The 57,158-nt window shown below is 72.9% G+C and carries 47 protein-coding genes and 4 pseudogenes (1 of these 51 only partly in view); 27 read left to right on the forward strand and 24 right to left on the reverse strand.

The window, feature by feature from the left end:
- From E6W39_RS21315 to E6W39_RS21330, 4 genes are all read right to left on the reverse strand, one after another.
- On the reverse strand, positions 1–2,023 hold the 5' portion of the coding sequence (locus E6W39_RS21315) for a protein kinase family protein (protein WP_141634880.1). It extends 359 nt beyond the left edge of the window; only the first 2,023 of its 2,382 coding nucleotides appear in the window; it begins with the start codon at positions 2,021–2,023; the stop codon falls past the left edge of the window.
- Between the two features lie 214 nt (positions 2,024–2,237).
- Positions 2,238–4,715, reverse strand: a complete 2,478-nt coding sequence (gene murJ, locus E6W39_RS21320) for a murein biosynthesis integral membrane protein MurJ (protein WP_141634881.1) — start codon at positions 4,713–4,715, stop codon at positions 2,238–2,240.
- A 110-nt stretch (positions 4,716–4,825) separates the two neighbouring features.
- On the reverse strand, positions 4,826–6,772 hold the full coding sequence (locus tag E6W39_RS21325; RefSeq protein ID WP_141634882.1) for a hypothetical protein: 1,947 nt from the start codon (positions 6,770–6,772) through the stop codon (positions 4,826–4,828).
- 104 nt (positions 6,773–6,876) lie between these two features.
- Positions 6,877–7,149, reverse strand: a complete 273-nt coding sequence (locus E6W39_RS21330) for a hypothetical protein (RefSeq protein ID WP_141634883.1) — start codon at positions 7,147–7,149, stop codon at positions 6,877–6,879.
- Between the two features lie 301 nt (positions 7,150–7,450).
- Here E6W39_RS21330 and E6W39_RS21335 point away from each other — a divergent pair, with 301 nt between their 5' ends.
- Positions 7,451–8,887, forward strand: coding sequence for a CCA tRNA nucleotidyltransferase (locus E6W39_RS21335; protein ID WP_141637872.1), 1,437 nt, complete (start codon positions 7,451–7,453; stop codon positions 8,885–8,887).
- Positions 8,888–8,927: 40 nt separating this feature from the next.
- Here E6W39_RS21335 and E6W39_RS21340 read toward each other — a convergent pair whose 3' ends face one another.
- The 4 genes from E6W39_RS21340 to E6W39_RS21355 form a co-directional block, all read right to left on the reverse strand.
- The gene (locus tag E6W39_RS21340) at positions 8,928–9,929 is read right to left on the reverse strand and encodes an LppU/SCO3897 family protein (protein WP_141634884.1); all 1,002 of its coding nucleotides are present in this window, start codon (positions 9,927–9,929) and stop codon (positions 8,928–8,930) included.
- A gap of 49 nt (positions 9,930–9,978) precedes the next feature.
- Entirely contained in the window at positions 9,979–11,301 is a 1,323-nt protein-coding gene (locus E6W39_RS21345) for an MFS transporter (protein ID WP_228718270.1), read from the reverse strand.
- Positions 11,302–11,396: 95 nt separating this feature from the next.
- Positions 11,397–12,479 carry an inositol-3-phosphate synthase gene (locus E6W39_RS21350; RefSeq protein WP_141634886.1) on the reverse strand — a complete coding sequence of 361 codons (1,083 nt, stop codon included), beginning with the start codon at positions 12,477–12,479 and terminating at the stop codon, positions 11,397–11,399.
- Positions 12,480–12,627: 148 nt separating this feature from the next.
- Positions 12,628–13,311 (reverse strand): PadR family transcriptional regulator, encoded by a 684-nt coding sequence (locus E6W39_RS21355; RefSeq protein ID WP_141634887.1) that lies wholly within the window; start codon positions 13,309–13,311, stop codon positions 12,628–12,630.
- Positions 13,312–13,744: 433 nt separating this feature from the next.
- Here E6W39_RS21355 and E6W39_RS21360 point away from each other — a divergent pair, with 433 nt between their 5' ends.
- Both E6W39_RS21360 and E6W39_RS21365 read left to right on the forward strand, forming a co-directional pair.
- Positions 13,745–16,528 (forward strand): transglycosylase domain-containing protein, encoded by a 2,784-nt coding sequence (locus tag E6W39_RS21360; RefSeq protein ID WP_228718271.1) that lies wholly within the window; start codon positions 13,745–13,747, stop codon positions 16,526–16,528.
- A gap of 114 nt (positions 16,529–16,642) precedes the next feature.
- Positions 16,643–18,211: a glycosyltransferase family 87 protein gene (locus E6W39_RS21365; protein WP_141634888.1), complete on the forward strand. Its 1,569-nt coding sequence runs from the start codon at positions 16,643–16,645 to the stop codon at positions 18,209–18,211.
- Between the two features lie 50 nt (positions 18,212–18,261).
- Here E6W39_RS21365 and E6W39_RS21370 read toward each other — a convergent pair whose 3' ends face one another.
- The 3 genes from E6W39_RS21370 to E6W39_RS21380 form a co-directional block, all read right to left on the reverse strand.
- Positions 18,262–19,314, reverse strand: coding sequence for an alanine racemase (locus tag E6W39_RS21370; protein ID WP_141634889.1), 1,053 nt, complete (start codon positions 19,312–19,314; stop codon positions 18,262–18,264).
- A 50-nt stretch (positions 19,315–19,364) separates the two neighbouring features.
- Positions 19,365–20,483 (reverse strand): lipid II:glycine glycyltransferase FemX, encoded by a 1,119-nt coding sequence (locus E6W39_RS21375; protein WP_141634890.1) that lies wholly within the window; start codon positions 20,481–20,483, stop codon positions 19,365–19,367.
- A gap of 216 nt (positions 20,484–20,699) precedes the next feature.
- Positions 20,700–21,011: a hypothetical protein gene (locus E6W39_RS21380; protein WP_141634891.1), complete on the reverse strand. Its 312-nt coding sequence runs from the start codon at positions 21,009–21,011 to the stop codon at positions 20,700–20,702.
- A 302-nt stretch (positions 21,012–21,313) separates the two neighbouring features.
- Between E6W39_RS21380 and rpsF the strand changes: the two genes are divergently transcribed.
- From rpsF to rplI, 4 genes are all read left to right on the forward strand, one after another.
- Positions 21,314–21,604: a 30S ribosomal protein S6 gene (gene rpsF / locus E6W39_RS21385; RefSeq protein ID WP_141634892.1), complete on the forward strand. Its 291-nt coding sequence runs from the start codon at positions 21,314–21,316 to the stop codon at positions 21,602–21,604.
- Positions 21,605–21,703: 99 nt separating this feature from the next.
- Positions 21,704–22,312 carry a single-stranded DNA-binding protein gene (locus E6W39_RS21390; protein WP_141634893.1) on the forward strand — a complete coding sequence of 203 codons (609 nt, stop codon included), beginning with the start codon at positions 21,704–21,706 and terminating at the stop codon, positions 22,310–22,312.
- 75 nt (positions 22,313–22,387) lie between these two features.
- Complete coding sequence (gene rpsR / locus E6W39_RS21395; RefSeq protein WP_030304537.1) at positions 22,388–22,624, forward strand: 30S ribosomal protein S18; 237 nt, start codon at positions 22,388–22,390, stop codon at positions 22,622–22,624.
- A gap of 17 nt (positions 22,625–22,641) precedes the next feature.
- Positions 22,642–23,082: a 50S ribosomal protein L9 gene (rplI, locus tag E6W39_RS21400; protein WP_101380701.1), complete on the forward strand. Its 441-nt coding sequence runs from the start codon at positions 22,642–22,644 to the stop codon at positions 23,080–23,082.
- Positions 23,083–23,215: 133 nt separating this feature from the next.
- Here the strand turns inward: rplI and E6W39_RS21405 are convergent, their stop codons facing one another.
- The gene (locus E6W39_RS21405) at positions 23,216–24,574 is read right to left on the reverse strand and encodes an MATE family efflux transporter (RefSeq protein WP_141634894.1); all 1,359 of its coding nucleotides are present in this window, start codon (positions 24,572–24,574) and stop codon (positions 23,216–23,218) included.
- 337 nt (positions 24,575–24,911) lie between these two features.
- Between E6W39_RS21405 and dnaB the strand changes: the two genes are divergently transcribed.
- Both dnaB and E6W39_RS21415 read left to right on the forward strand, forming a co-directional pair.
- Positions 24,912–26,423: a replicative DNA helicase gene (dnaB, locus tag E6W39_RS21410; protein ID WP_101385051.1), complete on the forward strand. Its 1,512-nt coding sequence runs from the start codon at positions 24,912–24,914 to the stop codon at positions 26,421–26,423.
- 33 nt (positions 26,424–26,456) lie between these two features.
- Complete coding sequence (locus E6W39_RS21415; protein ID WP_141634895.1) at positions 26,457–27,125, forward strand: M15 family metallopeptidase; 669 nt, start codon at positions 26,457–26,459, stop codon at positions 27,123–27,125.
- On the opposite strand, the gene E6W39_RS21420 is transcribed toward E6W39_RS21415, so the two are convergent.
- Positions 27,115–27,681 carry a TetR/AcrR family transcriptional regulator gene (locus E6W39_RS21420; protein WP_141634896.1) on the reverse strand — a complete coding sequence of 189 codons (567 nt, stop codon included), beginning with the start codon at positions 27,679–27,681 and terminating at the stop codon, positions 27,115–27,117. The genes E6W39_RS21415 and E6W39_RS21420 overlap by 11 nt on opposite strands.
- 111 nt (positions 27,682–27,792) lie before the next feature.
- Between E6W39_RS21420 and E6W39_RS21425 the strand changes: the two genes are divergently transcribed.
- A complete protein-coding gene (locus E6W39_RS21425) occupies positions 27,793–28,158 on the forward strand; it encodes a GatB/YqeY domain-containing protein (protein WP_141634897.1) in 366 nt (121 codons plus the stop codon).
- Between the two features lie 7 nt (positions 28,159–28,165).
- Here E6W39_RS21425 and E6W39_RS21430 read toward each other — a convergent pair whose 3' ends face one another.
- Positions 28,166–28,876 carry an MBL fold metallo-hydrolase gene (locus tag E6W39_RS21430; protein ID WP_141634898.1) on the reverse strand — a complete coding sequence of 237 codons (711 nt, stop codon included), beginning with the start codon at positions 28,874–28,876 and terminating at the stop codon, positions 28,166–28,168.
- A 100-nt stretch (positions 28,877–28,976) separates the two neighbouring features.
- On the reverse strand, positions 28,977–29,300 hold the full coding sequence (locus tag E6W39_RS21435; RefSeq protein WP_141634899.1) for a DUF1330 domain-containing protein: 324 nt from the start codon (positions 29,298–29,300) through the stop codon (positions 28,977–28,979).
- Positions 29,301–29,407: 107 nt separating this feature from the next.
- On the opposite strand from E6W39_RS21435, the pseudogene E6W39_RS39555 reads away from it, so the two are divergent.
- Both E6W39_RS39555 and E6W39_RS21440 read left to right on the forward strand, forming a co-directional pair.
- Positions 29,408–30,043 (forward strand): annotated as a pseudogene (locus E6W39_RS39555) (HAD family hydrolase); the annotation flags it as partial.
- A gap of 144 nt (positions 30,044–30,187) precedes the next feature.
- Positions 30,188–30,685 carry a class I SAM-dependent methyltransferase gene (locus tag E6W39_RS21440; RefSeq protein ID WP_323809159.1) on the forward strand — a complete coding sequence of 166 codons (498 nt, stop codon included), beginning with the start codon at positions 30,188–30,190 and terminating at the stop codon, positions 30,683–30,685.
- A gap of 159 nt (positions 30,686–30,844) precedes the next feature.
- Here E6W39_RS21440 and E6W39_RS21445 read toward each other — a convergent pair whose 3' ends face one another.
- Positions 30,845–31,180, reverse strand: a complete 336-nt coding sequence (locus E6W39_RS21445; RefSeq protein ID WP_141634900.1) for a hypothetical protein — start codon at positions 31,178–31,180, stop codon at positions 30,845–30,847.
- On the opposite strand from E6W39_RS21445, the gene E6W39_RS21450 reads away from it, so the two are divergent.
- The 4 genes and pseudogenes from E6W39_RS21450 (at position 31,179) to E6W39_RS21465 (ending at position 34,416) form a co-directional block, all read left to right on the forward strand.
- Positions 31,179–31,916, forward strand: a complete 738-nt coding sequence (locus tag E6W39_RS21450) for an MBL fold metallo-hydrolase (RefSeq protein WP_141634901.1) — start codon at positions 31,179–31,181, stop codon at positions 31,914–31,916. The two genes, E6W39_RS21445 and E6W39_RS21450, sit on opposite strands and share 2 nt — an antisense overlap.
- Before the next feature lie 229 nt (positions 31,917–32,145).
- Positions 32,146–32,421 carry a DUF6457 domain-containing protein gene (locus E6W39_RS21455; protein ID WP_141634902.1) on the forward strand — a complete coding sequence of 92 codons (276 nt, stop codon included), beginning with the start codon at positions 32,146–32,148 and terminating at the stop codon, positions 32,419–32,421.
- Entirely contained in the window at positions 32,418–33,635 is a 1,218-nt protein-coding gene (locus E6W39_RS21460) for a molybdopterin molybdotransferase MoeA (protein WP_141634903.1), read from the forward strand. Before E6W39_RS21455 ends, E6W39_RS21460 begins: the two co-directional genes overlap by 4 nt.
- Positions 33,636–33,791: 156 nt before the next feature.
- Positions 33,792–34,416, forward strand: a pseudogene (locus E6W39_RS21465) (potassium channel family protein).
- Positions 34,417–34,457: 41 nt separating this feature from the next.
- Here E6W39_RS21465 and E6W39_RS21470 read toward each other — a convergent pair.
- Positions 34,458–35,078 (reverse strand): cyclodeaminase/cyclohydrolase family protein, encoded by a 621-nt coding sequence (locus tag E6W39_RS21470; RefSeq protein WP_141634904.1) that lies wholly within the window; start codon positions 35,076–35,078, stop codon positions 34,458–34,460.
- 274 nt (positions 35,079–35,352) lie between these two features.
- Here E6W39_RS21470 and E6W39_RS21475 point away from each other — a divergent pair.
- Positions 35,353–36,329, forward strand: a pseudogene (locus tag E6W39_RS21475) (NAD(P)H-quinone oxidoreductase).
- 417 nt (positions 36,330–36,746) lie between these two features.
- Here the strand turns inward: E6W39_RS21475 and E6W39_RS21480 are convergent.
- Positions 36,747–37,144: pseudogene (locus E6W39_RS21480) on the reverse strand (PPOX class F420-dependent oxidoreductase).
- Between the two features lie 315 nt (positions 37,145–37,459).
- Between E6W39_RS21480 and E6W39_RS21485 the strand changes: the two are divergent.
- Together E6W39_RS21485 and E6W39_RS21490 are read left to right on the forward strand one after the other, a co-directional pair.
- The gene (locus E6W39_RS21485) at positions 37,460–40,252 is read left to right on the forward strand and encodes an SdrD B-like domain-containing protein (protein WP_141634905.1); all 2,793 of its coding nucleotides are present in this window, start codon (positions 37,460–37,462) and stop codon (positions 40,250–40,252) included.
- 139 nt (positions 40,253–40,391) lie between these two features.
- The gene (locus E6W39_RS21490) at positions 40,392–41,204 is read left to right on the forward strand and encodes a hypothetical protein (protein WP_141634906.1); all 813 of its coding nucleotides are present in this window, start codon (positions 40,392–40,394) and stop codon (positions 41,202–41,204) included.
- Positions 41,205–41,238: 34 nt separating this feature from the next.
- Here E6W39_RS21490 and E6W39_RS21495 read toward each other — a convergent pair whose 3' ends face one another.
- Positions 41,239–42,594, reverse strand: coding sequence for a right-handed parallel beta-helix repeat-containing protein (locus E6W39_RS21495; protein ID WP_228718272.1), 1,356 nt, complete (start codon positions 42,592–42,594; stop codon positions 41,239–41,241).
- Between the two features lie 57 nt (positions 42,595–42,651).
- Between E6W39_RS21495 and E6W39_RS21500 the strand changes: the two genes are divergently transcribed.
- Positions 42,652–43,863, forward strand: coding sequence for a Dyp-type peroxidase (locus tag E6W39_RS21500; protein ID WP_141634907.1), 1,212 nt, complete (start codon positions 42,652–42,654; stop codon positions 43,861–43,863).
- 51 nt (positions 43,864–43,914) lie between these two features.
- On the opposite strand, the gene E6W39_RS21505 is transcribed toward E6W39_RS21500, so the two are convergent.
- The 3 genes from E6W39_RS21505 to E6W39_RS21515 form a co-directional block, all read right to left on the reverse strand.
- Entirely contained in the window at positions 43,915–44,745 is an 831-nt protein-coding gene (locus E6W39_RS21505) for an isocitrate lyase/PEP mutase family protein (protein WP_141634908.1), read from the reverse strand.
- A gap of 64 nt (positions 44,746–44,809) precedes the next feature.
- A complete protein-coding gene (locus E6W39_RS21510) occupies positions 44,810–45,679 on the reverse strand; it encodes an NmrA/HSCARG family protein (RefSeq protein WP_141634909.1) in 870 nt (289 codons plus the stop codon).
- A gap of 12 nt (positions 45,680–45,691) precedes the next feature.
- Entirely contained in the window at positions 45,692–46,555 is an 864-nt protein-coding gene (locus tag E6W39_RS21515; protein WP_220140373.1) for an EamA family transporter, read from the reverse strand.
- Between the two features lie 145 nt (positions 46,556–46,700).
- Between E6W39_RS21515 and E6W39_RS21520 the strand changes: the two genes are divergently transcribed.
- Complete coding sequence (locus E6W39_RS21520) at positions 46,701–47,621, forward strand: LysR family transcriptional regulator (protein ID WP_141634911.1); 921 nt, start codon at positions 46,701–46,703, stop codon at positions 47,619–47,621.
- Here the strand turns inward: E6W39_RS21520 and E6W39_RS21525 are convergent.
- Positions 47,588–48,811, reverse strand: a complete 1,224-nt coding sequence (locus E6W39_RS21525) for an FAD-dependent monooxygenase (RefSeq protein WP_141634912.1) — start codon at positions 48,809–48,811, stop codon at positions 47,588–47,590. The genes E6W39_RS21520 and E6W39_RS21525 overlap by 34 nt on opposite strands.
- A gap of 180 nt (positions 48,812–48,991) precedes the next feature.
- On the opposite strand from E6W39_RS21525, the gene E6W39_RS21530 reads away from it, so the two are divergent.
- The 6 genes from E6W39_RS21530 (at position 48,992) to E6W39_RS21555 (ending at position 55,935) form a co-directional block, all read left to right on the forward strand.
- Positions 48,992–49,936 (forward strand): TetR/AcrR family transcriptional regulator, encoded by a 945-nt coding sequence (locus E6W39_RS21530; RefSeq protein ID WP_141634913.1) that lies wholly within the window; start codon positions 48,992–48,994, stop codon positions 49,934–49,936.
- 76 nt (positions 49,937–50,012) lie between these two features.
- Positions 50,013–50,678 (forward strand): nucleotidyltransferase domain-containing protein, encoded by a 666-nt coding sequence (locus E6W39_RS21535; protein ID WP_141634914.1) that lies wholly within the window; start codon positions 50,013–50,015, stop codon positions 50,676–50,678.
- Between the two features lie 169 nt (positions 50,679–50,847).
- Positions 50,848–51,777 carry a hypothetical protein gene (locus E6W39_RS21540; protein WP_141634915.1) on the forward strand — a complete coding sequence of 310 codons (930 nt, stop codon included), beginning with the start codon at positions 50,848–50,850 and terminating at the stop codon, positions 51,775–51,777.
- Between the two features lie 68 nt (positions 51,778–51,845).
- Positions 51,846–52,466: a bacterial proteasome activator family protein gene (locus E6W39_RS21545; RefSeq protein ID WP_101380728.1), complete on the forward strand. Its 621-nt coding sequence runs from the start codon at positions 51,846–51,848 to the stop codon at positions 52,464–52,466.
- 157 nt (positions 52,467–52,623) lie between these two features.
- Complete coding sequence (locus E6W39_RS21550) at positions 52,624–54,027, forward strand: protein kinase domain-containing protein (RefSeq protein WP_141634916.1); 1,404 nt, start codon at positions 52,624–52,626, stop codon at positions 54,025–54,027.
- A 327-nt stretch (positions 54,028–54,354) separates the two neighbouring features.
- The gene (locus E6W39_RS21555; RefSeq protein WP_141637875.1) at positions 54,355–55,935 is read left to right on the forward strand and encodes a protein kinase domain-containing protein; all 1,581 of its coding nucleotides are present in this window, start codon (positions 54,355–54,357) and stop codon (positions 55,933–55,935) included.
- Positions 55,936–56,012: 77 nt separating this feature from the next.
- Here E6W39_RS21555 and E6W39_RS21560 read toward each other — a convergent pair whose 3' ends face one another.
- Positions 56,013–57,113, reverse strand: coding sequence for a phosphotransferase (locus E6W39_RS21560; RefSeq protein ID WP_407658427.1), 1,101 nt, complete (start codon positions 57,111–57,113; stop codon positions 56,013–56,015).
- Positions 57,114–57,158: the final 45 nt, after the last annotated feature.

Raw genomic sequence — 57,158 nt, forward strand, 5'->3', positions numbered from 1 at the left:
CGTCGTGGGTCGCCGGCAGCTGGCTGGGGTGGATCTGGGTGGTCGGGTCGGTGCCGTCGGGGTTGAACGAGGTGACGTCACTGATCGTCAGCGGGGCGACCGGCGGGGCGCTGGTGGGTCCGTTGCTGGGCGGCTGGCCGGTCACGGTGCTGCCGAGCGTGGTGGGGCCGCTGCCGGTCGCGCCGAGGGTGCCGGCCAGCTGCCAGGAGCCGTAGCCGATCGCCCCCAGCGCCACCAGGGAGACGGCCCACTTGAGCACCCTCTTGCCGCGCCGGGCGGCCGGGCGGGGTGCCGGGCGGCTGGGGGCGGCGGTCGGGCCGGGTCGGGCCGGGGCACCGGGGGTGGGGCGCAGCTGCTGGGTGCGGGCCGCGCCGGCGGGCGCTGCCGGGGTCCGGCCGACGGTCTGGCCGGGCGGGTAGCGGTGCGCGGAGCGGTCGCCGGCGTTGGAGCCGCTCTCCGGCTGGTGGATCTTGGGTAGCGCGGTGATCGCCTTGGCCAGGGCGGCCGGGGTGGTGATCGGTGCCTGGGGGCCCGTGCCAGGGGTGCAGAGGATCCGGGCGGCCAGGGCGCAGAGGGTGGGCGGCGCGTCGGGGCGCAGCACCTCGGGGGCGGGCACGCCCTCGGTCAGGCCGCGCAGTTGGTAGCGGTCCTCGGGGTGCGGCCAGCGGTGGGTGAGGGCCGCGTAGAGCAGGGTGCCGATGGCCTTGGTGTCGGCCAGCTCGGCGGCGGCCTGGTCCTCGGGCGCGGGCAGGCCGCGCAGTGCGGCGTCCACCGCGACGCCGTTGATCCGGTACTGGCCGGTGTCGGTGCGCAGCACGGCGCGCGGGGTGAGCCGCAGGTGCGAGCGGCCGCCGCGGTGGGCGGCGGCGATCGCGTCGGTGACCTGGCGGGTCATCTGGTAGGCCTCGTGCGGCGCCAGCGGACCGGCGGCCAGCAGGGTGGCGAGGTCGGTGGCGCCCGGGAGCCACTCCCGGATCACGTAGACCAGTTCGCCTTCCTGGACCGCGTCGAGCACCTGGACGAAGCGCGGGTCGCCGAGCAGGGCGGCCGAGCGGGCGGCGGCCAGCACGGCGTCGGCCCGGCGGCTGCCGGCGGCGAGCAGGTGCACCCCGACGGCGCGGCGCAGCATCTCGTCGACGGCACGCCAACTGCTGAAGGACGCCGACTGGGTGATGCACTCTTCCAGCCGGTACCGCCCGGCGATCCGGTCGCCGCTCTGCCGGACCGGTGCCGGCAGTTGCTCGGGCAGGGCATCGTCCGCAGCCGAAGGGGTGTCCGAAACGACCGGCGACTCGCCGGACGCTGACGGCTCGTCGGTGCCCTTGCGCGGCCCGGCCGCAGGCTCGGCGGGGCCGGGGGCGGCGGCGGGCTTGGTGGCCTGGGAAGCGGGCTTGGTGGCCTTGGGTGCGGTCTTGGCGGCGGGCTTGGCGGCCGTCCGCTCGGCGACCGCGGGGTGGGCGAGCTCGGCGGCGATCTCGGTGGCCGAGAGCGGCGCGGTGATCTCACCGGTGGCCTCGACGGCCCGCTCGACCGACCGCTCAGCGGCCCGCTCCGCGGCGGACGTGGCAGCGGTGCGGTTCTGCGGCCGCGTCGCAGCCTTGGACGAGGCCCCGGCCGACCCGGTCGCCCTGGGCTTGCCCGCCGCCGGGCCGCCGGCCGCCGCCGTCTTCGCGGGTGCCTTGCCCGTGCCCCGGGCCGCCGCGGGGTGACCCGGCGTCCTGGCGGAGCCCCTGGCACCGGCCCTGGCCCGCGCCTTGGCGGTGCCGACGCCGGGCAGCGGCATGGTGAGCTCCGCCAGTTCGGCCGTGGCCTCCGCGGTCGGCAGCGGCATGGTGAGCTCCGCTGTGGCCTCTGCGGTCGGCAGCGGCATGGTGCGGTCGGTGGCGGAACCCGCGGTGGGCAGCGGCATGGTCAGTTCGGCCGTGCCTTCGGCGGTCGGCAGCGGTGCCGTGATCTCACCGGTGGCCTCGGCAGCTGACGTGTCGACGGCCGCCTCGGTGCGATCCGTGGTGCGATCAGCCACCGTCGTCCTGCCTCCCCTTGTAGCGCCCGGTACGGCGCCCTCGCCCTGCGGCCTCGGGAGGAGGACAGGCGAGGACCCGGGCCCGCGGCGACCGCGGTCCCAGTCGTTCGAAGACAATTGTGCCCACTCTTCCCACCGGAGTACGACCGCTGGTGCGGCCATCCGGTTCCGTCCGCTCCCACATTGGTCGGTCGGTGGGCGAACTGAAGGACGGTCAGCGGCCCAGTCGGTTACGGACCATGCCGATCATCGCGTTCAGCTCCTCGATCCGCATCCGGCGGGCCAGTACGACGAAGAGCGCCAGCTGCGCGGCGCCGGCCAGCAGCACCGCGACCACGTTGCCCAGCCATCCGGAGAGCACGCTACCGAGGGCCAGCGCGAGCAGGAAACCGGCCGCACCGGCCGGCAGGCAGGCGATCGCCAACCGGACGTAGGTCTTGGTGATCCGCGCGGTGTCCAGCCCGCCGATCCGCCGCTTCAGCTTGGGCACCGCCACCGCCACGCCGACCACATAGGCGGTGCCGTAGCCGAGCGCCATCCCGGTGACCGCCCACTGGGCCGGCAGCACCAGGTAGCAGAGCAGCGCGGCGCCGGCCTGGGTGACGGCCACCCAGACGGTGTTGGAGAACGGCGTGCGGGTGTCCTCGTAGGCGTAGAAGCCGCGCAGCAGCACGTACTGCACCGAGAACGGGATCAGACCGAGCGCGAACGCGGAGAGCATGTAGCCGACCGCCGTGGTGCCGTGCGCGGCGCTGCCGCCGTTGCCCAGGCCGTAGATGGCGCCGCCGATCTGCGGGCCGAGCGCCAGGAAGAGGAAGGCGGCCGGCACGATCGCCACCGCCGAGGTGCGCAGTCCGTGGGAGAGGTCGTCGCGGACCGCGCCGTCGTCGCCGTCGGCGGCCGCGCGGGAGAGCCGGGGCAGCACGGCGCTCATCACCGAGACGGTGATCACCGCCATCGGCAGCTGCCAGATCAGCAGCGCGTTGGAGTAGGCGGCCAGGCCGACGCCGAGGTAGCCGTGGTCGGCCGCGCGGCTGCCGGCGGCGGTGGCCAGCTGAGTGACCACCAGGTAGCCGGCCTGGTTGGCGAGCACGAAGAAGAAGGTCCACTTGGCGAGCCTGGCGGCCTTGCCGAGGCCGTGCCCGCGCCAGTCGAACCGCGGCCGGAACCGGAAGCCGGCCGAGCGCAGGTACGGCACCATGGCCAGCGCCTGGACGGCCAGCCCGAGCAGGGTGCCGATGCCGAGCAGCCGCAGCCCCTCGGGGCTGACCGAATCGGGGGCGACCCGGCTGTTCTGGAAGGTGCCGAAGACCCACAGGTACATCGCGAAGGTGAAGATCACCACGACGTTGTTGAGCACCGGGGTCCACATCATGGCGCCGAACCGGCCGCGGGCGTTGAGGATCTGACCCATCACCACGTGGACGCCCATGAAGAAGATGGTCGGCAGGCAGTAGCGGGCCAGGGCGACCGTGCTGTCGGCGCCGGCCGTGCTGGACATCAGCGAGTGCGAGATCAGCTGCACCAGCAGCGGAGCGGCCAGCACGGCCACGAAGACCACCCCGGCCAGACCCGCCATCACCAGGGTGAGCAGGCGGTTGGCGTAGGCGGTGCCGCCGTCCTCGTCCTGCTTCATGCTGCGCACCAGCTGCGGCACGAAGACCGCGTTGAGGGCGCCGCCGCCGATCAGGATGTAGAGCAGGGTGGGCAGGGTGTTGGCGGCCGAGTAGGAGTCGCCCATGGTGCCGACGCCGATCGCGGCCGCGATCACCATGGTGCGCAGGAAGCCGGTGGCGCGGGAGGCCAGGGTGCCGGCCGCCATGATCGCGCTGGAGGCCCGCAAGGTGGCGACCCGGCCGGGGGACGCCGGGTGATCGGCTGCGGCGGGCTCCTCGGGGAGCTCGTCGGACAGCTCACCGGGCAACTCGTCGGGCAACTCGTCGGGCAACTCGTCGGGCGCCGCCGGCATCGCCGGTGGCAGCGGCGGCTTCGGGGGCACGGCGGGTGCGGCGGGTGCCGGGGTCTGGGGCGGCCGGTGGGCGGCGGACGCGGTCTCCGCCGGGCTGAGCGGCGGGTCGAACTCGATCACCGGGACGAACGGCTCACCGGACTCGGTGGCCACCGCCGCGGCGACCGGGGCGAGCAGGGCGTCCACGCCGAGGAGTTCGTCCGTCTCGTTCGGCTCTGCCGGCTCTGCCGCTTCCGGGGAGGCTTCCGGTTCTTCCTCAAGATCGTCCGACAGGTCGTCCGACAGGTCGTCCGACAGGTCGTCCGACAGGTCGTCCGAGGCGGCCTCGGCCGCCGCCACCCGGGCCCGGGCGGCAGCGGCCAGCCGTGCCCAGCGGGAGACGGGCGCCGCAGGCTCGGGGTCGTCAGCCGGTCGCTCGGGTCCGGTGGCCGGTTCCCGTACCGGCGCGGTCCGCTCGACTGCCTCGGCGCCTTGCCCCGCCGGCACCAGCGCGGGTTCGCGCACCGGCGCCACGGCTGCCACCGGGTCGCCCTCGGCGGATTCCCCGGTGGCTTCGCCGGCGGCCGCGGCCGGTTCGGCAGTCGGCTCGGCCGGCTGCCGGTACGGGCCCGGCCCGGTGGCGGTCGCATACGGGTCGGCGGCGAACGGGTCCTTCGCGTAGGTCTCGCTGAGGTACCAGTCCGGCTCCTCGGTCAGCCGATCGTTGCCGCCGCGCTCGCTCATGCCACCCTCATCGCTGTCCGGGATCCGGCCCTGAGCACCTACTGTCTCATCACCGCTGGTCCCAACCCGGATTTCGACGCAGTCGGCCGGGGGAACTCCCGTCGGCGGCGCTAGGGATGTGCGACCGCGGGGTCGGCTGCCCGGTCCTGGCCGCCGTCAGCCGGGGCCTCAGGGGCCTGCTGGTCGGCCGCCGCGCCTTCCGGGCCGTCGGGGTCGGCCAGCGGGGCGTCCGGGTCCTCCGGGGGCTCCTCGCCGCGCTTGCGGCGCTTCAGGAAGATCCGCAGCCCGGCGGCCAGCACCAGCACCGTGCCGGCGCCGACCACCCACCAGACGCCGCTGGTCACCTGGGTGACGTTGACGGTGAAGATCACCGGCGCTCCGTACGGCTGGCTATCCGGGCCGGTCGTGTACAACTGGGCGGTCATCTGCACCGCGCCGTTGCCCAGGGCCTGCGCCTGGAACCGGGCCGAGGTGCTCTGCGCCGGGTCCAGCGTGATCGGGTGCAGGGTGGTCACCTTGAGCCGGTTGGACTGGGCCGAGACGAGGTGCAGCTCCAGGTTGGTCACGCCCTGCTGCAGCTCGTTGCGGACACTCACCTGGAGCACCCCGGAGCCGCCCGCGAGCGTGATGGTCTTGCTCTTGACCGGGATCGACACCGCGTTGCGCAGACGCTCCAGGTAGTTCTGGGCGTTCTTCAGGTAGTCCGACGCTGCCGACGGGTTGCCGCGCCACTGGGTGGAGGTCACGTTCTCCAGCGCCGCGGCGAACGGCGCGCTCACCCGCTCCCGATTGGTCAGGATCAGCAGCAGCTGCTGCTCCTGCTGCTGGGTCTGCCCGATCCGGTTGAACGTGTCGGCGGGCAGCTCGCCGCCCCGCAGATCGGCCGGGTAGGCGTCCGGGCCGGCCACGCTGGTGCCGGCGTCGGGGTCCGGCGCGGCGGTGGCCACCGTGGTGTACGGGACCTGGCTGATCCAGTGGCCGTCGGAGGCGGCCTTCAGCGAGGTCTTCAGCACGTCGGCCGCGCTGGCGGACAGGTCACGCGGGGGCATCACCAGCAGGGTCCGCTGGGAAAGCCGCTGCTGCTGGATCGCCAGGGTCTCGGCCAGGAACCGCTGCTGGGCCTGGGCCTTGGCGTCCGGGGTCTTCAGGTCGTACCGGAACAGGGAGGCGATGGTGTCGTCGGCGACCACCGCGGTCTGGTTCCGGCCGATCGGCCGGGCCGCGTTCGGGCTGTAGTTGAGGTGGTCCGGCACGCTGGCGCTGTTCGCCAGCACCTGGGTGGCGCCGAGCTGCTGGGTGGTCTGGACGATCTGCGGGTCGAGGTAGCCCTGGTCGGGCCAGGCCACGGTGTCCAGCGAGTCCACCGGCAGCGGGCCGTCGATCTTCAGCTTGCCGGCGGTGCGGGCGGTGCTCAGGAAGGTGCCCGAGTCGGGCAGCGAGCCGCCGTTGTGCGCGATCGAGGCCAGGTCCGGGTCGCCGTAGGGCAGCGCGATCACCTGGTCGTTCGGCTTGACGACCGCGGCGCGCAGCTTGTTCAGCCAGTCGGTGGCCACGGCGGTGCCGGTGCCCGGCAGGGTGTTGCTCTCGGTCGCCGACTCCCCGGAGTGCCCGGGCTGCTGCACCCGGTACGGCTTGGTCATCGCCTGCACCGCGTCCAGCAGGTCCGGGTCGATCACCCAGGTGAGGCCGGGGATGTCCTGCCCGTCGGCGAGCAGCTTGCCGAGCCGGCCGTTCGGGCCCAGGTCGGCGGCCAGACTGTCGTCGCGCAGCACCGGCTGGTCGGTGGCCTGGACGGTCTGCGGGACCAGCTCGGGCGCGTGGGTGAGCGGCCACAGGGTGGCCACCTGCAGGGGCTTCTCGTCGCCCGGGTTCGGGTAGTACGCCAGCGTGGTGCGGCCGATGCCCACCTGGTGCGGGCTGCCGTCGTCGGCGGTGCCGGCCTCGACGTCGACCGCCAGCTCGTAGTAGCCGTTCCCGGCGAGCTTCAGATCGCCCAGCGTGGTGGGCAGGTGGAACGGCACGCTGCCGCCGGGGGCCAGGTCGGTCAGCTGCTGCACCGGGGCGGGCAGCGGGGTGCCGTCCTGGTAGACCGGGTCGGTCCGGGAGAGCAGCGCGGCGATCTCGCTGCGGGTGCCCAGCTGCTCCTGGCCGCGCCCCAGGGTCAGGCCGACCTTGGGGCCTTCAGCGGGGTCGGACCGGGGTTGCCGACCGTGCCGTAGACGTCCAGCTTGCCGTCGGGGGTCTGCTGCACGTCGGTGATCGTCACGGCGGCCGGGAAGTCGGGGGAGACGGCGACGGCCGGCGGGGTGGCGGTGACGCCGACCAGCGTCAGCGCCCCGCCCAGCAGGGCGGCCGTCCGGCCGGTCCGCAGCAGACGTCGGCGGCCCTGGCGCGCGCCGCGGGAACCCTCGGTGTGCCGTGCTGGCTCGCCCACGCGCTTCGTCCTCGCCGTCCTGGATCGCCGTCGTCTTCGCTGCTGATCGCCGTGCCGTCGTGCTGCTCGGTGTCCGTACCCCCCCAGCGACGCGTCGCGCCACTTCACGGGTTCCCCGGCATGGTAACGACGCTGCCCGGGTCCCAGTGTTGCGGGCCGGGCGAAGCGGGCGCCGCCGGGAGCTCACGGGCGCCCGGAAAAGCCGCGAGCGACCGGTGGGCGCGGCCACGTACCCTTGTGTGCCGTGTCCAACGCTGATGAGCCCACCGAGATCCGAACCGCCCCGCCTGCCGTCACGGCCCTGCCAGGACTGAGCGAGGCCCAGACGCTGGGCCTGCAGGAACTGCTGCGGGTCTCCCCGGTGGCGGACGAGATCGCCCAGCGGTTCCAGGATGCCGGATACCGACTGGCCCTGGTCGGCGGCTCGGTGCGGGACGCGCTGCTCGGCCGGCTCGGCAACGACCTGGACTTCACCACCGACGCCCGCCCCAAGCAGGTGCTCAAGCTGGTGCGCGGCTGGGCGGACGCGGTCTGGGACGTCGGCATCGCCTTCGGCACCGTCGGCGCCCGCAAGGACACTGCCGACGGCAGCTTCCAGATCGAGATCACCACCTACCGCTCCGAGGCCTACGACCGCACCTCCCGCAAGCCCGAGGTGACCTACGGCGACACCATCGAGCAGGACCTGGTCCGCCGCGACTTCACGGTCAACGCGATGGCCGTGGACCTGCCCGGGCGCGGCTTCGTCGACCCGCACCACGGCCTGGACGACCTGGAGGCCCGGGTGCTGCGCACGCCGGCCACCCCCGAGGAGTCCTTCTCCGACGACCCGCTGCGGATGATGCGGGCCGCCCGGTTCGCCGCCCAGCTGGACTTCGACCCGGCGCCCGAGGTGGTGGCCGCGATGACCGCGATGGCCGAGCGGATCACCATCGTGTCGGCCGAGCGGATCCAGGCCGAGCTGAACAAGCTGCTGCTCGCCAAGTACCCGGTCAAGGGCCTGCGGCTGCTGGTGGACACCGGGCTGGCCGACTTCGTGGTGCCCGAGCTGCCGGCGCTGCGCCTGGAGAAGGACGAGCACCACCGGCACAAGGACGTCTACGAGCACTCGCTGACCGTGCTGGAGCAGGCGATCGCGCTGGAGTCGGACGGGCCGGACCTGACGCTGCGGCTGGCCGCGCTGCTGCACGACATCGGCAAGCCGCGCACCCGCCGGTTCGAGTCGGACGGCCGGGTGTCGTTCCACCACCACGAGATCGTCGGCGCCAAGATGACCCGCAAGCGGATGCGGGAGCTGAAGTACTCCAAGGAGCTGATCGACGACGTCTCGCGGCTGGTCGAGCTGCACCTGCGGTTCCACGGCTACGGCGGCGGCGAGTGGACCGACTCCGCGGTGCGCCGCTACGTCACCGACGCGGGACCGCTGCTGGAGCGGCTGCACCGGCTGACCCGGTCGGACTGCACCACCCGCAACAAGAAGAAGGCCGCCACGCTGTCGCGCACCTATGACGGCCTGGAGGAGCGGATCGCCCAGCTGCGGGCCCAGGAGGAGCTGGACGCGATCCGGCCGGCCCTGAACGGCAACGAGATCATGGAGCTGCTCGGCCTGAAGCCCGGGCCGGTGGTCGGCCGGGCCTACAAGCACCTGCTGGAGATGCGCCTGGAGCACGGCCCGATGACGGAGGACGAGGCCGTGGCCGAGCTCAAGGCGTGGTGGGCGGCCCAGCCGCAGGACTGACGCACCGACCGGTCGGCGGTGCGCCAGTCCTGGCGCACCGTCAGGTGGCTTCGGACCCGGAGCCGCTGCCGCCGTTGCTGCCCCCGGTGCTGCCGCTGCCCGAGGACTGCGGCGAGGCCAGGCAGAGCACGAAGCTCTGCGGGGGGTCACGGTGGACGAACCAGTGGGTGGCGCTGGAGTACGGCTGGCAGACCGAGGAGGGGTCGTCGCCCAGGCTGGCGACCCGGGCCACCACCTTGTAGTCGGCCAGCGAGCTGGAGCAGGAGACCACGGTGACCGAGGCGTCGCTGTCGTCCGAACCGCCGCTGGTGTTGGCGTCGTGGATGCAGTCGCCGGCCCGCACGGTCGCCACATTGGCGGTGGCGTCGGTGGACCCGCCGGTCGCGGAGGCCGCCAGCGCGATCGGCAGCACCACGGCCAGCAGCACCGCGACGACCGGCAGCAGCAGCATCCAGATCGCGGCCCGCTTGGTGAGCGGGCGGCCCGGGTCGAGCTGCGGCCCGTGGCTGCCGGGCTGCGGCGCCGGCAGCCGGCGCAGCTGCTGGTAGGCGGACCGGTTGCGGAGTAGCGCGATCAGCGTGAAGAGGCTGGACAGGTAGCTCCACCAGCCGCGCCACAGGGTCCGCTCGGACATGTCGCGGACCAGCGCGGTGCCGCAGACCTGGCAGAACGGGCCGCGGTTGCTCAGGAACCGCATCAGCACGATCAGCCCCTGGTGGCCGCGCACCGTGACGTCGGCCGCCGGTATGCCGCCGCAGATCCGGCAGGCGAGCACCTGCGGGTAGCCGTAGCCCGGGGCCGCCGGCGGGTAGGCGCCGTAGCCGTAGCCGTAGTCGGGTTGCGGGGCCCCGAACTGCGGGGTGGCGGTGGGCTGGCCGGGGTACGCCTGCGGGACGGCGTCCTGCGGCGGTGCCGGATGGGGCGTGGCGGGTGCCGGCGCCGCCCAGGGGTTCGGCTGGGCGGGCACCGATGCGGGTACGGCCGGCGGCACCGTCGGTGGTGGCGGAATGTACGGGTTCGGCGGCTGTTGAGGCTGGGTCACCACGGGTCTCCGGTGGTCGGCTGACGGGGCGTCGGTGCGCCCAGGTACCTTAGCGCCGCCGGGTGCCGGCCCGGGAGTAAAGGGCGGCGCTGGCTGCGTATGCCAACGACACCGCGGCCAGGACCGGCACGGATCGTCCGCTGAGCGGCAGCACCAGGGCGGAGACGGCCGCCGCCGCGACGAAGGCGACGTTGAAGAGCACGTCGTAGATGGCGAAGACCCGGCCCCGGTAGTCGTCCGCCACCGAGTTCTGCACGATGGTGTCCGCGCAGATCTTGGTGCCCTGGGTGATGACCCCCAGCAGCAGCGCGGCCACCATCACCGGCCCGACGGCGAAGAACAGCCCGAGCGCGGGCACGAAGACCGCTGCGGAGGCCAGGCAGGCCGTCATCCAGCCGTCCAGCCCGAGCCGCCGGGAGAACCAGGGGCTGACCACGGCGGCCAGGAAGAAGCCGACCGCGGAGAAGGCCAGCGCGGTGCCCAGGGTGGCCAGCCCGCCACGGGAGTCGCCGGGGGTGTTGAAGGTGTAGCGGGAGAGCATCAGCACGGTGACGATCAGTACCCCGTAGCAGAACCGGGCCGCGGTCACCGCGGCCAGCGCGCGCACCGCGGGCCGGCTCTCCCGCCCCAGGTGGCGCAGGCCCTCGACCAGCGCCCGCCCGGCCTGGCCGAGGGCCTCGCGCAGATCGGGCCGGTCGGGGTGGTGTTCGGGGCCGAGCAGCTCCACGTCCATCCGGCGGGCCGCCAGCCCGGCCGCCAGATAGAGCAGGGCGCCCACCGTGACCAGGGCGGCGTCGGCGTGCGGGCCGGGCGGCAGCACCTGGTGCACCACGAAGCCGGTGCCGCCGCCGACCACCGCGGCGACCGTGCCGGCGGTCGGGCAGAGCGCGTTGGCGGTGACCAGCCGGTCGGCTTCGACCACCCGGGGCAGGGCGGCGGACAGGCCGGCCAGGATGAACCGGTTGACCGCGGTGACCATCAGGGCGGCCGCGAAGAAGAGCCACTCCGGGGCGCGGACCAGGAGCAGGGCGGCGGTGCCCAGGCCCAGGCCGAACCGGACCAGGTTGCCCAGGTAGAGCACCTGGCGGCGGCGCCAGCGGTCGAGCAGTACACCGGCGAACGGGCCGACCACCGAGAACGGCAGCAGGAGCACCGCCATCATCGAGGCGATGTCCGCCGGGGTGGACTGGCGCTCCGGGGAGAAGATCACGTAGGAGGCGAGGGACGCCTGGAAGACGCCGTCGGAGAGCTGGGAGAGCAGCCGTACGCCCAGCAGCCGGCGGAAGTCCCGGGCCAGCAGCAGGGCGCGCAGGCTCGCGCGGCCGGTGTCCGAGGCGCGCGGGGCCTGCGCCGGTCGTCGAGTGATCGCCACCCGCCCAGAGTGACACGACGAGGGCCGATGTTTCACGTGAAACATCGGCCCTCGTGGGTGCTGACGAGCTGTCAGCGGTACTCAGTGACGAGTACTCAGCGCTCGACCTCGCCGCGGATGAACTTCTCGACGTTCTCCTTGGCCTCGTCGTCGAAGTACTGAACCGGCGGCGACTTCATGAAGTAGGAGGACGCGGAGAGGATCGGGCCACCGATGCCGCGGTCCTTGGCGATCTTCGCGGCGCGCACGGCGTCGATGATCACACCGGCCGAGTTCGGGGAGTCCCAGACCTCGAGCTTGTACTCCAGGTTCAGCGGGACGTCGCCGAACGCGCGGCCCTCGAGGCGGACGTACGCCCACTTGCGGTCGTCCAGCCAGGCCACGTAGTCCGACGGACCGATGTGGACGTTCTTGGCGCCCAGGTCACGGTCGCGGATCTGCGAGGTGACGGCCTGGGTCTTGGAGATCTTCTTGGACTCCAGGCGCTCGCGCTCGAGCATGTTCTTGAAGTCCATGTTGCCGCCGACGTTCAGCTGCATGGTGCGCTCGAGGATGACACCGCGGTCCTCGAACAGCTTGGCCATCACGCGGTGCGTGATGGTGGCGCCGACCTGCGACTTGATGTCGTCACCGACGATCGGCACGCCGGCCTCGGTGAACTTGTCGGCCCACTCCTTGGTGCCGGCGATGAACACCGGGAGGGCGTTCACGAAGGCGACCTTGGCGTCGATGGCGCACTGGGCGTAGAACTTGGCGGCGGCCTCGGAGCCCACCGGCAGGTAGCAGACCAGGACGTCGACCTGGGCGTCCTTGAGGATCTGGACGACGTCGACCGGAGCCTCGTCCGACTCCTCGATGGTCTCCAGGTAGTACTTGCCGAGACCATCGAGGGTGTGACCGCGCTGCACGGTGACACCGGTCGGCGGCACGTCGCAGATCTTGATGGTGTTGTTCTCGCTGGCGGTGATGGCGTGCGCCAGGTCCTGGCCGACCTTCTTGGCGTCGACGTCGAACGCGGCGACGAACTCCACGTCACTGACGTGGTAGTCGCCGAACTGCACGTGCATCAGGCCCGGGACCTTGCCGGCCGGGTCGGCGTCCTTGTAGTACTCGACACCCTGCACCAGCGACGCGGCGCAGTTGCCCACGCCCACGATGGCTACGCGAACCGAACCCATTCCGGTTGCTCCCTGTGTACTCGAGAGGCTTCGCCGCGGAACGACGATCCTCGTGCTGCATCTCATCTGACTATCTGACGGGCGCGCACGGCGCCCAGGTCCACCGCGCGACGCGCGTAGCGAGCACGCGGGCGCGGTGGTGGCCCTCCTATACGGAGCGCCCCGGGCGGTCGTACGGTGACCGGAGCGGATCGGGGGATCCGTCCACGCGGTCACGGCCGTCCGAAGTCTGTGGTGTGGCGGAACCACCCGGCGGTGCGGCGGCCCGGCCGGTCCGATTGGCCCGCTCGGTCTCGATCAGCTCGTTGAGCCAGCGGACCTCGCGCTCCACCGACTCCAGACCGTGCCGCTGCAGTTCGAGGGTGTAGTCGTCGAACCGCTCGCGGGTGCGGGCGATCGAGGAGCGCATGCGCTCCAGGCGCTCCTCCAGCCGGCTGCGCCGGCCCTCCAGCACGCGCATCCGCACCGCTCGGTCGGTCTGACCGAAGAACGCGAAGTGCACACCGAAGTGCTCGTCCTCCCAGGCGTCCGGGCCGGAGTCGGCGAGCAGTTCCTCGAAGCGCTGCTTGCCCTCGGCGGAGAGCCGGTAGACGATCTTCGATCGCTTGCCGTTCAGCGCCGTGGCCGGGACGTACTGGGTGTCCGGGTTGTCCTCCACCAGGAATCCCTGGGCGACCAGGCTCTTCAGGCACGGGTAGAGCGTGCCGTAGGAGAAGGCACGGAACGAACCGAGCAGCACATTGAGGCGCTTGCGCAGCTCGTAGCCGTGCATCGGGGCGTCGTGCAACAGGCCGAGAACGGCGAACTCCAGCACTCCTGAGCGCCTGCTCACGCGGTCCGGCCTCCTTCCGACAGGTCCCGATTCGCCGCATCGCCGCGGTTATGCCGCCGCGATGTATCGACTCGATATATCGAGAACGATAGGCCGGGGTCACGATTGGGGCAAGGGGGGCACGGGTGAATGTGATCACAGGGGTTCACAGCGTCACCTCCGGGGTGCGTTTCCGCTGCTGAAGTGGGTCCCGGGCGCCCGGGGCAAGGGCGACTCGGGGTGACTGGGCAACGGGCTCGTAATGATCTGACGGTGATTCATGGCCCTTGTGGTGATATGCCCGGTTTGCCTCTCATTCGGCATGCGTACGCTGTCGCGTGTGCACGAGGACCACCTCCGGGGAAGCGGGCCGGTACCAGGGCCTAGGGCGGTTGCGGGCATCGGAAGCAATCCTGCTGACGGGCGCTGGCGCCTGGCCTAGGAGTTACTGGACATGAGCGAACACCGGCGACGGACGCCCGGTCAGGGCGGCGGCGAGCAGCCGCCGAACCGACCGGGCGGCGCGCGACCGCATGGCTACGGCACCCCGCCGGACGGGGCGCCGTCCTACGACACGCCCGGCCGGGCGACCCCGAGGAACCGGGCGGCCGGCCCGCAGGGCATGCGGGAGACGGCCCAGCAGCCCCGGATGACCAGGGCCGAGATGCGCAAGGCCGCCCAGAAGGGCGGTCGCAGGGGCCCGGACGGCCCCGGCGGCCGCGGTCCGGGCGGTGGCGGCCGGCGCGGCGGTGGCGGCGACAAGCCGCCGGGCAAGAAGAGATTCATCGACTACCCGCGCTGGGGCAAGCGCGGCGTCCGGCGCTGGTTGCCGTCCTGGAAGCTGGTGCTCTCGCTCTTCCTGATCTTCTTCGGCGGCGGGGTGGCGGCCGTCGGCACCGCCTACTCGATGACCACCGTGCCGCAGCTGAAGGACATCAACCCGCCCCAGAACAACATCTACTACTGGGCCGACGGCACCGAGATGACCCGGACCGGTCAGACCAACCGTCAGCTGGTGGACATCAGCGACATCAACAAGTCGATGCAGGACGCGGTGATCGCGGCCGAGAACGAGTCCTTCCGCACCGACAGCGGCATCGACCCCCAGGGCATCGCCCGAGCCATATACAACATGGCTTCCGGCCAGTCCACCCAGGGCGGCTCGACGATCACCCAGCAGTACGTGAAGAACGCCTACCTGAGCCAGGAGCAGACGGTCACCCGAAAGCTCAAGGAGATCTTCATCACCCTGAAGCTCAGTCAGACCAAGTCCAAGGACGACATCCTGGACGGCTACCTCAACACCAGCTGGTTCGGCCGCAACTCCACCGGCATCCAGGCCGCCGCGCACTCCTACTACGGGGTCGAGGCCAAGGACCTGAACCCCTGCCAGAGCGCCATGCTGGCCGGCCTGCTGAAGGGCGCCGGCTACTACGACCCGTCGCTCAGCACGGCCAACCACGAGCGGATGTTCGGCACCACGGCTCACCCGGAGCAGGGCCGCTGGGAGTGGATCCTCGGCAAGATGGTGCAGACCAAGGCCATCACCCAGGCCCAGATGGACCAGTGCACCAAGGCCGGGCTGCCGGAGCCGATCAAGCAGGCGCCGTCCGCCAGCCTGAACGGCCAGATCGGCTACATCGTCGACACCGTCAACAACTACATCGAGGCCAAGGACTCGTCGATCACCGACGCCAAGCTCGGCCACGGCGGCTACAGCATCTACACCACCCTGCAGAAGGACAAGGTGGACCTGCTCTCCAAGGCCGTCGACGACATGGCGAAGGCGAACCTGGACCCGGCCAAGCGCCCCTCGACCGACACCTTCGTGCAGGTCGGTGCCGCCTCGGTGGTCCCGGGTGACGGCGCTCTGGTCGCCATCTACGGCGGCCCCGGCCAGGAGAAGGGCCAGTACGCCAACAACGCCGAAACCGCCGGCGTGCCGGTCGGTTCGACGTTCAAGCCGTTCGTCCTGGCCACCGCGATGCAGGACGGCGTGCAGACCCAGACCGGTCCGGACGGCAAGCCGATGCGGATCAACGAGGACAGCCGCTACAACGCCGACAACCTGAGCACCATCCGCAAGCCGGACGGCTCGCTGGTGACCAATCCGGACGGCTCGGTCTTCCACCAGCGCAACGACGAGGACGGCAAGCAGGGCTATGTGACGCTGCGCGATGCCATGATCAACTCGTTCAACGTCCCCTACGTCCAGCTCGGTGAGGACGTCGGCGGCCCCAACGTGGCCAAGCTGGCCACCGCGATGGGCCTCGACAAGAACTCGATGCCGGTGGTCAACCAGAACACCGCCGCCTTCGCGATCGGTACCTCCACGCCGAGCGCGGTGCAGATGGCCTCCGCCTACTCGGTCTTCGCGGCCAGCGGCCAGCAGACCGACATGTACGCGGTGACCAAGGTCCAGTTCCAGGGCAGCACGCTGCCGAACTTCGCCAAGCCGGCCCGCAAGGCGGTGCTCGACACGGCGGTGGCCGACAACATCACCAGCGTGCTGCAGGACGTGGTGCAGAAGGGCACCGGTACCAAGGCGCAGGCCGTCGGCCGCCCGGTGGCCGGCAAGACCGGTACCACCGACAAGGGCACCTCGGCCTGGTTCGACGGCTACACCCCGCAGCTGGCCACCGCGGTCACCATGTTCCGCGAGGACCCGAACCACGCCGGGCTGCAGTCCCTGGACGGCACCGGCGGCAAGAGCTCCTTCTACGGTGGTGACCTGCCGACCGAGATCTGGGCCGACTACATGAAGTCCGCGCTGGCCAACAGCCAGGTGATGGACTTCCCGACGCCGGGCCCGGTCAACACCGAGGTCGACTCCTCGGGCGCGCCGAGCACCGCCTCGCCGTCGCCGACGGCCTCGTCCTCCCCGTCGGCCACGGCCAGCGCGTCGTCCTCCCCCACCCTGTCGCCCAGCGCGTCGGCGAGCTCCAAGGCCCCGACGCCGACCGGCTCGCCGGAGACCTGCCTGCCCGGCGTGGACTGCCCCGGCAGCTCGCCGACCAGCAAGAACCCGGGTGGCGGCAACGGCGGCGGCAATGGCGGCGGCTGCGTGTGGGGCCCGCTCTGCCCGACCACCAATCCGACGGACACCACCTCGCCGGCCACGCCGCCCCACCACGGCGGCGGCTCCGGTGGCGGCACCGGTGGCCCGGGTGGCGGCTCCGGCGGTACCGGCGCCACCAGCGGCCCGCCCACCGCGGGCGGCCAGCCGGCCGGCGGCTGATCGATCGCACCACCCACTGCGGCCCCGCTCCTCGGAGCGGGGCCGCAGGCCTTTTCGGGCACCGGCACGGACCGGTCCTCGTCGGATCGGCACGCGTGCGGCAGTATGTCGGCCATGACGTCCAGCACGCGCGACCAGACCGCCGCCGAGGCCGTCCCGGTCCAGCCGCAAGGCCCGCTGCCCAACACCGTGGTCGTCCCCGCGGACGAGGACCCGGTCTCGGCGGCCGGCAGCGAGCTGATCGGCGGCCCGCCCGGGCGCCGGGCGCTGCTCGGGGTCTCGTGGTGGATCCCGGCCCGCTTCCTGGCACTGGCCACCGTGCTCACCTACTGCCTCGGCCTGGTCCAGAAGCTGCCCTGCTACACCAGCGGCTGGTTCTACGGCGCCACCAGTCAGTACACCCACGCCTGCTACAGCGACATCCCGCACCTCTACTCGGCCCGCGGCCTGGCGGCCGGCCTGCACCCGTACCTCGACCAGATCCCACTGCCCACTCCGGACATGAAGTTCCTGGAGTACCCGGTGCTGACCGGTCTGTTCATGCAGATCGCCGGCTGGCTGACCCCCACCACCGGGGCGATCCAGGGCCGTGAGCAGTGGTTCTGGATGGTCAACGCCGCCATGCTGCTGATCTGCGCGGTGGTCACGGTGGTCGCGCTCTCCCGCACCCACCGCCGCCGCCCCTGGGACGCGCTGCTCTTCGCGCTGGCCCCGGCGCTGGCGCTGAACGCCACCATCAACTGGGACCTGCTCGCGGTCGCGCTGACCGCCGTCGCGATGGCCTACTGGTCGCGCAGCCGCCCCGTCTGGGCCGGCGTCTTCATCGGTCTGGCCACCGCCGCCAAGTTCTACCCGCTGCTGCTGCTCGGGCCGCTGCTGGTGCTCTGCCTGCGGGCCGGCCGCTGGCGGGCCTTCGGCCAGGCCGTCGGCGGCGCGGTCGGTGCCTGGCTGGTGGTCAACCTGCCGATCATGATCGCCAGCTGGGACGGCTGGAAGACCTTCTACACCTTCAGCCAGAGCCGCAAGGAGGACTTCGGCTCCTTCTGGATGATCCTGATGCAGGACCGCAACCAGGCGCTGGGCTCCCTCAACGCCTGGATCGCGGGGCTGCTGATCGGGCTCTGCCTGATGATCGGCTGGCTGGCGCTGACCGCCCCGCGGCGGCCCCGCTACGCCCAGCTGGTCTTCCTGGTGGTGGCCGCCTTCGTGCTCACCAACAAGGTCTACTCGCCGCAGTACGTGCTCTGGCTGCTGCCGCTGGCGGTGCTGGCCCGGCCGCGCTGGCGCGACTTCCTGATCTGGCAGGCCTGCGAGGTGCTCTACTACCTCGGCATCTGGTCCTACCTGGCCTACACCGGGGACGCCAAGCAGCACGGCATCGGCCAGGACTGGTACCACTTCGCGATCATCCTGCACCTGGCCGGCACGCTCTACCTCTGCTGCATGGTGGTCCGCGACATCCTGCGCCCGGAGCGCGACCCGGTGCGCTGGGACGGCAGCGACGACCCGTCGGGCGGGGTGCTGGACTTCGCGCCGGACGCCTTCGTGCTGGGCGCCGCCCGCCGGCTGCGCGACGAGGCGCCCTTGGCCGAGTACCTGCCGCCGGCCCCGGTCGGCGAGGTGGACTGGGCGGCGCCCCGGGACACCCCCGAGGACGCCCCCCGGGACGTGCTGGAGGCGTAGCCGGTGGCGGCCCCCGAGGACGCGGGGCGGGCCGAGCCGGACGGCGCCGCTCAGACCTGACGGTCCAGCACCCGGTCGAAGTGGGTGGTGGTGTGCCGCACCGTCACGGCCAGCTCGTCCCCCACCGCCGGGGGCTTGGCGCCGCCGGGCAGGAAGAGGATGCTCACCTGCATGTGCGGCGGCTCGGCGAACCAGAGCTGGCGGCCGTCCCACTGGTACGGCGACAGGGTCCGGTTGACGGTGGCCAGCCCGGCCCGGGCGATCCCCTTCACCCGGGGCAGCAGCCCGTGCAGGTACTTGGGGGCCTCCATGCCGATGCCGTGCGCGGTGCCGCCGGAGACCACCAGCAGATGGCCCTCGGACGGCGCCTTGTGCTGCCGGTAGCCGTACCGCTCGCCGCGGCGCACCGCCGTCACGTCCAGCACGGTGGCCCGCGCCTCCAGCGCCGCCACGTCGCCCAGCCAGAGCCGGGTGCCGATCCGGGAGCGGAACACCGTCTCCGGGTGGTGGCTGGCCAGCTCGGCCGCGCCGGCGGCGCTCAGATGGCTGAGGTAGACGGTCCTGGCCGGCAGTCCGGCCGCGGTGATCGCGGCCACCCACCCGGCCACCTCGGCGATCGGGCTGCTGCGGTCCGGCCGGTCCAGCGGCAGGTGCAGCGCGAAGCCCTCGACCCGGCCTGCCCCGGCCTGCGTGCAGTGCGCCAGGTCGGCCCGGGCGATCCCGTGCCGGCGCATGCTGGTCATGCACTCCACCACCACACGGGCCCCGGCCAGCGCCCGCAGCGCCTCCAGGCCGGCCACGGTGCGCAGCACCCTGGCGGGGGCGTCGGGCCCGGGCAGCGCCACGGCCGGCTCGCCGACCCGGTACGGGGTGAGCACCAGCACCTCGCCCGGGTAGCCGGCGGCGAGCACCTCGGCCGCCTCCGTCGCGGTGCCGACCGCCAGCAGGCCGGTGCCCAGCAGCTCCGCCTCCCGCGCCAGCCGCAGGTTGCCCAGCCCGTAGCCGTTGCCCTTCGCCACCGGCACCAGCCCGGGGAACTCGGCCAGCAGGGCGCGCTGGTGGTCCCGCCAGCGGTCGGTGTCCACGTACAGCGAAAGGGTCATTGGTGCGCTCCGTGCTGGAGGGGGCGGTGCGGCGGTGCGGTCGGACGTGGTCAGCGGCGCGACATGTAGAGGTCCAGCGCCTTGTGGAGCAGCTTGTTGACCGGGAAGTCCCATTCGCCCAGGTACTCGGCGGCCTGACCACCCGTGCCCAGTTTGAACTGGATCAGGCCGTAGAGCGGGTCGTCCTCGTCCAGCGTGTCGCTGATCCCGCGCATGTCGTAGACGCCCGCGCCGAGCGCGTAGGCGTCCCGGATCATCCGCCACTGGACCGCGTTGGACGGCTTGACCTCGCGCTTGTGGTTGGCCGAGGCGCCGTAGGAGTACCAGACGTGCTGACCGACCGTCAGCATGGTGGTCGCGGCCAGCGGTTCGCCCTGGTGGTAGGCCAGGTAGAGCCGCATCCGGTTGGGGTCCTCGGCGGTCAGCACCTGCCACTGGCGCTGGAAGTAGGCCAGCGGGCGCGGGGTGAACTTGTCCCGCTCGGCGGTCAGTGCGTAGAGCTGGTGGAAGACCGGCAGGTCGTCGTAGCCGCCCTGGACCACCTCCACGCCGCTCTTCTCGGCCTTCTTGATGTTGCGCCGCCACAGCTGGTTGAAGTTGCGCTGGATGTCGTCCAGCGAGCGGTTGGCCAGCGGCACCTGGAAGACGTAGCGCGGCTGGACGTCACCGAAGCCGGCGCCGCCGTCCTCGCCCTGCCGCCAGCCGGCCTTGCGCAGCCGTTCGGCCACCGCGAAGGCCCGCGGCTCGTACCAGTCCGGATCCACGTCGCGCAGCCGCTTGGCCTGCCCGCCGGCCACCGCCTCCTTGACGGTCGCGGCGCCCCAGCGGCGGATCACCACCGGCGGCCCGATCTTCACCGAGAAGGCGCCCTGCTCCTTCAGGTGGCCCAGCATCGGGCGCAGCCAGCGGTCCAGGTCCTGGTCGAACCAGTCGATCACCGGGCCCTCGGGCAGGTAGGCCAGGTAGCGCTTGAGCTTGGGCAGCTGCCGGTAGAGCACCAGGCCGGCACCGACCAGGGTGTTGGAGGCGTCGAACCAGCCGATCGACTCATGGCGCCACTCGGACTTGACCTCACCCCAGGAGGGCACCTGCATATGGCTGACGGAGGGCCGACTGCGCACGAAGGCGAGGTGCTCCTCACGGGTGATCGTCCTCAGACGCAGGCTCATGCTCCTGGTGCTCCCTTGGAAGATTTTGTTGACTCTTGACCCTAACGCCCGAAAGGTCCGTTTTGTGCTGGTCCGGTACGGCGCGTTCGATCGAACCCTAGAGCGGGCGGCGGCGCCGGAGCCCGAGGCAGCGAGACGGCGCCCCCGCAGCGGGAGCGCCGTCTCATGCGCCGTGCTCGCGCCGGGGCTCGCACGGCCGTCGCAACCGGGCGGCGACTAGCCGGCGGTACCGCCGAACAGCCCGCCGTGGGCCAGGGCGATGCCGAGGCCGAAGGCGCACATCGCGATGCCGATCACCAGGACGAACCGCTCGGCGGTGGTGGCCGAGATGAACTGCCCCCACAGGCCGGTGATCACGCCGACCAGGCCACTCCAGGAACTCAACAGGTGCAGGTCGTGGAAGAACGACGAGGTGAAGGCCAGCACACCGAGCATGGCGGTCAGCGCGACCAGGGTGTTCTCCCTGGGGTGCGGGTGGCCGTCGGTGTTGAGGGTGAACGCGGGGACTCGGCGGATGGTCTGTGCCATGGAAACCCACCTCCAGCGGGGGCCGGGCGATGCTGATGAACCCGTTCTGCCCAGATTGCGCCGCTTGAGACCGGGCGGCAATCGATGGGCGTTTTGTTCGGCCGGATGGGTGCGGGTAGGCTGTGCGATCTGCACTGGTGTATCTGTGCCCCCGCATGCCTTCAAGCAGGTCGCCGGGGGTCGGTTGTCAGACCCGGCCGCTACGGTGGCAGTGGGTCGGTGCACCACCAGTGCCGACGCCGTACAACCCTCCTGCCACGGAGAGACCGTGGCCGTTGAGTCCAAAGGAGGTGGGTTTACCCATGCGTCACTACGAGGTGATGGTCATCCTCGACCCCTCGGTCGAGGAGCGCGCTGTCTCCCCCCTGATCGAGAGCTTCCTCAACGTCGTCCGCACTGGTGGCGGCACCGTTGAGAAGGTCGACACCTGGGGCCGTCGTCGCCTGGCGTACGAGATCAAGAAGCAGCCCGAGGGCATCTACTCGGTCATCGACCTCAAGGCCACGCCTGAGGTCGTCAAGGAGCTTGACCGCCAGCTGTCGCTGAGCGAGCAGGTTCTGCGGACCAAGGTCCTGCGCCCGGACACCCACTGAGCCACCTCCGGGACCGTTGACGGTCCCGAGGGCTCGCGTCCGATGTTTCACGTGAAACATCGCTGAACGGAACTCCTCCTCCCGAGAGGTCAGCACACCATGGCAGGCGAGACCGTCATCACCCTCGTCGGCAATCTCGTCGACGACCCCGAGCTGCGTTTCACCCCCTCGGGTGCGGCGGTCGCGAAGTTCCGCATCGCGTCCACTCCCCGCACCTTCGACCGCCAGACCAACGAGTGGAAGGACGGCGAAAGCCTCTTCCTCACGTGCAACGTCTGGCGTCAGCCGGCGGAGAACGTGGCCGAGTCGCTGCAGCGCGGCATGCGCGTGATCGTGCAGGGCCGACTGCGCCAGCGGTCTTACGAGACCAAGGAAGGCGAGAAGCGGACGGTCTTCGAGGTCGAGGTCGACGAGGTCGGCCCGAGCCTGCGTTCGGCGACCGCCAAGGTGACCCGGGCCAACCGCGGCCCCGGTGGCGGTGGCGGTGGTGGCTTTGGCGGCGGCCCGCAGCAGGGCGGCGGCCAGGGCGGCTGGGGTGGCCAGGGCGGCAACCAGGGTGGCGGCAGCTGGGGTGGCAACTCCGGCGGCGGCCAGTCCGGCCCGTCCGACGACCCGTGGGCGTCCAGTGCGCCGTCCGGCGGCAACGCCGGTGGCGGTGGCTGGGGTGCGCCTTCGGGTGGCGGCTACTCGGAAGAGCCTCCGTTCTAGAGCTGACAGATTTCGTGCGACCCGGGGCCCGTCGCTGCGACGGACCCGGATCGTGATCCTCATTTGGAGCACACCATGGCGAAGCCGCCTGCTCGCAAGCCGAAGAAGAAGGTTTGCGTCTTCTGCAAGGACAAGGTCAACTACGTTGACTACAAGGACACGAACCTGCTGCGGAAGTTCATCTCCGACCGCGGCAAGATCCGTGCCCGCCGGGTCACCGGCAACTGCACCCAGCACCAGCGTGACGTCGCCACGGCCGTGAAGAACAGCCGTGAGATGGCGCTGCTGCCCTACACCAGCACCGCGCGCTAAGAGAGGGTGACCGAAGAATGAAGATCATCCTCACCCACGAGGTCGCCGGCCTCGGCAGCGCCGGCGAGGTCGTCGAGGTCAAGGACGGCTACGCCCGCAACTTCCTGGTCCCGCGTGGCTTCGCCATCCGCTGGACCAAGGGCGGCCAGAAGGACGTCGACGCGATCCGTCGCGCTCGCAAGATCCACGAGATCCAGACCATCGAGGCGGCCAACGAGGTCAAGGCCACCCTCGAGGGCCTGCAGCTGAAGCTGAAGGTGCGCTCCGGTGACGCCGGCCGCCTGTTCGGCTCGGTCACCCAGGCCGACGTCGTCGAGGCCGTCAAGGCCGCCGGCGGCCCGGCGGTGGACAAGCGCGCCGTCACGATCGCCTCGCCGATCAAGACCGTGGGCACCCACAAGGTCGCCGTCAAGCTCCACGCTGACGTTCAGGCCAACCTCGACCTGGTCGTCGCCTGAGTCCAGGCGCACCACTGGTCGTGACCCCGAGGGCCGGGGCCTCCCGCATGGGAGGCCCCGGCCCTCGGGCGTTTCCGGACTGATCGAAGGCCCGCGCAGTTCAGGCCCGCACAGTGCGGGCCGGCCCTGCTGCTCAGGCCCGGACCGCGCCGGTGACCAGCCAGCGGCCGGTGCGCATCCGGCCGACCAGGAAGGCCGCGCGGACCAGCATCATCAGGTTCATCGCCCACCAGAGGCCGGCCAGTCCGCCGCCCAGCGCCGGCAGGGCCAGTGCCACCGGCGCGAAGACCGCCAGGGTGGCGAGCATCGCCCAGGCCAGGTACCGGCCGTCGCCGGCGCCCATCAGCACCCCGTCCAGCACGAAGGCCAGCCCGCAGGCCGGCTCGGTCAGCGCGAGCAGCACCAGCACCCCGGTCAGCTGGTGCCGCACCCCGGGGTCGGCGGTGAACAGCGGCGTGTAGAGCGGTCCCGCGACCACCGTCAGCAGCCCGAGCACCACTCCGGAGCCGATCCCCCACTGGGTCATCCGCCGGGTCGCCGCCCGCGCGCCGACCGGGTCGCCGGCCCCCAGGCAGCGCCCGATGATCGCCTGCCCGGCGATCGCGATGGCGTCCAGCGCGAACGCCAGGAAGCTCCACAGCGTCATCGCGATCTGATGGGCCGCGACCTGCTGGTCTCCCAGCCGGGCGGCCACCGCGGTGGCGAGCACCAGGATCGCCCGCAGCGACAGGGTGCGGACCAGCAGCGGCCCGCCCGCCCGGGCACAGGCCCGGATCCCGGCCGGGTGCGGCCGCAGCCCGGCCCGCTCCCGCCGGGCGCCGCGCACCACCACGGCCAGGTAGACCGCCGCCATCCCGGTCTGCGCCAGCACCGTGCCCCAGGCCGAGCCGGCCACCCCGAGCCCCGCGCCGTAGACCAGCCCCACGTTGAGCAGCAGATTGGCGGAGAACGACCCGATGGCCACCAGCAGCGGGGTCCGGGTGTCCTGCAGGCCGCGCAGCACCCCGGTGGCCGCCAGCACCAGCAGCATCGCCGGGATCCCGAGCGCGCTGATCCGCAGGTAGGTCACCGCGTACGGCGCGGCGGTGCTCGACGCGCCCAGTGCGCCGGCCACTCCGGGCGCCAGCAGGTAGCACAGCAGGGCCAGCGGCAACCCCAGCAGTACGGCCAGCCAGAGGCCGTCCAGACCCTGCTGGACGGCCGCCCGGCGGTCCCCGGCACCGATCCGCCGGGCCACCGCCGCGGTGGTGGCGTAGGCGAGGAAGACGAACACCCCGGTCAGCGTGGTGAGCGCGGTGCCCGCCACCCCGAGGCCGGCCAGCTGGGCGGTGCCCAGGTGCCCGACGATCGCCGAGTCGCCGATCAGGAACAGCGGTTCCGCGACCAGGGCGCCGAAGGCCGGGATCGCCAGGGCGAGGATCTCCCGGTCGTACCGGCGGTGGGGGCCCCTCCCGGCAGAGCGCGGGGGGAGGTCGAATGTGCGAGCGGGCATGGTGGCACGGTAGCCATCCACAGGGGGGCGCAGGGTGGTGCGGGTGTGTGAAGTTTTTCTCATGCACAGCCAGTGGACAGAGTTCCCGCAGGTCAGCGAGTTGACACCGAAGAGATCGTCTGGTTATCCACAGGGCTGTCCCCATGCTTGTGCACAGGTTTCGGGCTGTTGTCCACAGACTTGGGAGAGTCATCCACACCCCCTGTGGATAACTCGGGTGATCCGGCTTGGCCCTGGCCAGGCCGTCCCCGTAGCGTGGTCGTTCACCCTTCGCACCACTCGCACGCTCGCTGAACGGGGATCACGCGTGACCGGCACCCAGTACGACGACAACGACGTGCCGCCGCCCCCGGAGGACGACTGGCTCGGTCCCGAGGACTTCCCCACCGACACCCCCAGCGACCGCCTCCCGGCCGCCCGCCGCCAGGGCAACGGCGAGTTCCGCAAGGGCGGCGAGTTCCGCAAGGGTGACTTCCGCAAGCGGGACGGTGACGGCGACCGGGAGCGCCAGGGCGGCGCCGAGGGCTTCGAGCGGGTCCCGCCGCAGGACATCCCCGCTGAGCAGTCCGTGCTCGGCGGCATGATGCTCTCCAAGGACGCCATCGCCGACGTGGTCGAGGTCCTCAAGCCGATCGACTACTACCGCCCGGCCCACGAGCTGATCCACAGCGCGATCCTCGACCTCTACGCCCGCGGCGAGCCGGCCGACCCGATCACCGTCGCCAGCGAGCTCACCAAGCGCGGCGAGCTCAGTCGGGTCGGCGGCCCCACCTACCTGCACACCCTGGTCAACTCCGTCCCGACCGCCGCCAACGCCGAGTACTACGCGGAGATCGTCCACGAGCGCGCCGTGCTGCGCCGCCTGGTCGAGGCCGGCACCCGGATCGCCGGGATGGGCTACGCCGCCGAGGGCGACGTGGACGAGATCGTCAACGCCGCCCAGGCCGAGATCTACGCCGTCACCGAGCAGCGCACCAACGAGGACTACGCCCCGCTGGCCGACATCATGGAGGGCGCCCTCGACGAGATCGAGGCCATCGGCTCCCGCCAGGGCCAGATGTCCGGCGTTCCCACCGGTTTCGCCGACCTGGACGCCCTGACCAACGGCCTGCACCCGGGCCAGATGATCGTCATCGCGGCCCGACCCGCGATGGGTAAGTCGACCCTCGCCCTGGACTTCGCGCGGGCCTGCTCGATCCACAACGCGCTCCCCAGCGTCATCTTCTCCCTCGAAATGGGGCGCAACGAGATCGCGATGCGTCTGCTGTCGGCCGAGGCGCGGGTCGCACTGCACCACATGCGGTCCGGCAACATGACGGACGACGACTGGACCAGAGTGGCGCGGCGGATGCCGGACGTGACGGCGGCGCCGCTGTACATCGACGACTCGCCGAACCTGTCGATGATGGAGATCCGGGCGAAGTGCCGCCGCCTCAAGCAGCGCAACGACCTCAAGCTGGTGGTCATCGACTACCTGCAGCTGATGCAGTCCGGTGGTTCGCGCCGGGCCGAGAGCCGTCAGCAGGAGGTCTCGGACATGTCCCGTAACCTCAAGCTGCTGGCCAAGGAGCTGGAGGTCCCGGTGATCGCGCTCTCCCAGCTGAACCGTGGCCCGGAGCAGCGAACCGACAAGAAGCCGATGGTCTCGGACCTGCGTGAGTCGGGCTCCATCGAGCAGGACGCCGACATGGTCATCCTGCTGCACCGCGAGGACGCCTACGAGAAGGAGTCGCCGCGCGCCGGTGAGGCCGACCTGATCGTCGCCAAGCACCGTAACGGTCCGACGGCCACCATCACGGTGGCGTTCCAGGGCCACTACTCGCGCTTTGTGGACATGACCCGGGACTGACGGCCGCTCAGCTCGGCGCGGGATGATCGCCGCATGACCGAGATCATTTTGATGGCCGACCCGAGGGTCGCGGCGATACCCGTTCGGGAGTGCGGCGAACGGCTGGTGGACGTGCGGCGGGACGGCCGGCTGCTGGTGGACCAGCGCAAGTGGCATGACTCCGCGGGGGCGTTCGGCTGGCTGCGGGACGGGGTGCTGGCCCGGCTGGGCGAGGCCCAGGCCCAACTGCCGGACGGGATGCGGCTGCTGTTCGTCGAGGGGTACCGCCCGCCGGCCTTGCAGCGGCGCTACTTCGACGAGTACGCGGCACGGTTGCGGGCCGAGCAGCCCCAGTGGTCCGCCGAGCGGGTGCGGGAGGCGGCCAGCCGGTACGTGTCGCCGCCCGAGATCGCACCGCACAGCGCCGGTGCGGCCGTCGACCTGACGCTGGCGGATGCCGATGGCCGTGAACTCGACCTGGGCACCCGGATGAACGCCACTCCCGAGGAGAGCGCCGGCGCCTGCTACACGGCGGCGGAGAACATCGGCGAACAGGCTCGCGCCCTTCGGGGGATCCTGGGGAGTGCGCTCACCGCCGCCGGTCTGGTCAACTACCCTACGGAGTGGTGGCACTGGTCGTACGGGGACCGCTACTGGGCCCTGCAGACCGGCGCGGCGGCCGCCCTCTACGGGCCCAAGGAGCTTGATACGGCTAGCAGTTGAGCAGCAGCAGGAGCCCGGCCACCAGGTCGGCGGCGGCGCCGGGCGCAAAGTCTCCGTCCTGCTGGAAGTAGCGCAGGAAGCCCTGCTGGAAGCAGGCGCCCATCAGCAGGGCCGCGGCGGCCTCGGCATCGGCGCCGGCGCGGACCCGGCCGAGCCGCTGTTCGGCCCGCAGGTAGTCGGCGAGTTGGGCGATCGGGAGCTGCGGGCCCGCGCCGTACTTGGCCAGCGATTCGCGGGCGGCGGTCATCAGGGTGGGCTGCGCCAGCAGCGAGGCGAACATCGGGAAGGCGTCCCGGTAGAAGCGCAGTGCCTGGTGGGCGGTGGCGGTCAGGTTCTCCGCCACCGTGCCCTCGCCCGGGGCGGCGGTGGTCGGGAAGGCCGGCATCCGCTCCCGCAGCACATGCAGGAGGATCTCCTCCTTGTCGTGGAAGTGCTTGTAGAGCAGCGCCTCGGAGCAGCCGGCGGCGCGCGCGATCTGCTTGGTCGTCGTCTGGGCGACGCCCTGTGCGCGCAGGACCTCGGCGGCGGCGTCCAGGATCCGCTCTCGGGTGCTCAAGCGCCCTCCTCCTGACGGGTGGGTGAATGCTTGCCACTATAGGGAGGCGGCTGTGGGGAGGCGGCGGAAAGCGCTCGCTGCCACGGCGGCCCGCTCCGTATCGTCGCCGGCATGGTGAACGGAACGAGGAGTGCGCTGCGGGAGCGGCTGCGGGCCGGGCTGACCGAGGCGATGCGCGGGCGGGACCGGGCGACGGTCGGCGTGCTGCGGGTGGCCCTGGGCGTGCTGGAGAACGCCGAGGCGGTGGAGCGTGACGCGGACGCCGACCGCAACCTGGCGATCGGCCAGATCCCGATCGGCGCCGGCGCGGCGGAGGCGGAGCGCCGCGAGCTGACCGAAGCCCAGGAGGTCGAGCTGCTGGCCGCCGAGGTGGCCGAGCGGGAGGCCGCCGCCGAGCAGTACGAACGGGCCGGGCAGCCCACCCGGGCCGAGCAACTGCGCGCCGAGGCCCTGGTGTTGGCGGCCTACCTGGCCTGAGGGCAGGTCAGGCCCAGTCCAGCTCCGGGGTGGCCGTGCGCAGCAGGTCGGCGGCCCCGCTGGTGAACGGGGTGCCGTGCGGCGGGCAGAGGACCTTCGGGGTGAGCGCGGCCAGCCGGTGGAACGAGGCGATGGCCTGCGCCCGGTCGACGTTGAACGGTCCGAGGTGGGCCGCATCCGGGCCGGTGCCGATCAGGTCACCGGGGAACAGCACCCCGCTCTCGGGCAGGTGCAGGGCGATGGCGCCGAAGGTGTGCCCCGGTACGTGCAGCACCTGGACCGGCTCGCCCCAGCCGGCCAGCTGTTCGCCGTCCGTCAGCGTGCGGTCCACCGGCAGACGGCGCAGCGCGGCCGAGGGGTTGCCCGCGGTGACCTTCTGGTAGAGCTCGGCCTCGGCGGGGGTGAGCTGCGCCATCGGCTCGGGTTCGGCACCGCTGATCACGGGGGCGTCGACGGCACCGGCCAGCACCTCGGCGCCGGTGGCCGCCACCAGGTCGGCGGCGGAGCCCATGTGGTCGAAGTGCGAGTGGGTGAGGACGATCTGGCGCAGGTCCGCGGGCCGGGCGCCGAGTTCGTGCAGGGCGGCCAGGATGGCGGGGGCGGTGCCGGGAACGCCGGTGTCGACGACCGCGAAGCCGGCCTCCCGGCGCACCAGGTGGACGTGGCCGATCGGGAGCGGGAGCTGCCAGACGGTGGGCGTGAGCTCGATGAGGTCCATGGGATGGACGGTAGAGGTGAGCTGACGTGCAGTCAGTACCTTCGGGTCGACAGCTGACCGTCGTTCCCGCTGGGCGAACGGGGAGTCGGGCGGCGCGCGGTCAGTGCTTCAGCGAGTCGGCGCCCCGGTAGCCGTCCGGCATGCCACCGACCAGCAGGGTGTCGCTGACCGAGTTCTCGGTGCGCAGCGGCAGGATCTCCTGGTACTGCGGGGAGTCGTACCAGGCCCGGGCCCGCTCCAGGTCGGGGAACTCGATGATGATCAGGTTGCCGTCCCAGCTGCCTTCGATCAGCTCGATCGGGTTGCCGTGGACGATGAACCGGCCGCCGAAGTCGTCCAGGGTGGCGTCGATCCTCTCCAGGTACTCGATGATCTGCGGGCCGAAGTCGACCGAGTGCATGTGGGCGAGGGCGTAGGCGGCCATGGTGTCCTCCGAGTGGTGGTGGGGAGCGGTTCGCTGTGGTTATGACGGTAGGCAGTCGGGGCCGGACCCGAATCAGTCGTGCATAGGTAGCTGGCTAGCCTGACCCGATGACGGAAATCGAACTGGTGGTCTTCGACTGCGACGGTGTGCTGGTGGACAGCGAGCCGATCGCGGTGCGCGCGCATGTGGTGGCGGGGGCGGAGCTGGGCTGGCCGCTGACCGAGGACGAGGTGGTGGAGCGGTTCGTCGGCCGGTCGAGTGCCTCGATCGGCGAGCAGATCGCCGAACAGCTCGGCGAGCGGGTGGTGGCTCCGTGGCAGCAGCGCTTCGAGGAGCTGCACCGGGAGGCGGTGGACCGGGAGTTGAGCCCGGTGCCGGGGATCCGGGAGGCACTGGCCGAGCTGCGGCTGCCGAGCTGCTTGGCGTCCAGCGGCAGTCACGAGAAGATGCGGCACACACTGGGCCGGACCGGCCTGTACGACTGGTTCGACGGTCGGATATTCAGCGCGAGTGAGGTGCGGCACGGCAAGCCGGCCCCCGACCTGTTCCTGCACGCGGCCCGGCGCATGGGTGTGCGGCCCGAAGCGTGCGTGGTGGTGGAGGACAGCAAGTACGGGGTGCGGGCGGCGCGGGCGGCCGGGATGCGGGCGCTCGGCTTCGCGGGCGGGCTGACCCCGGCCGACTGGCTGGCCGCGGAGGGCGCGCAGGTCTTCACCGACATGCGGGAGCTGCCGGCGCTGCTGGAGAAGCTGGGCGGTACCGGCCAGGGGGCGACCGCCGGCACCGCGGGGTACGCGGCGGCGGCCGGGCAGCTGCTGGAGCAGTACGAGAGCGTCAGCTTCGAGCAGGTGCACCAGCGGGTGCTGCCGCTGCTGCCGGCGCCCCCGATGGGGGCACCCCCGGCCGAAGGCTGGGGGAGGGTGCTCGACCTGGGTGCCGGGACCGGGCGGGACGCCGCCGCGCTGGCCGGGCGCGGCTACCGGGTGACCGCCGCGGAGCCGGTGGCCGAGCTGCGTGAGCTGGGACGGCGGCGGCACGCGGGCGTCGACATCGAGTGGGTGGCCGGGGCACTGCCGCAGCTGCCGGGGGTCACCGGCCCGTTCGACCTGGTCATGGGGACCGCGGTGTGGATGCACCTGTCCCCGGCGGAGCGGGCCCGGGCGTTCGAGCGGGTGCTGGAGCTGCTGGCGCCCGGCGGCACGCTGGTGCTGACGGTGCGGCACGGTCCGGTGCCGGCCGGGCGGCGGATGTTCGAGGTGCCGGACGCCGAGCTGCTCGGCCAGGCCGGGGCCGCCGGGCTGCGCCTGGTGCACCGGGACGAGCGTGGTGACCTGCACGGGCGGGCGGATGTGCGGTGGAGCGAGCTCGGGTTCGTCCGGGACTGACGGGCAGGACTGACGGGGGATCAAGTGGCTGGCGCGTGGTCGGCCCAGGGGGCTGATGGTGGGGGATCTCACACCGCGTCGGCTCACCCGGCCGGGCGCGCCTGCCGGGCGTGGGCGGGGCGGGCCTTCCATGCTGGGGGGCGACCTGCCCGCCGCCGATCAGGGAGCGCCCGTGCCGCCGACGCCATCGCCCGAGCCGTCGTCCGAGCCGTCGTCCGGGCCCGCCTCGGCGTCGCAGCCGTCGGCCGAACCGGAGCCCGAGCCATCCTCCGGGGCGGGGCCTGCCGCCGCTGAGGCGGCCGGGGCGTCGTTCGAGCTCGCGCGCAGGCCGGCGTCCGAGCCGGCGTCCGCGCGGAACCTGGGGCCGGTCCCGGCGCACGGCCGAGCGGGCGGACCGAACGGCTCGACCGCCGCCCAGCCGCCGGCACCGCCGCTGGAGATCGCCGTCTTCAGCGGCCCCGAGTCGGCCTTCTTCACCACCTCCACCCTGATCATGGGCGCCCGCGACGCCGTCCTGGTGGACGCGCAGCCCACCCGGAGCGCCGGCCGCGAGCTCGCCGAATGGATCGCCGGCAAGGGCCGCAACCTGGTGGCCGTGCTGATCACCCACCCGCACCCCGACCACTACTTCGGCGTCGAGGAGGTGCTGCGGCTCTTCCCGCAGGCCCATGTGCTCGCCGCCCCGCCCGTGGTCGGGGAGATCGCCACCAACGGCGAACGCCACCGCGCCGAGCTGCGGCCGATCTTCGGCGACGACGTTCCGGAGCACCCGCTGGTGCCGCGTCCGCTGCGCCCACTGCCGCTGATGATCGACCACCAGCTGATCCGGGTGCTGCTGCTGGGGCAGGCCGACTGCGCGCACTCCACCGTGGTGCACGTGCCGGGCTCGCGCACCGTGATCGCCGGCGACTTCGCCTTCAACGGCACCCACCTGCGGACCGCCGAGACCACCACCGAGCAGCGGGCCGCCTGGCAGGCCAACCTGGACCGGATCGCCGGCCTCGGCGCCGAGCGGGTGGTGGCCGGCCACCGGGCCCCGGAGCAGGACGACGACGCGGACCGGGTGCTCGACTTCACCCGCGGCTACCTGCGGGACTTCGACCGGCTGCTGGCCCACCACCCCGACGACCCGGAGGCGCTGATCACCGCGATGGGCGAGCGCTACGGGCGGCTCACCCTGCCGCTGTTCCTGACGGCGGGGGCGCAGGCCAACGCCGTGCCGCCTGGCTGAGCGCCACCGGGCCGCCCGCCGTGGGGCGGGGTGACCTGCGGCTCTCACCGTGCGGGGACGTGTCGTGGGGGCGGGACGATGCACGGGTTTCACCGTGCGGGGACGTGTCGTGGGGGCGGGACGATGCACGGGTTTCACCGTGCGGGGACCAGCCGCGTGAGCGAAACGACCCATGCCGCTCACACCCGGAGCATCGCGCCGTCGTCCGGATCGGGCAGCATGGTGCCCCATGGGACGCACGCTGGACGACTGGATGGCCGAGGCCGCCGCTGAGCTGGGCATCGAGCTGACGGCCGACATCAGGGAACTGCTCGACATGACCCGGGTGGTCGCGCACGGGGTGGAGCGCCCGGCCGCCCCGCTGACCGCCTTCCTGGTCGGCTACGCCGCGGCCGCCCGCGGGGGCGGCGTCGAAGCCGTCAGCGCGGCGGCGCAGCGGATGACCGCACTCGCCGAGCGGTGGGCGCAGGACGCCGCCTCCGACGGGTCCGCGGAGCAGCCGTGACCGCGACGGCGGCCCGCGGGATAGCCGTCGTCCCCTGGCCGCAGGCCCGCGACACCGCCCGGCAGGCCGGTGCCCGCGGGCTGCTGCCCGGTGCCGAGACCGAGCCGGCCGATGCCCTCGGCCAGGTGCTGGCCGAGCCGCTGACCGCGCTCACCGACCTGCCGGCCTTCGACACCTCCGCGATGGACGGCTGGGCGGTGGCCGGGCCGGGGCCGTGGCGGCTGGCCGGGCAGGTGCTGGCCGGCCGGACCCCGCCGCCGCTGGCCGACGGCTGGGCGACCGGGATCGCCACCGGCGCCCAGCTGCCGCCGGGCGCCACCGCGGTGCTGCGGCGTGAGGACGGCCGGGTGTCGGGCGGCCCCGCCCCGGCGGCCCGAACGCTGCGGGCCACCTCCGAGCCCGGTCCCGGCAAGGACGTCCGGCCGCGCGGCCAGGAGTGCCGCTTGGACGAGCAGCTGCTGCCGGCGGGCACCCTGGTGACCGCGGCGGTCCTGGGCCTGGCGGCTGCCTGCGGCCACGACCGGCTGACGGTCCGCCGGCGCCCCACGGTCGAGCTGCTGGTGCTCGGCGACGAGCTGCTGACGGCGGGGCTGCCCGGGCCCGGCCTGGTCCGCGACGCACTGGGCCCGATGCTCCAGCCATGGCTGGCCGCGGCCGGTGCCGAGCTGCTCGGCCGCCGCGCGGTGCGGGACGACTTCGGCCTGCTGCGGGACGCGCTGCGCCACTCGGCCGCCGAGGTGGTGATCACCACCGGCGGGACCGCCGCCGGGCCGGTGGACTTCCTGCACGCCGCGCTGGCCGAGAGCGGCGCCCGGCTGCTGGTGGACGGGGTCGCCGTCCGCCCCGGCCATCCGATGCTGCTCGCCGAGCTGCCGCCGGTCCGGCCCGGCGGCCCGGTCCGCCACCTTGTCGGGCTGCCCGGCAATCCGCTGGCCGCGGTGGCCGGCACGGTCACCCTGGCGCTGCCGCTGCTGCACGCGCTGGTCGGCCGCTCGGCCGCTGGCCGGTTCACCCGGACGTCCCAGGGGCTGCGCGGGCTGCCGGCCGATACCCGGCTGCTCCCGGTGCGGCTGACCGAGGACGGCCCGGTGCCGCTCGCCTTCGACGGCCCCGCGATGCTGCGCGGCCTGGCGCTGGCGGACGCGCTGGCCGTGCTGCCGCCCGGCGGGGTGGCGGCCGGGGGCAGGGTGGAGCTGCTGCCGGTGCCGAACTGACGGGCGCCGCAGGGTGGAGCTGCTGCCGATGTCGAACTGACGGGCGCTTCGACCCTGACTGCCGGTCAGCCAGGACGGCCGCGCGGTTCCCCCACCGGGCCCGCCCACTGCTCGAATGAACGCGCGATCCGCCCACCGGACCCGCATGCTGGAGGCATGACCAAGGCGGAGCCGGACCCGGGGGCCGTGCTGCCGGCTCGCGGGAGTCGGCAGCCGCTGCGCCAGGTCGGCCTGCGGGTGGCGGTGGCGCTGTCGGTGCCGGTGGTCACCACGGTGCTGGTCCGGGTGGACCGGGACGGCTACCACGACAGCGCGGACGGCACCCCGGACTTCCTGGACGCCGCCTACTACGCGACCGTCACCCTCTCCACCACCCACCGGATACGGCGACATCACCCCGGTCAGCCACGGGGCGCGGCTGATCAACATCCTGATCATCACCCCGCTGCGGGTGGTCTTCCTGATCATCTTGGTCGGCACCACCCTGGAGGTGCTGGCCGAGCGGACCCGCAAGCAGATGGGGGCACCTCCCGGCCTGTCGATGCTCAGTCCGAACGCCGGTTCGGTGATGGAGGCGCTGCTCACCTACGGCCGGGGCCTGAACGTGGTGGAACGCCCGGTGACCCGGGCCGAGTCCGGCGGCAGCCCGCGCAAATGCGACGACCTGGTGGTCGCGGTGGTGCGGGGACGGCGGATCCTGGACTTCGCCGACCCCGAGGCCGCGGTGCTGCAAGCCACCGACCGGGTGATCAGCATTCAGCGCGTTGCGCCGACCGAGTGACGGCCGGTCGGTTCCCGGGCTCGCTCACCCCACTGGCTCGCTCACTTCGCCAGCTCGGCGCGGACCGCGGCCGTGATCTGCTCGGCCCGGGCGGCGATCTCGTCCACCCGGGCCGTGTCCGCGAGCAGCGCGCCGCGGGTCCGCTCGTCCCGGATCCCGGTGAGATTGACTTCGACGTTCACCCGCGCGGTGGTTGCGGCGGCGCGGGCCGCCTCCGCGGCGGCGGCCACATCGGTGATCACATTGGGGTTGCCGATCGGCAGCAGCGCCTCGGCCAGCTCCACCGCGTCCAGCGCCACCGTGATCACCTCGGCCGGCGGCCGGGCGGCCCCGACCAGTGCCCGGGCGATCGCCGCCGACCGGGCCGCCCTGGCCTGCTCGGAGTCCTTGGGCAGCCGGTAGGCGTCGGCCACCGCGGTGAACGCGGCGGCATCCTGCTCGGCCAGCGTCAGCGCCCGCCCGCGCAGCGCGTCGGCCTCCCGGATGATCCGGTCCACCATGACCTGGTGGGCGGCGTACTTCTCCCCGGTGCTGTAGCGGGCCACCATGGCGAGCAGCGCCCCGGCCTGGGCTGCGTGCAGGGCGGCCGACGCGCCGCCACCGGGGGCGGGAACCCGGTCGGCCAGTCGGTCCAGGAAGTCACTGATCGTCTCGTCGCGCACGGCGGCTCTTCCGGTCGAAAGGATCGGTAGTCGCATCCTGCCACAGCTGACGCACCGTCAGTTCACTGACCGGGAGCGAGCGTCCGGCGTCCCTCTGGTGTCTGTCCGGCGTTCGTCCGGCGTCGCTTCGGAGTCCGACCGGCGTCGCTTCGGCGTCCGTCCGGCATCGGTTCGGCGATCGCGGGACCGGTGTCGCGACCGATGTGCGGTCGTGTGTGGTCGGCCACAGGGTGGCGCAGGCCCGATCGGCTGCACCGGCGAGTAGCTTCGAGCCATGTACGCAATCACGATTCCTGAGCCCGGTGGTCCCGACGCCCTCGTCTGGGCCGAGGTCGAGGACCCGGTCCCCGGTGAGGGCGAGGTCCTGGTCGAGGTCGCCGCCACCGCCGTCAACCGCGCCGACCTGATGCAGCGCCAGGGCTTCTACCCCCGCCGCCCGGTGCCGCCGAGTACCCCGGCCTGGAGTGCTCGGGTCGGATCGCGGCGCTGGGCCCCGGTGTCTCGGGCTGGGCGGTCGGCGACGAGGTCTGCGCACTGCTGGCCGGCGGCGGTTACGCGCAGCAGGTCGTCGTCCCGGTCGGGCAGCTGCTGCCGATCCCGCGCGGCCTGGGCCTGGTCGCCGCCGCCGCCCTGCCGGAGGTCGCCGCCACCGTGTGGTCGAACCTGTTCATGGTGGCGCACCTGCGTCCGAATGAGACGGTGCTGCTGCACGGTGGTGCGAGTGGGATCGGGACGATGGCGACGCAGTTGGCGAAGGCCGTCGGCGCCAAGGTGATCGTGACGGCCGGGAGCGCGAAGAAGCTGGCGCGCTGCAAGGAGTTGGGCGCGGACGTGCTGGTGAACTACCGGGAGCAGGACTTCGTGGCGGCGGTGGGGGAGGCCACCGACGGGCACGGGGTGGACGTGATCCTGGACATCATGGGGGCCAAGTACCTGCAGCGGAACGTGGATGCGCTGGCGATGGCGGGCCGGTTGGTGATCATCGGTCTGCAGGGCGGGCGGACCGGGGAGTTGGACCTGGGCAAGCTGCTGGCGAAGCGGGCGGCGGTGGTGGCGACATCGCTGCGGCCGCGTCCGCTGGTGGAGAAGGCGGCGATCGTGGCGGCGGTGCGGGAGCACGTGTGGCCGCTGGTGGAGTCGGGTGTGGTGAAGCCGATCATCGACCGGGTGCTGCCGCTGCAGGAGGCTGCCGAGGCGCACCGGGCGCTGGAGGCGGGCGAGCAGGTGGGGAAGATCGTGCTCCAGGCCTGAGCAAGAAAGGTCAGTGCGGCTGTCAGCCGGCCACCGGAAGCTCCTCGGTGGCCGGCGGGCTTGCTGGACCCGTTCGGTGAACATCCTGGCGAGGCGCTCAAGGAGCGGTACGTCGTATGAGCCGCCGATGTACCCCGGGCCTTCCTCGACGCTCAGCACGGTGGTGCCGACCAGGACGTCCGCGTCCACCTCGGTGTCGTCCTGCACCACCGCCATGGACCTTTCCCCGAGCGCTGTCATCGCCAGCACCGTCGGGGCAGCGGTCTGCCCAGGCGCATCGACCGACTGCTCGGCGACTCCGTATGACTGGCGTGCGAGATCAACCGAGGAGAAACCCAGGACGGTCGGCTGGTCATTCCCGAGGGTGTGCGTGGGTGTCGGTGGCTCACCCAACTGCCCGGCGGTGCCGGGCGGTGCTCAGAGTCTGCCGACGACCTTGCGGGGAGTGATGCGGACGACCAGCCGCTGGGCGTCGTCGGCGGCGGCCGGGTTGAACTCGGCGTAGTCCTTGCCGGTGTACTTGCGGGAGAGCTCGTCGATCAGCCCTGGACCGCCCTCGGTGGTCATGGCGGCCTCGCCACGGATCTCGGCGTAGGTGTAGGGCGCGTTCGGGGGTTGATCATGACGGTCACGCGCGGATCGCGCCTCAGGTTCTGCTCCTTGCGCCGCCCGACGACCGTGGAGAACAGCAGGTCGTCGCCATCGCGCTTGATCCATACGACCGACAGCTGGGGGCTGCCGTCGGGTTGGATGGTGGCCAGGGTCGCGAAGACCGGGTTGTCGTCGAGGTAGTGCTTGAGGTCGTCTGACAGCACGGTGTGCCCCTTCCATCGGCCCCAACTGTCGGATCCGGCCTGCTCACCCTAGGTGCTGCCGCTGGAGACGCGGTGCAGGCGCACTGGGCGCTGCGGGCGGGGGAGCAGCAGACGGGGAAGATCGTGCCCCGGGTCTTGGGTGTCTGTGCGAATTGAGAACACTTGTGCGGTGGAGTGATGGATGCCGAATTCGCCATTCCGCCACGATCTTGCTTAATTCCCCTTTAAGCTCGCCGTACGGCGGTTCTCCGCCATTTCTGTGAACTCCCCCCATGAGGTTGGGCGGTTGGCCCTCCCGAGCGATGAGAGCAGGGGATGACATCTACACATGACCAATCGGATGGCGGCGCGCGCGAGCCGCGTCGCCGGGCCGGGGCAGTCGGGCGCCGCACGGTGGGCGGCGTCGCGGCGATCCTGGTAGGGATCGGCAGTTGCTCGTTGGTGGGGGCGCCGACGGCGTACTCGCAGGCGGGGGACGGATCGGTGACGGTCCGGGTGATCCGGGCCGTGGACACCAGCGGGGTGTGGACGCCCGCGCTGGAGCCGGGCATCGCGGGCGTCACGGTGACCCTCACCGATGACGCCGGAACCAGCATCAACGCGGTCACGGCTGCCGACGGCACGGTGACGCTGGCGCCGGCCACGAGCAAGGCCACCGGCGGCAAGTACCGGGTGCAGGTGGTGAATCCGCAGCCCGGTGTGCTGTTCCCGGCCTTCGCCTCGCGTCAGGGACTGGACGGCGCGCCCACCCAGCTGAGCAGCAACGAGGAGTTCGTCGACCTCTCCGGCGGGAAGAAGGTGGCGTACACCACCGGCCTGTGGAGCCCGGGTGACTACTGCCAGAAGAACGCAACCCTGGTGACCACCTGTCAGCCCACCACGAACGAGGGTGGATCCCAGCGCACGCTGGTCTCCTTCCCGTACAGCGCGCGCGGCCAGGACGGCGTCGACGTCAACGTCACCGACATCGCCACCAAGGCCCAGACCGGGACCCTGTTCGGCATCGCGTGGAACAAGGCGGACAAGCGGATCTTCTCCTCGGCGATGGCCAAGCGCGGCACCGACTACGGTCCTGGCGGCGCCGGCGGGATCTACGTGACCGACCCCGTGCGGAACACGACCACGCTGTTCACCACCGTTCCGGATGCGGGGACGACGGTGCACGGACCGGGGACGGACGACGCCTTCCTCGATGTGGCGGGCAAGGAGAGCCTGGGCGGCATCAAGATCACCGACGACGGCACGAGCCTGTTCGTCGTCAACCTCAACAACCGCAAGCTCTACCGCTACGACGCCACCGCGGCGAACGCGACCGCGCCGAAGGCCGCCTACCCGATCCCGGATCCGGGCTGCCCGGCCGGCGGGGACTGGCGACCGTTCGGCCTGGGCATGCAGGACGACGTCGGCTACGTCGGCGGCGTGTGCTCCGGCCAGTCCACCGGCAAGGTCTCCGACCTGCGCGCGGTGGTCATGCCCTTCGACCTCGCCACCGGGGCGTTCGGCAAACCGGTGCTGGACCAGCCGCTGGACTACCCGCGGCAGTCGACCGTCGGTTCGGGCCCGTGCGACGGCGCGGGCTGGTTCCCGTGGACGAGCACCTACCCGACCACGCAGAACGGGAAGGCCTGCGGCAACTACACCATCGCCAACCCCGAACCGGAGTTGGGCGAGGTCGGCTTCGAGACCGACGGCTCGATGCTGCTGACCTTCCGCGACCGCTTCGCCGACCGCGGGCCGGGCGCCCCCGCGCCGGGCTCGGTCTCCAACGTCATGTCCGGCGGCGACCTGGACAAGGCCTGCCTGTCGAACGGCACGTACGTGATGGACACCGACAACGGCTGCGGGCTGTCACCCCGGGGCACCCGCTTCTTCGACACCGCCTGGGCCGAGGTGGGCCACCACAACACGGCGTTCGCCGGGATGGCGCTCTCCAAGGTCGAGAACACCATCGCGGTCTCCGGCTTCGACCCCGACCACACGCCGGTCGGCTACGGCACGTCGTTCCTCCAGCGGGCGGACGGCCGGCACGACCCGAAGTTCGGTCTGCGGCTGACTCCGAAGGGGACCAGCGCCCCCTTCGGCAAGGGCGCCTCGATGGGCGACCTGGAGGTGCTCTGCGACCAGGCCCCGCTGCAGATCGGCAACCGGGTCTGGTACGACCCCGAGCGCAAGGGCATCCAGAACCCGGGCCAGAAGCCGGTGGTGGGCGCGACCGTCCACCTGTACGACGGGTCGGGCAAGCTGGTCGGAACGACCACGACGACGGCGCGCGGTGAGTACTACTTCGACAACTCCGACGTCACCGGCGGGCTGAAGCCGAAGACCGACTACACCATCCGCCTCGACAACCCGGCCGACTACGCCAAGGGCGGTCCGCTCTACGAGTGGGTGCCGACCGACGCGGACGTCGGGACCAACCACTTCATCGACTCCAAGGGCATCGTTCCGCCCGGTGCGACGTACCCGGAACGGGCGCTGACCACCGGCGGGCCCGGCGAGGACAACCACACCTACGACTTCGGCTTCCGGCAGCAGGAGGGCGTGCTGCGGCTGGTCAAGCACGACCAGGACGGCAAGCCGCTGGCCGGGGCCGAGTTCCAGCTGTGGAAGGAGACGAACGGCACCGACGGCCTGCAGACCACCGGGTCCAAGCCCGACACCAAGGTCGGTGGCCCCTGCACGACCGGGGCCGACGGCGTCTGCCAGGGCAGCGGGACGGTGGGGACGTACTACTGGCAGGAGGTCAGCCCGCCTGCCGGGTACGCCGCACCGGCCGTGACGGTGTTCGGGCCGCTGGTGCTGAACGCCGACAACCTCGGTACCGGTGTCACGGTGACGGCGGTCAACCAGAAGCTCGTCACCCCGTCTCCCAGCCCGACCCCGACTCCGACGCCGACACGAAGCCCGTCCCCGTCCCCGACCCCGACGCCGGCCGCGCCGGGCCCGACGCCGCCCGCGCCCGGCCCCGGCTCCCCGCCCGGCTCGCACCTCGCGTTCACCGGCATGGGCGAGGTGGTTCCGCTGGCCCTGGTCGGCGGCGCCGTGTTCACCGCCGGCGGCGCGGCGCTGCTGGTGCTGATGCGCAGGCGCAGGGCACAGCACAGCTAGACCCCGAAAGGGGTGGCCGGCACCGGTGACCGGGGCCGGATCGGGCGGGTTCGCCGACCTGTGGTCGGTGAACCCGCCCGACTGCGTGACCGATCGACGGCGAGAGCGACAAGGCAGACCGAGGAGAGAAGGCGCCCGCATGGCTCGGAAGACCAAGACCGACGGCCGCACGCCTCGCCGGACCCGCTGGCTCAGAGCCCTGGTCGCGCTCGCGGTGTGCGGCGCCGCGGTGGGCGGCGTGGCCGCCTACCGGAGCCTGAGCGGCAGCAAGGGCGAGCGGCCGGTGACGATGGACGAGGCGTCGCGGCTGGCGCTGACCAGGCTGAACCTGTACCAGGCCAGCCCCGTGGCGGTGACCCTGACGGCCACCGAGGGCGGCGGCGTGGTGCTGCGGGTCAGCGGAGTGGTGGACTACCGGACCCACCGGGCCGTGGGGAGCTACCAGACCACCGGGACCGCCGGATCGTCCACTGCATCCGCCGCGCAGCTGGACCACGGCCTGATCGTCTGGGACGGCGACGGCCTCGGCCTGGCCCCCGCGCTGGACACCAGCCCGCCCTGGCAGCAGGCCGAGCACATCCCGCGCTCGGGCTGGTCCCCGCGCGCCTACACGACCGATCCCCTGGACGCCGGGCTCCAGTTGCTGATGGAGCTCGGCGCGGACCGGCCCGACAACCCGCTGCTGCTCGCCCAGTCCGGCGCCCGCTGGCTGGGCCGCGACCGGATCGACGGCCGCGACTACGACCGGATGGCCGGGCCGCGCGCCGAGGGCACCACGCCCGGTACCGGAGCCGATGGCGGGCGGTCGCCGCTGACCTACTGGGTCGACGGCAGCGGCGGACTGCGGCGGGTGACGATGCGGATGGCGGGCCTGGGAACACCGACCTCCCTGGAGTTCGCCGGGCACGACGGCAGCGCCGTGCTCCCCGAGGCGCCGTGGGCCACCGGCTGACCGCTGCGCGCCGATCGTCCAGTGCGGCCGTTGCTCAGTGCGGCTGCGGCTGCGGCTGCGGCACGGTGTCGGCGTCCGTCGGGAGCGGGTAGGCGTTCGGGTCGACGGCCCCCGGCAGACCGGTCGCCGGGCTGGCCTGGGCCGTCGGGTCCGGCATGGACGGCTGGGCTGGCGGTGCCGGCACCTGGCTGAACGGAACGCCGGGCGGAGCCTGCACCGGCGCGGTCTGGCCCATCGGCAGCGGGCTGCGGGCGCCGGTCCCGCAGCCCGCGAGGCCCTCCAAGCCGTCCGGCCGCTGGGTGGTGGGCTGGTTGCCGCCGAAGCAGTTGCTGGGGTCGGCCGCGGCCAGCACCAGGTCGACGCCGTTGCCGGTGACCCGGTTGCCCTCGACGCGGTTGTCGCTCGCCGGGTGCCCCGGCGGGTCGGTGACGACCACCCCGGCCGCCTGGTTGCCCCGGACCAGGTTGCGCTGGACGCGGTTCCCGGTGCCGCCGCCGATCCCGATGCCGATCCCGAAGCCCCCGTCCGCCTGCTCGGGCGTGTCGGCGGCGTTGTTGTCGGCGACCACGTTGCCCGCGATCACCGCGCCGTGCTGCGGGGCGAGGGCCTCCTGGTCGTTGGAGTTGACCGTGACGCCGACCCGGTTGCCCGCGACGCGGTTGCCCAGCACGGACAACCCGTCCGAGGCGTTGGTCAGTTCGATGCCGACCGCGTTGTGCTCCATGGTGTTGCCGCGCACGACGGTGTCGCAGGGCTTGCACTGGCCGACGTAGATGCCCGAGTCGGCCTGCCCGGAGGCGTAGGAGTCCTCGATCACGCCGCCGCGCGCGTCGAAGGCGTAGATGCCGTACAGGCCGTTGTCGTACGCCGTCACCCGGGTCGCCCGGAAGCCCTGGACGGCGGGGAAGCGGGCGGTGTCCAGCGGGTTGTAGGCGGAGCCGCCGGCGCCGCGCTGCTGCAGCCGCTCGTCGGTGACGCCGGTGAACAGCACGCCGTTGGCGAGGTAGCCGTGCACGGTGAGGTTCTCGACCACCGAGCCGGCGCCGGTCACGGTGATGCCGTTGACCAGGCGCACCCCGCCGTCGAAGACCACCGCGTTGCGGTCGGTGCCGCGGAGCACCACGCGGGGCTTGGTGAGCTGCACGCTCTCCCGGTAGGTGCCGGGGCCGATCAGCACCGTGTCGCCCTCGCGAGCGGTGGCCACCGCCTGCTGCACCGTGCGGAAGTCCTGCGGCACGCGCAGCACGGTCCCGGCCGGATGCCGCGCGTCGGCGGACGTCGAGCCCGACGAGGAGCAGCCGCAGGCTGCCATCGCCACCGAGGCGGCCAGCACCGCCAGGCGCGCCGCCGTTCCCCGGAACGCCGTCGGTCGAACTGCTGATCGGCTCAAATGGCGTTCAGGAGACAGCATTTGCATGACAGGAGTTCTATCGTCTCCAATGGCAGCATGCCCACCGAACCGGGAAATCCGCAGGATCCGGCCCGACCCGCCGCAACCGGTCTCGGTCGGCGAGGAGCCCTGTTCGCCGCCGGAGCGGTGCTCGCCGCAGGGGTCGGCGCGGCGGCCGACGAGCTGGCGAGGGGCGGCCGGACCCCCGGCCGCGCCGCCACCGGCGCCCCGCCGCCCGAGGCCGCGATCCCCTTCCACGGCTCCCGGCAGGCAGGTGTGACGGTGCCTCAGCAGCCGGCCACGCACCTGCTCGCCTTCGACCTCCCGCAGACCTCCGCCGCGGCCGACCGGCAGACCCTGCGCGGCGTCCTCGGCGCCCTGACCCGCACCCTCGCCACCGCGGCCTCCGACGCTCCGCCGGATCCGCGACTGCAGGGCGGCGGCACGACCCGGCTCAGCTCGCTGGTCGGCGTCGGCCCCGCCCTCGCCACCCGGCTCGGCCTCGACGTCCCCGCCGAACTGGCCGAGTTGCCGCCCTTCCCCGGCGACCGCCTCGACCCGGCGCGCGGTGGCGGCGACCTCCTGGTCCAGCTGTGCGCGGCCGACCGCTGGACCCTCACCGTCGCCGCCGAACTCGCCGGCACGGCCGCGCACACCGCCGGCGCCGCACCCCGCTGGAGCCAGTCCGGCTTCCTGCCCCGCACCGCCCCCGGCACCACCCCGCGCAACCTGTTCGGCTTCAAGGACGGCACCGCCAACCCGGACGACGCGGCGGCCGAGCAGTGGGTCTGGGGCCCGCCCGGGGCCCACCGGAACGGCACCGTCCTGGTCTACCGCAGGATCCGGATGGACGTCGCCGGCTTCGCGGCCCTGCCCGAGGACCAGCGTGACCGGGTGATCGGCCGCCGCGCCGGCGACGGTGTCCCGCTCACCGGCACCGCCGAGCACGACGACCCGGACATCTACGCCAAGAACCCCGACGGCTCCTACGTCATCCCCGCCACCGCCCACGTCCGTCTCACCAGCCCCCGCCTCGACGGCGGTGCCCGCATGCTCCGCCGCAGCTACAGCTACGACGACGGCCCGACCGACCGCGGCCTGCTCTTCTGCGCCTTCATGCGCGACCCGGCCCAGTTCACCCGCGTCCAGAACCGCCTGGCCGGCCGGGACGCCCTCATGCCGTTCCTCACGCACCAGGCCTCGGCCGTGGCCTACGTCCTGCCGGGCGCCGCACCCGGCGGGACGCTCGGCGACCGGCTCTGGACGTGATGGCGGCCCGGCTCTGGACGTGACGGCGGCCCAACTCGGGTTCAGCTCGGCTCAGTCGTGCATCAGGTGGTTGAGCTCGTTGTAGTCGAGCGCGCCGGCCAGGCTCGTGTAGGTGCCGGTGGTGGCCAGTTCGGTCGCCGCTCGGCGCACGACCGCGTAGGCCGCCTCGGCGACCCAGGAGCCGAGGCTGACCCTGGCCACGCCCAGCTTCGACAACTCGGCCACGGACGGTGCACCGGGGCCGACCAGGATGTTCACCGGGGCGGGGATGCCCTCGGTCAGGTCGGCGATCACGGCCGCGTCGACGGCGCCGGGCACGAAGACTCCGGTGGCGCCGGCGTCGAGGTAGGCGCGGGCGCGGTCCAGGGTCTCCTGGAGGCGGGTCTCCTCGGAGCCGACGGCGCGCAGGTAGGTGTCCACCCGGGCGTTGATGTAGAGCGGGACGCCCGCCTGGTCCGCCGCCGAACGCGCGGCGGCGATGCGCTCGCACTGCTCGGCGACGGGACGCAGCGGGGAACTGCCGCCCGCGTGGGCGTCCTCGATGTTGATCCCGACGGCACCGGCCGCGATGACCTGGGCGACGGTTTCCGCGACCTCGCTCGCGGTGGCGCCGAAGCCGCTCTCGATGTCGGCGGTGACCGGCACGGAGACGGTGTTCACCACCCGGCGGATCAGCGCGATCGCCTCGTCGCGGTCGAGCCGGTTGCCGTCCGCGGCCCCCAGGCCCCAGGCGACCCCCGCGCTGGTGGTGGCGATGGCCCGGGCGCCGGTGGCCTCGACGAGGCGGGCGCTGGCGGCGTCCCAGGCATTCGCCAACGCGAGCGGGGCGGCGGGGTCGTGGAGGGCGTGGAACAGCTGTGCGCTGTCGTGCTGTGCGGTCATGATCGCCATTAGAGCAGCGCGAATCGGCCGGACGCTGGCAGTTTTGCGACACGTACGGCGAGTGCTACCGCGCCAGGACCGCGGCCGGACGCAACCAGGCCTCCAGGGTGAGCAGTTCGGGGTAGCGCTCGCGGAGGGCGGTGAGGTCGGCGCGGTAGCCGTGCTCGTTCAACCAGTCGAACATGGTGGCCAGGTCCGGGGCCTGGGAGCGCAGTTCGTCGGTCGGCTGCCGGGTGAAGCGGGTCGGGATGCCGTCGGCTGCCGTGAAGACGTCGGCGATCTGACGCGGGGTCAGTTCGTCGCCGGCGATCTCCAGCCGCCGGCCGATGAACTCGGCGGGATGGGCGAAGGCGTCGGCGGCGATCCGGCCGATGTCGGCCAGGGCGATCATCTGCAGCGGGGTGTCGGCGTCCAGCGCGAGCGCAGCGGTGCGCTCGCCGTGCTCCGGCTGCGGCAGCAGATAGCGCCAGTTCTCCATGAAGAACACCGGCCGCAGCACCGTGGCGGGCACCCCGAGGGTGTCGAGGTGCGCCTCGATCGCCGCCTTGGTCTCGAAGTGCGGTACGCCGGAGAGCCGTTCGGCACCGCCGACCGAGCTGTACACCAGGTGCGCGACACCGGCGGCCCGGGCCGCGTCGGCGACATTGCGGCCCTGCTGGACCTCGCGATCGGGGTCGGGGTCGGTCAGGACGGCGGGCTGGACGCTGAAGACGCCGTGCGCGCCCTGGGCCGCCGCGCGCAGCGACCCCGGGTCGTCGAGGTCGCCGGTGGCCAACTCGGCGCCGAGTGCGACGAGTTCCCCGGCTCGCGGGCTGTCCGGGTCGCGGACCAGGGCGCGCACCGCCCAGCTGGTGTCCAGCAGTCGGCGGGCGACGGCGCCGCCCTGGCCGCCGGTGGCGCCGGTGACCAAGATGACCGGCTTCTTGTCCGACATTGCGAGTTCCTTTCAGCGACGGTTGAACAGCTTTGCGGGTGCGGGGAGTTGGCCCGCAACGATGGCGGCGAGCGAGATCACGAAGCCCACCAGCTGGAGCGCGCCGAGGGTCTGGCCGAGCACCACGGCGCCCAGGATCGCGGCGACCAGCGGCGAGATCAGCACCAGCACGGCCACCGAGCTGACCGGCAGGGTGGTGATGCCGCGGAACCACAGCACATAGGCGAGCAGGCCGCCGCCCAGGCTCAGCCAGAGGAAGCCCAGGGCGGCCCGCAGGGTGATCCCCGGCATCGCCCCCTCCACCAGGAAGGTGAGCGGCAGCAGGAACAGGCCCCCGGCGGTGAGCTGCCAGCCGGCGAAGGCGGTGGGGCTGGCCCCGGCAGGGCGTCCCCAGCGCTTGGTGAGCGTCACCCCGAGGGCCATCGAGGCCGCGTTGCCCAGGCCCGCCGCGATCCCCACGGGGTCGAGCGCCGCCTTCGGCCCGATCACCACCAGGCCGACGCCCAGCACGCCCGCCAGCCCCCAGGCGACCCGCCAGCCGGACAGCCGTTCGCGCAGGGCCGGCACCGCGAGCAGCGCGACGACGAGCGGCTGGACCGCCCCCAGCGTGGCGGCCACCCCGCCCGGCAGGCGCTCGGCGGCGACGAAGAGCAGCGGGAACGCCAGGCCGATGTTGAGCATGCCCAGCACCGCGGCCTTCCCCCACCAGGCGCCGCGCGGCAGCGTCCGGGTGACCAGCAGCGCGATCAGGCCGGCCGGCAGCGCCCGCATGAGTCCCGCGAGGAGCGGGTGCCCCGCCGGGAGGAGCTCGGTGGTGACGACGTAGGTGGTGCCGAAGATCACTGGGGTGATGGCGGTCAGGGCGGTGCGCCGCAGATTGCTGCGGGGAGCGTCGGGAACGCCGACGCCGCCGAGGGCTCGCTGTGCGGTTGGACTGGTCACGCCGTCAATCTGACGCTAGATCAATCCATGAGTCCAAGACAGGCTTTTCACTTCATCGATCTCGGATCACGATGGATCCATGGAGCTCCAGCAGATGCGCTACGTGATCGCCGTGGCCGAGACCAACAGCTTCACCAGGGCCGCCGAGCGGTGCCTGGTCGTCCAGTCCGCACTCAGCCATCAAATCGCGCGACTGGAACGGGAGTTGGGGGCCCGGCTGTTCGAGCGCACCAGCCGCCGGGTGCGGCTGACGCCGGCCGGCGCGGCGTTCCTCCCCGCCGCCCGCCAGTGCCTGGACGCCGCCGAGCGGGCGGCCGCCGAGGTCGCGGCAGCGGTGGGCGAGGTGCGCGGCCGGCTCGCGGTGGGCCTGATCCCCACCGTCGCCGCCGTCGACATCCCGGGCGCGCTGCGGGACTTCCGCCGGCGGTACCCGCAGGTGCGGGTCGGGCTGCGGGTGGGCGCCAGCGACGACCTGGTCGAGCAGGTCAAGGAGGGGGCCCTCGATGTGGCGTTCCTCGGGCTGCCCACCACGGCGCGGCTGACGGGCGTCGCCGCCCGTGAACTCGCCCGGGACCGGCTGGTCGCGGTGGTCGCCCCGGACCATCCGCTGGCCGGCGGGCCCTCGGTCAGCCTCGGCCGGCTCGCCACCGAGGACTTCGTCGACCTGCCGGCCGGGACCGCCGGTCGGATCCAGACCGACCAGGCCTTCGCGGCCGCCGGCCTCACCCGCGAGGTGGCCTTCGAGGTGACCACCGCGGACTTCATGGACCGGTTGGTCGGTCAGGGGCTCGGCATCGCCATGTTCCCCTCCGCCTCCGTGCACCGGCTCACCGGCGTCGCCGCCGTCGAGGTCACGGACGCGCCGGCCCGGGTCGAGTACGTCATCTGGAGCCCCGTCGGCCGCACCCCCGCGGCGGCCGCCTTCCTGGACCTCCTCGACCTGCCCGGGCCGGGTGGCAGCGCCGCTCACGCGGCTCGAGCGGCGCTCGGCACGCGGTAGTCGGGGAGGGCGATGTTGCCGGCCTTGGCGAACTGGGCGGCCAGGATGGAGCGCATCGGCCAGCGGGTCATGGAGCGCATCGAGGCGGCGCGCAGCCGGATGGCCAGGGCGCTGGACGGGGCGTAGCCCTTGGCGCCGCCGGGCGGGAGCTCCTGGGCCTGGTCGACGTAGGGGCGCATGATGCGGTCGTAGGCGCGGAAGGCGGCGTGGTGGTCGCCGGCGGCCGCGGCCAGCTCGCCGGCCAGCACATAGGCGCCGACCAGGGCCAGGCTGGTGCCCAGTCCGGTGAGCGGGGTGGCGCAGTACCCGGCGTCGCCGAGCAGCACGGTGCGGCCGCGCGACCAGGAGTCCAGGCGCACCTGGCCCATCGGGTCGAAGGTGAAGTCGGGCGCGGTGCGCATGGCGCGCAGCAGCGCCGGGACCTCCCAGCCGCCGACCCCGGCGAAGCGCTGGGCGAGCAGCTCGCGCTGGGCGTCGGTGTCCCTGCGGTCGTACGCGAGCGGCTCGGCGGTGCGGAAGCTGAGCGAGGCCTTGACCTCGCCGGGGAGCCGGCCGGGGCGGGCGGCGGCGACCAGGCCGCCAGGGGCGTTGAACATCTTGTACCAGCCGTCCAGTTGGAGCGGCTCGGTGGTGGTGAACCAGGCGTTGTAGAGGCTCAGCGGGCGGACCAGCTGCTGCTCCGGGCCGAAGGCCAGGCGGCGGACCACCGAGTGCAGGCCGTCGGCGCCGACCACCAGGGCGAAGCGGCGCGGGGCGGCCTTCTCGAAGGTGACGGTGACGCCGTGCTCGTCCTGCCGGAGGTCGGTGACGCTGTCGTCGAAGAGGTACTCCACGTCGTGGCGGGTGGCCTGGTACAGCACATCGGCCAGGTCGCCGCGCAGGATCTCGATCTCGGAGATGATGCCCTCGCCGCCGAAGGCGTCCTCCGGCACGGTGGCGGTGGTCCGGCCGGCGGCGTTGACCAGGGCGAGGCCGCGTTGCTCGACGGTCCGGGCCCTGACCTGCTCCATCAGGCCCATGCGGGTGACCACGGTGCGCCCCGCACCGCGCAGGTCCACGGTCTGGCCGCCCGGGCGCGGGGCCGGTGCGCGCTCGACCAGGGTCACGCTGAACCCGGCGCGGTGTAGCCAGTACGCAAGGGCCGGACCGGCGATGCCGCCGCCGGAGATGAGGATCTCGGTGTTCGTCATGGCAGTGAATGTACGCCGTATGCCTTGGGTAGTGCAATCCCTAGAATCCAGGTAAACAAGCGAAGTCGACGCCTAGTGCACTAGTTCGGAAGAGGTGCGGTAGAGAGCTTGCACACCCCTTCGGCCTGGTGGATTAGGGTGGTGGTGCACTGCTGGGTGCACTAGTGCGGAGGAGAGAGCATGGACGAGCCGGAGGAGCCGCGCTACCGCCGGATCGCAGCGGAGCTGCGAGGGCGCATCGAGTCGGGCGAGCTGGCGGTGGGCGACCGGGTGCCGTCGACCCGGGAGATCACCCGGCAGTGGGGGGTGGCGATGGCGACCGCCACCCGGGTGCTGACCGAGCTGCGGCAGACCGGCTTGGTGCGCGCGGTGCCGGGAGTGGGCACGGTGGTCGCGGCCAGGCCCAAGGAGCCGGCCCCGCAGGTGCCCGCCGGGCCGTCCCCGCGCCCCGCGCGGCGGGGTGCCCCGGAGGGTGCGCTGACTCCGGAGCGGATCATCGTCGCCGCCATCGCGATCGCCGACCAGGAGGGGCTCGCCGCGGCCTCGATGCGCCGGGTGGCGGCCGAGTTGGGGGTGGCGACCATGTCGCTCTACCGCCATGTCGCGGACAAGGAGGGCCTGTTGGCGCAGATGATGGACCAGGTCTTCAGAGAGCGGCCGCTGCCCGCCGACCCGCCACCGGGCTGGCGGGAGCGGCTCGAAATCCTCGCCCGGATGATGTGGGCGATGTTCCACCGCCACCCCTGGCTGGCGTCGGCCTTGTCGGTGACCCGGCCGCAGCCGGTCGCCGGTGCGATCCCCTACAGCGAGTGGGCGCTGGCCGCCCTGGCCGACCAGGGGCTCGACCTGGGCACGGCCTTCAGCGCCCACCTGATGCTCTTCAACCACATCCGGGGGACGGCGCTCAACGTCGAGGCGGAGCTGGAGGCACAGGCGCACAGCGGCATCGACAACGAGGAGTGGATGGACAGCCACGAGCCCGCGTTGCACGCGATCCTGGCCGGCGGGGACTTCCCGCTGATGACCCGACTCACCACCGAGGGCTATGACTTCCACCTGGACGCCCTCTTCGAGTTCGGCCTGCAGCGGCTCCTGGACGGCATCGCGGTGCTGATGGAGCGCTGAAACCAGGTGCGCCCCCGGCACCGGGGGCGGGAGACTCTCCCCCCGGCCTGCTGGGAGCGGAGAGGGAGGCGGACCGATGCACGTGGTGCTGTCGGGTGTGGTCGGATCGACGGCGTACGGGCTGGCGCGGCCGGGCTCGGACGTCGACCGGCTCGGGCTGTTCGCGGTGCCCACCGAAGAACTGCACGGCCTGCAAAGGCCGGTGGAGTCGGTGGTGAGCTCGGCGCCGGAGCCGGACCGGACCATGCACGAGGCGGCCAAGTGGTGCCGGCTGGCGCTGTCCGCGAACCCCACGGTGAGCGAACTGGTGTGGCTGCCGGACGAGTTGTACGAGGTGCGGACCCCGCTCGGGGAGGAACTGATCGCGCTGCGCGGGGCACTTCTGAGCGAGCGGGCGGTGCGCGGCTCGTATCTCGGCTACGCCGGGCAGCAGTTCCGCAAGCTGCTCACCCGGGGACCGGACGAACGGCCGCGGGCCGCCAAGCACGCCCGGCACCTGGTGCGGCTGCTGGAGCAGGGCGTCCGGCTGCACGAGACCGGGGAGTTGGTGGTGCGCCTCACCGAACCGGAGCAGGTGCGGGAGTCGGGCGAGCGGATCGCCGCCCGCCCGGAGCTGGCCGAGCCGCTGCTGGCCGAGGCCGAGCGGCGCCTCGACCGCCCCGGGGTGCTGCCGTCGGCGCCCGACGAGTCGCGGGTGGAGGCGTGGCTGCGCCGGGTGCGCCGGGCGTACTGGACGGCGTGACCGGCCGGCCGCGCGCCTGAGCACCGCCTGCACCCCGCCGGGACTGACTTTGCGCGCGGGCCGGCGGCCGTTCGGCATGCCCGGATCGCCCTCCCGTGTGACGCTGGAGCGGAGCTGTTCCGCCGCCGGGATCCCCGCGGATGCCGGCCGTTGGAAGGGACCGTCGTCCGTGGCCGCTTCGCCCCCGCCGCTCCACCGCTCCGCTCGCACCCTTCACCGCACCCCCCACCGCTCTCCGCGCCGCTCTCCCCGTCTCCGCCGGCTCGCCGCCGGGGTGACCCTCGCCGTCCCGCTGCTGCTCACCGCCGTGCTGCCGGTCGCCGCGCACGCCGATCCCAGCGATGGCAGTCGGCCCACCGAAGCGGCGTCCGCGCCGTCGCACCCCCAGCTGCGGCCGATACCCAGACCCGGCGAGACGCCCACCGGCTCCGGTGGCACCGGGTCGGACGGCGGCTCGACCGGGATTCCCGCCGCCCCGTCGAGCGGCGAGACCGGGGCTGCGCCCGGGGCCGGCGGCCAGGCGGGTCCGTCCGGCGCTCCCGGCTCCCCCACGGCGGTGCCACCCCGGACCCCCGCCCCCGGCCACACCTCGGCCCAGCAGAGCGGCCAACCCGGCAGCGGGCCGAGCGGCGCCGCGGCCGTCCCGTCCGGCGCCGGGCCGAGCTCCCCGCCGGACCTGCCCACCGCAACGGCCGTCCACCCGATGTCCCCCGCCCCGCCGGAGGCCGCCTCGGTCGACCCGGCCGATGACCAGAGCGACTCGGCCGACTCGGTCGGTTCGGCCGGCTCGGTCGATGCCGTCTCCCCGGCCGATGACCAGACCCTGGGCCAGGGCGCCGACGCCCTGGCGCTCGGCGACCAGTCGGTGGCGCGGACGCCGCCCGGCCCGGCCCAGGACCAGGGCACCGGCGACGCGCCGACGCCCGCCGGCGCCGCCACCGCCCCGCCGACCGCCGTCGGGCAGGCCGCCGCGGTGGCCCCGGCGGCGGCCGCGGTCCGGTTCACCGGCCCGATGGTGCTGGTACTACCGATGGGCGCGGGGCTGGTGCTGATCGGTCTGGGGCTCGCCTTGGTGGGGCTGCGACTGCGCCGCGGCTGAGCCCCTGAGCTGCGTCCGAGCGGGTCGGTCGGTTGACCCTGCTCAGCGCGGAAGCATATGAAGGAGGTATGACGAAGCCGCTGAACGAACGGCCGGAGCACGAGCCGTATCAGGGATCGACCGGATCGAACGGACGGTCCGAGGAGAACCCGCAGGTGCTGATCGTCGGACCGGACGGCATGGCGATCGGCGGTGCCACCGGTCGGCTGCACGACCGGTCCGGCGGCGAGGACGGCGAGCAGCGGGAGCTGCCGGTGACCGAGATGGTCGAGCAGCCGGCCAAGGTGATGCGGATCGGCAGCATGATCAAGCAGCTGCTCGAAGAGGTCCGGATGGCGCCGCTGGACGAGGCCAGCCGGGCCCGGCTGAAGGACATCCACGCCAGCTCGATCAAGGAGCTGGAGAAGGGCCTGGCCCCGGAGCTGGTCGAGGAGTTGGAGCGGCTGTCGCTGCCGTTCACCGAGGACAGCATCCCCACCGAGGCCGAGCTGCGGATCGCCCAGGCCCAGTTGGTCGGCTGGCTGGAGGGCCTGTTCCACGGCATCCAGACCGCGCTGTTCGCCCAGCAGATGGCGGCCCGCGCGCAGCTGGAGCAGATGCGCCGGGCGCTGCCGCCCGGTGTGCTGGGCGAGTCGGACGGCGACGACCAGGGTGAGGGGCGCGGCATTCGTTCGGGTCCGTACCTGTAGCACCGTCGGGCTGACCGGCCCTCAGCGCCGCGCCCCTGCGGGCTTCGCCGGGGCGCGGGGCCGATACCCTGGCGCCGGGTGTTCCCACACCCACGTCTCCAAGACCACCATTCACGGCGGTGGCCGACCGGTCGCGCCGAGGGGGAAGCAGAGGACCATGAGCGAGGACGGCATCGCCGGAGTGGACCAGCCGCAGCCGCAGCTTCACTCACTGGGCAACGGTCGGTACGTGCTGCAGCACCTGCTGGGGCAGGGCGGCATGGCCTCGGTCCATCTGGCCCACGACAACGTGCTCGGCCGTCCGGTGGCGATAAAGACGCTGCACACCGAGCTGGGCCGGGAGTCGTCGTTCCGCGAGCGGTTCCGCCGCGAGGCGCAGGCGGTGGCCCGGCTGCAGCACACCAACATCGTCACGGTCTACGACAGCGGCGAGGAGGTCACCCCGGACGGGGGGACCGTGCCGTACATCGTGATGGAGTACGTCGAGGGCCTGTCGCTGCGCGACGTGCTGAACCAGGCGATCGCCGAGCACGGCGCGATGCCCACCGAGCAGGCGCTGAAGATCACCGCCGCGGTGCTGGCCGCGCTGGACGTCTCGCACGACCAGGGGCTGGTGCACCGCGACATCAAGCCGGGCAACGTCATGGTGAACACCAAGGGCGTCGTCAAGGTGATGGACTTCGGCATCGCCCGGGCCATGCAGTCGGGCGTCACCTCGATGACCCAGACCGGCATGGTGGTCGGCACCCCGCAGTACCTGTCGCCCGAGCAGGCGCTGGGCAAGAGCGTGGACGCCCGCTCCGACCTGTACTCGGTCGGCTGCATGCTCTTCGAGCTGCTCACCGGCCAGTTGCCGTTCGACGGTGACTCGCCGTTCTCGATCGCCTACAAGCACGTGCAGGAGGAGCCGCCGGCGCCGTCCAGCCTGAACCGCGCGGTCACCCCGGCGGTGGACGCGCTGGTGGCCCGGGCGCTGCGCAAGGACCCGGCGCACCGGTTCCCGACCGCCGAGGCGATGCGCGAGGAGGTCGAGCGGGTCGCGGCCGGCGAGAAGGCGGGCGGCACCCCGCTGATGGCCACGCCGCTGGTGATCGGCGAGGGCCCGCGGGCCGCGCACTCCTCGGGGCTGAAGAACTTCGCGCCGGTGCCCGGGGACATCAACACCCCGACCCCGCAGGTGCAGCAGCCCTACCAGCCGCCGCAGGCCGGACCGTACGGGCCGCAGACCCCGCCGCCGGCCTTCCCGCCCCAGCCGCAGTTCCAGACCCCGCCCCCCGCCTTCGCCCCGCAGCCGTACCAGACGCCGCCGCCGGCCTTCTCGCAGCCGGTGCCGCCGCCGATGCCGGTGCCGGTGCAGGGCGGCGGCTTCGCGCCGGTGAAGGAGAGCAGCGGCAACGGCTGCTCGACGGCGCTGGTGGTGGTCGGTGTGATCATCGGTGTGATCGTCCTGTTCATCATCATCATCGCCATCGTGGTGACCAAGAGCGACAGTTCCAGCAGCAGCCTGCCGAGTCTGACCACGCACGTGGCGCAGTTGCTGCCGGACCGGGCGCAGCGCTAGTCGGCGCACGCCTCCGGCCGTCGCGCGCATTCGGGGTGCGGGGGCCGGAGGCGGTAGCGTTCTGGGAAGCGAATCGAAAGGGCGACCGCGACCAGAGCGTTCGACCCGGGGCGAGGAGTAATGGCACAGACGCAGCAGCCGGGCGACGGCGAAGGAGAGCCCGAGTCCTTCGCGGGTACCGGACCCGGCCGAGGCGATGACGCCGACGAGGCGGTCACCCGCGAGACTCCGATGCCAGGCGCCGCGGCGGAGGAGACCACGGCCGCCCGAGCGGCCGACCAGCCGGTCGGCGCGCCCTTCGGCGGCCCGGCCACCCCGGGGCGCGGCATGCCGACCCTGGGCACGCTGGGTGACGGCCGCTACCGGCTGACCCACCGCCTGGGCCGCGGCGGCATGGCCGAGGTGCTGGCCGCCCAGGACATCCGGCTCGGCCGCACGGTGGCGGTCAAGCTGCTCCGCGCCGAGCTGGCCCAGGACGAGGTGGCCCGGCTGCGGTTCACCCGTGAGGCGCACTCGGTCGCTTCGCTCAACCACCACTCGATCGTCGCGGTCTACGACACCGGCGAGGAGCTGGTGGACGGTGAGTCGACGCCGTACATCGTGATGGAGCTCGTCGAGGGCCGCACGGTGCGCGAGCTGCTGGTGGCCGAGGAGGCGCCGCCGGTCGACCAGGCGCTGATCATCATCGCCGGGGTGCTGGAGGCGCTGGACTACAGCCACCGGCACGGCATCGTGCACCGTGACATCAAGCCGGCCAACGTGATCATCACGACCACCGGCGCCGTCAAGGTGATGGACTTCGGCATCGCCCGGGCGCTGGCCGGTGAGGCCACCACCATGACCCAGACCGGCATGGTGATGGGCACCCCGCAGTACCTGTCGCCGGAGCAGGCGCTCGGCAAGCAGGTGGACCACCGCTCCGACCTGTACGCGGCCGGCTGCATGCTCTACGAGCTGCTGGCGCTGCGCCCGCCGTTCACCGGCGACACCCCGCTCTCCGTGGTCTACCAGCACGTCCAGGACGCGCCGGTGCCGCCGTCCCAGACCAACTCCCGGGTGCCGTGGCAGCTGGACGAGCTGGTGCTGCGCTCGCTCGCCAAGAACCCCGACGACCGCTTCCAGAGCGCGGGCGAGTTCCGCGCCCACCTGCAGCACGCGCTGCGCGAGATGCACGCCGCGTCGGGCGGCTACCCGACCACCGTGATGGGCGGCGGCACCCCCGCCGACGGCACCGCGGTCACCCAGCTGCTCGGCGGCGTCGGCGACCGCACCACGATGCTGCCCTACGGTTCGGCGGCCGGCGGCTACCAGACCGGCCCCTACCAGGGCGGCGGTGGCCCGGGCGGCGGCGGGCAGGGCGGCGGCTACGGCGGTGGCGGCGAGGACGACGGCTACGGCGGGGCCAGGCCGGGCGGCAACCGGCGCCGGCTGCTGGCCATCGCGGCCGGCGTGGTGCTGGTGCTGGCGGCCGCGATCGGCATCGTGGCGGCCTCCCAGGGCGGCGGCCCCACCAGCGGCACGACCGGCGGGACGTCGTCGGTGTCGCCGAGCACCTCGGCCTCGGACTCCCAGTCGCCGAGCGACGAGCCGACCAGCGACAGCCCGAGCCTGGCGCCCACCACGTCCGCGCCCACCCGCGGCCACACCCCGAGCACCCCGGCCACCGGCGGCGACGGGTACACCAACCAGCCGACCTCCAAGTCGAGCCACCCGAGCCAGTCGGCCTCGACGCCCACCGACACGGCCTCGGCCACCGACTCGTCCAGCCCGACCGGCGGCACCACGTCGAGCCCGACCGGCGGCGCCCCGTCGAGCCCGTCCTCGGGCGGTGGCACCAGCGCGCCGCCGAGCGTTCCGGTGTCGCCGCCCCACACCCTCACCCCGCCCACTGGGCAGTCCTCGCCGTAGTGAGCTGAGTAACGGCGAACACAGTGGGCGCCGACCGGCAGTCAGCCGGTCGGCGCCCACTGCTTTGGGACGGCGCGTCAGTTCACGAACGCGTCCATCACCTGCTCGTACTCCTGGGACCACCAGACGGTCTGGGCGGCGGCGGCCGGGAACAGGGGATCGGCCCGCCGGTCGGCCCGCTGGTAGCGCCAGCGCAGCATCCAGAAGTCGTTGAGTCGCTCCCACCAGACCCGGTGCACCGCCGACGCCAGCTCCGCGGCGTCCGCGCCGGCCGCCGCCCGGTAGCCGCGGGCGTAGCGGCGCACCCGGGCCAGGTCCAGCACACCGGTCACCGGGTGGTTGAAGATCAGGGTGGCCGCCCGCACCGCCTCCTCGGCGCGCGGCCGCACCCGCAACCGGTCCCAGTCCAGCACGGCGGTCACCCGGTCGCCCAAGTGCAGCAGGTTGAGCCCGTGGAAGTCCCCGTGCACCCAGCCGGACCGGCCGATCGCGGTGGGCGAGGGGCGCCGGTGCCGGTGGCCGACCAGCAGGTCGAGCCGCTCGGCGAGGCGGCGCTCGGCGAGCCGGTCGAAGGCGCCGTACGGCCGGTGCCGGGCGGCCAGGCCGCGCAGTTCGGCGATCAGCGCGGTGGTGGCGTCCGGGTCGGCGCTGGGCAGGGCGGCCGGTTGGGTGACCGGGGCGCAGACCTCGGCGAGTGCGCCGTGCAGCCGGCCGAGGAGCGCGCCGAGCGCGGTGCACCTCTCGGGATCGAGCTCGGCGCCGGTGCGGTGCCGGCCCGCCACCCAGGGGTAGAGGGCGAACCGGCGGCCCAGCACGGTGGTGATGGTGCGGCCGGTCCGGTCCGGCAGCGGGGGCGGCACCGGCAGGCCCAGGGCGGCCAGCCGGGTGGTGGCGTGGTGCTGGGCGCTGATCGCGGCCTGGGTCGCGGTGGTCTGGTCGACGTAGCACTTGAGGAAGTAGCGGCCGGCACTGGTGGTGATCCGGTAGCTGCGGTTGAGCAGGCCCTCGGCGACCGGATCGACGGCCAGCACCCGGTCGGTCCGGTAGCGGCGCAGTACCCGTTCGATGGCCCAGCCCGGGATCGGCGGGCTGAGCGTGCCGACCGGTGGAGCGTCCGCGTCCGGTCCGTCGATCTCGGCGAAACCGGCCGCAAACGCGACAATCTGACTCTCTGTCACGCCAGTTGATCGTAGTGAAACGGGCTGATCACCGTCCGGTTGGCC

It is taken from the genome of Kitasatospora acidiphila, assembly GCF_006636205.1.
In the GTDB taxonomy this organism is placed as follows: domain Bacteria; phylum Actinomycetota; class Actinomycetes; order Streptomycetales; family Streptomycetaceae; genus Kitasatospora; species Kitasatospora acidiphila.

Bases quoted from the DNA above. Each gene is read 5' to 3' on its own strand.
- E6W39_RS21415 (WP_141634895.1), top strand. From the start codon at position 26,457: ATGACCGAGATCATTTTGATGGCCGACCCGAGGGTCGCGGCGATACCC.
- E6W39_RS21510 (WP_141634909.1), bottom strand. From the start codon at position 45,679: ATGTCGGACAAGAAGCCGGTCATCTTGGTCACCGGCGCCACCGGCGGC.
- E6W39_RS21525 (WP_141634912.1), bottom strand. From the start codon at position 48,811: ATGACGAACACCGAGATCCTCATCTCCGGCGGCGGCATCGCCGGTCCG.
- E6W39_RS21485 (WP_141634905.1), top strand. From the start codon at position 37,460: ATGACATCTACACATGACCAATCGGATGGCGGCGCGCGCGAGCCGCGT.
- E6W39_RS21445 (WP_141634900.1), bottom strand. From the start codon at position 31,180: ATGATCAGGGTGGAGGTGGTGAAGAAGGCCGACTCGGGGCCGCTGAAG.
- rpsR (WP_030304537.1), top strand. From the start codon at position 22,388: ATGGCGAAGCCGCCTGCTCGCAAGCCGAAGAAGAAGGTTTGCGTCTTC.
- E6W39_RS21380 (WP_141634891.1), bottom strand. From the start codon at position 21,011: ATGGCACAGACCATCCGCCGAGTCCCCGCGTTCACCCTCAACACCGAC.
- E6W39_RS21440 (WP_323809159.1), top strand. From the start codon at position 30,188: ATGGGGGCACCCCCGGCCGAAGGCTGGGGGAGGGTGCTCGACCTGGGT.
- E6W39_RS21505 (WP_141634908.1), bottom strand. From the start codon at position 44,745: ATGACCGCACAGCACGACAGCGCACAGCTGTTCCACGCCCTCCACGAC.
- murJ (WP_141634881.1), bottom strand. From the start codon at position 4,715: ATGAGCGAGCGCGGCGGCAACGATCGGCTGACCGAGGAGCCGGACTGG.
- E6W39_RS21550 (WP_141634916.1), top strand. From the start codon at position 52,624: ATGAGCGAGGACGGCATCGCCGGAGTGGACCAGCCGCAGCCGCAGCTT.
- E6W39_RS21555 (WP_141637875.1), top strand. From the start codon at position 54,355: ATGCCGACCCTGGGCACGCTGGGTGACGGCCGCTACCGGCTGACCCAC.
- E6W39_RS21350 (WP_141634886.1), bottom strand. From the start codon at position 12,479: ATGGGTTCGGTTCGCGTAGCCATCGTGGGCGTGGGCAACTGCGCCGCG.
- E6W39_RS21405 (WP_141634894.1), bottom strand. From the start codon at position 24,574: ATGCCCGCTCGCACATTCGACCTCCCCCCGCGCTCTGCCGGGAGGGGC.
- E6W39_RS21430 (WP_141634898.1), bottom strand. From the start codon at position 28,876: ATGGACCTCATCGAGCTCACGCCCACCGTCTGGCAGCTCCCGCTCCCG.
- E6W39_RS21375 (WP_141634890.1), bottom strand. From the start codon at position 20,483: ATGAGCCTGCGTCTGAGGACGATCACCCGTGAGGAGCACCTCGCCTTC.
- E6W39_RS21370 (WP_141634889.1), bottom strand. From the start codon at position 19,314: ATGACCCTTTCGCTGTACGTGGACACCGACCGCTGGCGGGACCACCAG.
- E6W39_RS21365 (WP_141634888.1), top strand. From the start codon at position 16,643: ATGACGTCCAGCACGCGCGACCAGACCGCCGCCGAGGCCGTCCCGGTC.
- rpsF (WP_141634892.1), top strand. From the start codon at position 21,314: ATGCGTCACTACGAGGTGATGGTCATCCTCGACCCCTCGGTCGAGGAG.
- E6W39_RS21500 (WP_141634907.1), top strand. From the start codon at position 42,652: ATGCCCACCGAACCGGGAAATCCGCAGGATCCGGCCCGACCCGCCGCA.
- E6W39_RS21450 (WP_141634901.1), top strand. From the start codon at position 31,179: ATGGGCGCCCGCGACGCCGTCCTGGTGGACGCGCAGCCCACCCGGAGC.
- E6W39_RS21425 (WP_141634897.1), top strand. From the start codon at position 27,793: ATGGTGAACGGAACGAGGAGTGCGCTGCGGGAGCGGCTGCGGGCCGGG.
- E6W39_RS21545 (WP_101380728.1), top strand. From the start codon at position 51,846: ATGACGAAGCCGCTGAACGAACGGCCGGAGCACGAGCCGTATCAGGGA.
- E6W39_RS21435 (WP_141634899.1), bottom strand. From the start codon at position 29,300: ATGGCCGCCTACGCCCTCGCCCACATGCACTCGGTCGACTTCGGCCCG.
- E6W39_RS21490 (WP_141634906.1), top strand. From the start codon at position 40,392: ATGGCTCGGAAGACCAAGACCGACGGCCGCACGCCTCGCCGGACCCGC.
- E6W39_RS21390 (WP_141634893.1), top strand. From the start codon at position 21,704: ATGGCAGGCGAGACCGTCATCACCCTCGTCGGCAATCTCGTCGACGAC.
- E6W39_RS21360 (WP_228718271.1), top strand. From the start codon at position 13,745: ATGAGCGAACACCGGCGACGGACGCCCGGTCAGGGCGGCGGCGAGCAG.
- E6W39_RS21455 (WP_141634902.1), top strand. From the start codon at position 32,146: ATGGGACGCACGCTGGACGACTGGATGGCCGAGGCCGCCGCTGAGCTG.
- rplI (WP_101380701.1), top strand. From the start codon at position 22,642: ATGAAGATCATCCTCACCCACGAGGTCGCCGGCCTCGGCAGCGCCGGC.
- E6W39_RS21530 (WP_141634913.1), top strand. From the start codon at position 48,992: ATGGACGAGCCGGAGGAGCCGCGCTACCGCCGGATCGCAGCGGAGCTG.
- E6W39_RS21520 (WP_141634911.1), top strand. From the start codon at position 46,701: ATGGAGCTCCAGCAGATGCGCTACGTGATCGCCGTGGCCGAGACCAAC.
- E6W39_RS21535 (WP_141634914.1), top strand. From the start codon at position 50,013: ATGCACGTGGTGCTGTCGGGTGTGGTCGGATCGACGGCGTACGGGCTG.